This is a genomic window from Pseudorhodoferax aquiterrae, assembly GCF_014652235.1.
Lineage (GTDB): Bacteria > Pseudomonadota > Gammaproteobacteria > Burkholderiales > Burkholderiaceae_C > Pseudorhodoferax > Pseudorhodoferax aquiterrae.
Genome location: NZ_BMYK01000007.1, coordinates 167675 through 223088 on the forward strand (window position 1 = coordinate 167675; position 55414 = coordinate 223088).

At 71.5% G+C, this 55414-nt stretch carries 53 protein-coding genes (2 of these 53 cut by a window edge); 28 read left to right on the forward strand and 25 right to left on the reverse strand.

Annotation, left to right across the window (positions count from 1 at the left end; translation table 11 throughout):
* The 3 genes in view from IE209_RS14240 to tcuA are tightly spaced (at most 24 nt apart) and all read right to left on the reverse strand, a layout consistent with a single transcriptional unit that may run on beyond the window.
* A protein-coding gene (locus IE209_RS14240) for a Bug family tripartite tricarboxylate transporter substrate binding protein (RefSeq protein WP_189687613.1) crosses the window boundary here: on the reverse strand, positions 1-330 show its beginning. It extends 654 nt beyond the left edge of the window; 330 of the gene's 984 nt are visible here — the first part of the coding sequence; the start codon lies at positions 328-330; the stop codon falls past the left edge of the window.
* A gap of 24 nt (positions 331-354) precedes the next feature.
* A complete protein-coding gene (tcuB, locus tag IE209_RS14245; RefSeq protein WP_189687614.1) occupies positions 355-1542 on the reverse strand; it encodes a tricarballylate utilization 4Fe-4S protein TcuB in 1188 nt (395 codons plus the stop codon).
* Complete coding sequence (gene tcuA, locus IE209_RS14250; protein ID WP_189687615.1) at positions 1529-2992, reverse strand: FAD-dependent tricarballylate dehydrogenase TcuA; 1464 nt, start codon at positions 2990-2992, stop codon at positions 1529-1531. Before tcuA ends, tcuB begins: the two co-directional genes overlap by 14 nt.
* A 256-nt stretch (positions 2993-3248) precedes the next feature.
* Here tcuA and IE209_RS14255 point away from each other — a divergent pair, with 256 nt between their 5' ends.
* Positions 3249-3704, forward strand: a complete 456-nt coding sequence (locus IE209_RS14255; RefSeq protein WP_189687616.1) for a carboxymuconolactone decarboxylase family protein — start codon at positions 3249-3251, stop codon at positions 3702-3704.
* Between the two features lie 15 nt (positions 3705-3719).
* Here IE209_RS14255 and IE209_RS14260 read toward each other — a convergent pair whose 3' ends face one another.
* From IE209_RS14260 to IE209_RS14270, 3 genes are read right to left on the reverse strand one after another with little or no spacing between them, the layout of a single operon-like run.
* The gene (locus tag IE209_RS14260) at positions 3720-4685 is read right to left on the reverse strand and encodes a LysR family transcriptional regulator (protein WP_189687617.1); all 966 of its coding nucleotides are present in this window, start codon (positions 4683-4685) and stop codon (positions 3720-3722) included.
* A 28-nt stretch (positions 4686-4713) separates the two neighbouring features.
* Positions 4714-5793: a porin gene (locus tag IE209_RS14265; RefSeq protein WP_189687618.1), complete on the reverse strand. Its 1080-nt coding sequence runs from the start codon at positions 5791-5793 to the stop codon at positions 4714-4716.
* Positions 5794-5821: 28 nt separating this feature from the next.
* A complete protein-coding gene (locus IE209_RS14270) occupies positions 5822-6799 on the reverse strand; it encodes a Bug family tripartite tricarboxylate transporter substrate binding protein (protein ID WP_189687619.1) in 978 nt (325 codons plus the stop codon).
* 131 nt (positions 6800-6930) lie between these two features.
* On the opposite strand from IE209_RS14270, the gene IE209_RS14275 reads away from it, so the two are divergent.
* Together IE209_RS14275 and catB are read left to right on the forward strand one after the other, a co-directional pair.
* A complete protein-coding gene (locus tag IE209_RS14275; RefSeq protein ID WP_189687700.1) occupies positions 6931-7869 on the forward strand; it encodes a LysR family transcriptional regulator in 939 nt (312 codons plus the stop codon).
* A gap of 15 nt (positions 7870-7884) precedes the next feature.
* Positions 7885-8514, forward strand: a complete 630-nt coding sequence (catB, locus tag IE209_RS14280; protein WP_189687620.1) for a type B chloramphenicol O-acetyltransferase — start codon at positions 7885-7887, stop codon at positions 8512-8514.
* 10 nt (positions 8515-8524) lie between these two features.
* On the opposite strand, the gene IE209_RS14285 is transcribed toward catB, so the two are convergent.
* The 4 genes from IE209_RS14285 to IE209_RS14300 form a co-directional block, all read right to left on the reverse strand.
* Positions 8525-9871, reverse strand: coding sequence for a class-II fumarase/aspartase family protein (locus tag IE209_RS14285; RefSeq protein ID WP_189687621.1), 1347 nt, complete (start codon positions 9869-9871; stop codon positions 8525-8527).
* A gap of 22 nt (positions 9872-9893) precedes the next feature.
* The gene (locus tag IE209_RS14290; RefSeq protein WP_189687622.1) at positions 9894-11084 is read right to left on the reverse strand and encodes a CaiB/BaiF CoA transferase family protein; all 1191 of its coding nucleotides are present in this window, start codon (positions 11082-11084) and stop codon (positions 9894-9896) included.
* Positions 11085-11094: 10 nt separating this feature from the next.
* Entirely contained in the window at positions 11095-11952 is an 858-nt protein-coding gene (locus IE209_RS14295; protein WP_229882846.1) for an HTD2 family dehydratase, read from the reverse strand.
* 158 nt (positions 11953-12110) lie between these two features.
* Positions 12111-12899, reverse strand: coding sequence for an enoyl-CoA hydratase-related protein (locus IE209_RS14300; RefSeq protein ID WP_229882847.1), 789 nt, complete (start codon positions 12897-12899; stop codon positions 12111-12113).
* 270 nt (positions 12900-13169) lie between these two features.
* On the opposite strand from IE209_RS14300, the gene IE209_RS14305 reads away from it, so the two are divergent.
* The 6 genes from IE209_RS14305 (at position 13170) to IE209_RS14330 (ending at position 18794) form a co-directional block, all read left to right on the forward strand.
* Positions 13170-14306, forward strand: a complete 1137-nt coding sequence (locus tag IE209_RS14305) for an ABC transporter substrate-binding protein (protein ID WP_189687624.1) — start codon at positions 13170-13172, stop codon at positions 14304-14306.
* A 111-nt stretch (positions 14307-14417) separates the two neighbouring features.
* Positions 14418-15293, forward strand: a complete 876-nt coding sequence (locus tag IE209_RS14310) for a branched-chain amino acid ABC transporter permease (protein ID WP_189687625.1) — start codon at positions 14418-14420, stop codon at positions 15291-15293.
* Positions 15290-16288: a branched-chain amino acid ABC transporter permease gene (locus tag IE209_RS14315; RefSeq protein WP_189687626.1), complete on the forward strand. Its 999-nt coding sequence runs from the start codon at positions 15290-15292 to the stop codon at positions 16286-16288. Before IE209_RS14310 ends, IE209_RS14315 begins: the two co-directional genes overlap by 4 nt.
* Positions 16285-17067, forward strand: a complete 783-nt coding sequence (locus tag IE209_RS14320) for an ABC transporter ATP-binding protein (RefSeq protein WP_189687627.1) — start codon at positions 16285-16287, stop codon at positions 17065-17067. The genes IE209_RS14315 and IE209_RS14320 overlap by 4 nt, the downstream gene beginning before the upstream one ends.
* Before the next feature lie 2 nt (positions 17068-17069).
* Entirely contained in the window at positions 17070-17822 is a 753-nt protein-coding gene (locus IE209_RS14325; RefSeq protein ID WP_189687628.1) for an ABC transporter ATP-binding protein, read from the forward strand.
* 234 nt (positions 17823-18056) lie between these two features.
* Positions 18057-18794: an SDR family NAD(P)-dependent oxidoreductase gene (locus IE209_RS14330; protein ID WP_189687629.1), complete on the forward strand. Its 738-nt coding sequence runs from the start codon at positions 18057-18059 to the stop codon at positions 18792-18794.
* Positions 18795-19034: 240 nt separating this feature from the next.
* Here IE209_RS14330 and IE209_RS14335 read toward each other — a convergent pair whose 3' ends face one another.
* On the reverse strand, positions 19035-19979 hold the full coding sequence (locus IE209_RS14335; protein ID WP_189687702.1) for a LysR family transcriptional regulator: 945 nt from the start codon (positions 19977-19979) through the stop codon (positions 19035-19037).
* Between the two features lie 95 nt (positions 19980-20074).
* On the opposite strand from IE209_RS14335, the gene IE209_RS14340 reads away from it, so the two are divergent.
* The 10 genes from IE209_RS14340 to IE209_RS14385 all read left to right on the forward strand — a co-directional run bounded on the left by IE209_RS14340 (position 20075) and on the right by IE209_RS14385 (position 27999).
* Entirely contained in the window at positions 20075-21004 is a 930-nt protein-coding gene (locus IE209_RS14340) for a ketopantoate reductase family protein (protein ID WP_189687630.1), read from the forward strand.
* Between the two features lie 10 nt (positions 21005-21014).
* The gene (locus IE209_RS14345) at positions 21015-21425 is read left to right on the forward strand and encodes a VOC family protein (RefSeq protein ID WP_189687631.1); all 411 of its coding nucleotides are present in this window, start codon (positions 21015-21017) and stop codon (positions 21423-21425) included.
* A gap of 30 nt (positions 21426-21455) precedes the next feature.
* Complete coding sequence (locus tag IE209_RS14350) at positions 21456-21929, forward strand: MaoC family dehydratase (protein ID WP_189687703.1); 474 nt, start codon at positions 21456-21458, stop codon at positions 21927-21929.
* The gene (locus IE209_RS14355; RefSeq protein ID WP_189687632.1) at positions 21926-23182 is read left to right on the forward strand and encodes a CaiB/BaiF CoA transferase family protein; all 1257 of its coding nucleotides are present in this window, start codon (positions 21926-21928) and stop codon (positions 23180-23182) included. The genes IE209_RS14350 and IE209_RS14355 overlap by 4 nt, the downstream gene beginning before the upstream one ends.
* Positions 23179-24000 carry a shikimate dehydrogenase gene (gene aroE, locus IE209_RS14360; RefSeq protein ID WP_189687633.1) on the forward strand — a complete coding sequence of 274 codons (822 nt, stop codon included), beginning with the start codon at positions 23179-23181 and terminating at the stop codon, positions 23998-24000. Before IE209_RS14355 ends, aroE begins: the two co-directional genes overlap by 4 nt.
* 144 nt (positions 24001-24144) lie before the next feature.
* On the forward strand, positions 24145-25206 hold the full coding sequence (locus IE209_RS14365; RefSeq protein WP_189687634.1) for a Gfo/Idh/MocA family protein: 1062 nt from the start codon (positions 24145-24147) through the stop codon (positions 25204-25206).
* 14 nt (positions 25207-25220) lie between these two features.
* Positions 25221-25664, forward strand: coding sequence for a type II 3-dehydroquinate dehydratase (gene aroQ / locus IE209_RS14370; protein WP_189687635.1), 444 nt, complete (start codon positions 25221-25223; stop codon positions 25662-25664).
* A gap of 20 nt (positions 25665-25684) precedes the next feature.
* Complete coding sequence (locus tag IE209_RS14375; RefSeq protein ID WP_189687636.1) at positions 25685-26662, forward strand: dioxygenase family protein; 978 nt, start codon at positions 25685-25687, stop codon at positions 26660-26662.
* A 75-nt stretch (positions 26663-26737) separates the two neighbouring features.
* Positions 26738-26989, forward strand: coding sequence for a hypothetical protein (locus tag IE209_RS14380; RefSeq protein WP_189687637.1), 252 nt, complete (start codon positions 26738-26740; stop codon positions 26987-26989).
* A gap of 35 nt (positions 26990-27024) precedes the next feature.
* Positions 27025-27999 carry a glycosyltransferase family 4 protein gene (locus IE209_RS14385; RefSeq protein WP_189687638.1) on the forward strand — a complete coding sequence of 325 codons (975 nt, stop codon included), beginning with the start codon at positions 27025-27027 and terminating at the stop codon, positions 27997-27999.
* Here IE209_RS14385 and IE209_RS14390 read toward each other — a convergent pair.
* The 5 genes from IE209_RS14390 to IE209_RS14410 are packed head-to-tail and all read right to left on the reverse strand — an operon-like array spanning position 27989 to position 34180.
* Entirely contained in the window at positions 27989-29020 is a 1032-nt protein-coding gene (locus IE209_RS14390) for a UDP-glucuronic acid decarboxylase family protein (protein ID WP_373305343.1), read from the reverse strand. The two genes, IE209_RS14385 and IE209_RS14390, sit on opposite strands and share 11 nt — an antisense overlap.
* Before the next feature lie 12 nt (positions 29021-29032).
* Positions 29033-30034 (reverse strand): glycosyltransferase family 2 protein, encoded by a 1002-nt coding sequence (locus tag IE209_RS14395; protein ID WP_229882848.1) that lies wholly within the window; start codon positions 30032-30034, stop codon positions 29033-29035.
* Positions 30031-31794, reverse strand: a complete 1764-nt coding sequence (locus IE209_RS14400) for a carbamoyltransferase family protein (RefSeq protein ID WP_189687640.1) — start codon at positions 31792-31794, stop codon at positions 30031-30033. The genes IE209_RS14395 and IE209_RS14400 overlap by 4 nt, the downstream gene beginning before the upstream one ends.
* Positions 31791-32885: a glycosyltransferase family 9 protein gene (locus tag IE209_RS14405; RefSeq protein ID WP_189687641.1), complete on the reverse strand. Its 1095-nt coding sequence runs from the start codon at positions 32883-32885 to the stop codon at positions 31791-31793. Before IE209_RS14405 ends, IE209_RS14400 begins: the two co-directional genes overlap by 4 nt.
* Positions 32876-34180 (reverse strand): glycosyltransferase, encoded by a 1305-nt coding sequence (locus tag IE209_RS14410; protein ID WP_189687705.1) that lies wholly within the window; start codon positions 34178-34180, stop codon positions 32876-32878. Before IE209_RS14410 ends, IE209_RS14405 begins: the two co-directional genes overlap by 10 nt.
* A 240-nt stretch (positions 34181-34420) precedes the next feature.
* Between IE209_RS14410 and IE209_RS14415 the strand changes: the two genes are divergently transcribed.
* Positions 34421-34573 carry a hypothetical protein gene (locus IE209_RS14415; protein ID WP_189687642.1) on the forward strand — a complete coding sequence of 51 codons (153 nt, stop codon included), beginning with the start codon at positions 34421-34423 and terminating at the stop codon, positions 34571-34573.
* A gap of 20 nt (positions 34574-34593) precedes the next feature.
* Here IE209_RS14415 and IE209_RS34205 read toward each other — a convergent pair whose 3' ends face one another.
* A complete protein-coding gene (locus IE209_RS34205; protein ID WP_189687643.1) occupies positions 34594-37098 on the reverse strand; it encodes a response regulator in 2505 nt (834 codons plus the stop codon).
* A gap of 50 nt (positions 37099-37148) precedes the next feature.
* Here IE209_RS34205 and IE209_RS14425 point away from each other — a divergent pair, with 50 nt between their 5' ends.
* Positions 37149-37430 carry a PRC-barrel domain-containing protein gene (locus tag IE209_RS14425; protein WP_189687644.1) on the forward strand — a complete coding sequence of 94 codons (282 nt, stop codon included), beginning with the start codon at positions 37149-37151 and terminating at the stop codon, positions 37428-37430.
* A gap of 24 nt (positions 37431-37454) precedes the next feature.
* Here the strand turns inward: IE209_RS14425 and IE209_RS14430 are convergent, their stop codons facing one another.
* Entirely contained in the window at positions 37455-38492 is a 1038-nt protein-coding gene (locus IE209_RS14430) for a chemotaxis protein CheB (RefSeq protein ID WP_189687645.1), read from the reverse strand.
* A 290-nt stretch (positions 38493-38782) separates the two neighbouring features.
* Complete coding sequence (locus tag IE209_RS14435; protein ID WP_189687646.1) at positions 38783-43417, reverse strand: PAS domain S-box protein; 4635 nt, start codon at positions 43415-43417, stop codon at positions 38783-38785.
* Positions 43418-43677: 260 nt separating this feature from the next.
* On the opposite strand from IE209_RS14435, the gene IE209_RS14440 reads away from it, so the two are divergent.
* From IE209_RS14440 to IE209_RS14450, 3 genes are all read left to right on the forward strand, one after another.
* Positions 43678-44943: a response regulator gene (locus tag IE209_RS14440; RefSeq protein WP_189687647.1), complete on the forward strand. Its 1266-nt coding sequence runs from the start codon at positions 43678-43680 to the stop codon at positions 44941-44943.
* A 67-nt stretch (positions 44944-45010) separates the two neighbouring features.
* Entirely contained in the window at positions 45011-46363 is a 1353-nt protein-coding gene (locus IE209_RS14445; protein WP_189687648.1) for a sigma-54-dependent transcriptional regulator, read from the forward strand.
* Positions 46364-46579: 216 nt separating this feature from the next.
* On the forward strand, positions 46580-47641 hold the full coding sequence (locus IE209_RS14450; protein WP_229882850.1) for a glycosyltransferase family 9 protein: 1062 nt from the start codon (positions 46580-46582) through the stop codon (positions 47639-47641).
* Here IE209_RS14450 and IE209_RS14455 read toward each other — a convergent pair.
* Both IE209_RS14455 and IE209_RS14460 read right to left on the reverse strand, forming a co-directional pair.
* Positions 47583-48197 (reverse strand): D-glycero-alpha-D-manno-heptose-1,7-bisphosphate 7-phosphatase, encoded by a 615-nt coding sequence (locus IE209_RS14455; protein WP_189687650.1) that lies wholly within the window; start codon positions 48195-48197, stop codon positions 47583-47585. The genes IE209_RS14450 and IE209_RS14455 overlap by 59 nt on opposite strands.
* Positions 48188-48946: an SDR family oxidoreductase gene (locus IE209_RS14460; RefSeq protein ID WP_189687651.1), complete on the reverse strand. Its 759-nt coding sequence runs from the start codon at positions 48944-48946 to the stop codon at positions 48188-48190. The genes IE209_RS14455 and IE209_RS14460 overlap by 10 nt, the downstream gene beginning before the upstream one ends.
* Positions 48947-49192: 246 nt before the next feature.
* On the opposite strand from IE209_RS14460, the gene rpoN reads away from it, so the two are divergent.
* From rpoN to IE209_RS14480, 4 genes are all read left to right on the forward strand, one after another.
* A complete protein-coding gene (rpoN, locus tag IE209_RS14465) occupies positions 49193-50581 on the forward strand; it encodes an RNA polymerase factor sigma-54 (protein WP_189687652.1) in 1389 nt (462 codons plus the stop codon).
* Positions 50578-50850 carry a hypothetical protein gene (locus IE209_RS14470; RefSeq protein ID WP_189687653.1) on the forward strand — a complete coding sequence of 91 codons (273 nt, stop codon included), beginning with the start codon at positions 50578-50580 and terminating at the stop codon, positions 50848-50850. The genes rpoN and IE209_RS14470 overlap by 4 nt, the downstream gene beginning before the upstream one ends.
* A gap of 72 nt (positions 50851-50922) precedes the next feature.
* A complete protein-coding gene (locus tag IE209_RS14475; RefSeq protein WP_189687654.1) occupies positions 50923-51168 on the forward strand; it encodes a hypothetical protein in 246 nt (81 codons plus the stop codon).
* Positions 51169-51247: 79 nt separating this feature from the next.
* On the forward strand, positions 51248-51847 hold the full coding sequence (locus IE209_RS14480) for a hemerythrin domain-containing protein (protein ID WP_189687655.1): 600 nt from the start codon (positions 51248-51250) through the stop codon (positions 51845-51847).
* Positions 51848-51906: 59 nt separating this feature from the next.
* Here the strand turns inward: IE209_RS14480 and IE209_RS34325 are convergent, their stop codons facing one another.
* The 4 genes from IE209_RS34325 to IE209_RS14500 all read right to left on the reverse strand — a co-directional run.
* Entirely contained in the window at positions 51907-53541 is a 1635-nt protein-coding gene (locus IE209_RS34325; protein ID WP_189687656.1) for a methyl-accepting chemotaxis protein, read from the reverse strand.
* A gap of 228 nt (positions 53542-53769) precedes the next feature.
* On the reverse strand, positions 53770-54297 hold the full coding sequence (locus IE209_RS14490) for a chemotaxis protein CheW (protein ID WP_189687657.1): 528 nt from the start codon (positions 54295-54297) through the stop codon (positions 53770-53772).
* A 92-nt stretch (positions 54298-54389) separates the two neighbouring features.
* Entirely contained in the window at positions 54390-55157 is a 768-nt protein-coding gene (locus tag IE209_RS14495) for an Hpt domain-containing response regulator (RefSeq protein WP_189687658.1), read from the reverse strand.
* Positions 55154-55414 carry the 3' portion of an excisionase family DNA-binding protein gene (locus tag IE209_RS14500; protein ID WP_189687659.1) on the reverse strand. 408 nt of this gene lie beyond the right edge of the window, so 261 of the gene's 669 nt are visible here — the last part of the coding sequence; its start codon lies beyond the right edge, outside the window; the stop codon is at positions 55154-55156. The genes IE209_RS14495 and IE209_RS14500 overlap by 4 nt, the downstream gene beginning before the upstream one ends.

Here is a 55414-nt window from a genome sequence, read left to right on the forward strand (position 1 = left end):
GAGATGCGGCGCGATGGTCAGCGGGCCGACCGAGCCGAACAGCAGCACCGAGCCGTCGGCCGGCGCCTTGGCGACGATCTGGTGCGCGATGTTGCCGCCCGCGCCGGCCTTGTTGTCCACCACCACGGTCTGGCCGATGTTCTCGGCCAGTTTCTTGGCGATCAGGCGGGCGGCCGCGTCGGCGGCGCCGCCGGCCGCGAAGCCGACGACCAGCGTGACCGGCTTTTTCGGCGGAAAGTCCGGCGCCTGCGCGGCGGCCGGCATGCTGAGGGGGGCGAGCAGCGCAGCGGTGGCCGCGCCGGCCACGAGGTGGCGGCGTTGGGTGTTCATGGGGGCTCCGTGGGAAAAAGGAACTCAGTCCGCGCCCAACCCGACCGGGTTGGGGCGGCGCTTTTCCACCGCATGCCGCGCCAGTGCGGCGCTGCGGAAGATGCCGTGGGCGAACTTGCCGTAGGGCAGGGTGGCGAACAAGGCCATCACCGCGCCCAGGTGCAGGCACAGCACCGCGGGCATGGCGGCGCTGCCGCGCGCCCACCACAAGGCGAGGCCGCTGGTGGCGGTCAGGAACAGCAGCGCGATGAAGCCCAGGTCCATGGGCTTTTGCGCCGCATCGCCGTGCGCAGGATCGCGCCGCAGGTTCAGCCAAGCCAGGCCGGCCGTGCCCAGCGCGAGCGCCACGCCCCCCACGCCGCCGAGCAGCTTGGGCAGGCTGGGCAGCTCGTAGGGCGCGGCCCAGCCGAAGGCGTAGTGGTAGAGCGTGGCCACCGCGGTCGCCGCGAAGCACAGCAGGAAGCCGTAGAAGCTCAGGTGGTGGCAGCGCCTGCGCCACAGCGTGAACGCATCGTCGGCGTTGTTACAGCCCTGGCCGTGGCCGCCGTCCAGGTACTTCAGCCGCAGCACGTCGTGCGTGGCCTCGGCGGCGGCCGGCGCGTCCAGTGCGGCGCCGCTGGTCACTGGCGTGATCTCGCGCCAGAAGCGCCGCACGCCCATGGCCAGCGCCAGCACGGCGAACCCGAACACCGGCGCGAACAGCCCGACCATGAGGTTGTGCGGGAACAGGTCGTAGAAGCTGCCGCCGGCCGGCACCACCGCCCGCAGGCCGCCGCGCAGCGCCACCGCCAGCGCGAGGAACAGCGCGAGCGCCGCGGCCAATGCGAGGCACAGCACGAGGCCGTTGCGCTGGTACAGCCGGCCCAGCGCCGGCGGCCAGGCGTAGTCCTGGTAGGTCTGGCCGCGCACGCGCGCCATGGCCTGCGGGATGTTGACGGCGAATTCGTGCGGCGGTGCGTACTGGCAGGCGTGCAGGCAGGCGCCGCAGTTGTGGCACAGGTTGGCCAGGAAGTGCACGTCGGCCGTGGGGAACTCCAGCCGGCGCGTCATCGCGGGGAACACGGCGCAAAAGCCCTCGCAGTAGCGGCAGGCGTTGCAGATGTGCAGCTGGCGCGCCACCTCGGCCTCGGCCGGGGTGGCCAGGCGCAGGCCGGCGGTGGGGCCGGTGGCCAGGTCACTGGCCTCGCGGATCAGGTGGTCAAGCGTGGACATGGCGATTTCCTTGCGTGGCAGCCTGCTCGGCCTCGATCAGTGCGCCCAGCGTGCCGGGCGCGCGGCCGGCCGCGGCGCGGGCGGCATTGGCCCCGGCGATGCGGCCGAAGGCCGTGCCGATGCTCATGCCCACGCCGGCCGTGTAGCCCTTGCCGAGCACGTTGCCGGCCATCATTTCGCCGGCCACGAACAGGTTGGGGCTGGCCGCGCCGGCGAAGCGCGCGGCGGCCGTGTCGTCGGTTTTCAGGCCCAGGTAGGTGAAGGTCACGCCGGGCTTGAGCGCGTAGCCGTAAAAGGGCGGCCGCGCGATGGGCCGCGCCCAGTGCGTCTTGGCCGGTGCCAGGCCTTCGGTGCGGCAGTCGTCCAGCACGGTGTGGTCGAAGCGGCCGGGGCGGCAGGCGGCGTTGTAGTCCTGCAGGGTCTGCACGAAGCGCAGCACGGGCAGGCCCAGCTGCTCTGCCAGCGCCGGCAGCGTGTCGGCCTGCACGCCCGGGAACACCGGCGGCATGAAGCGGCCGATGGCCTGGCTGTCGATGATGGACCAGCCGATCTGACCGGGCTGCTGCGCCACGAGACGGCCCCAGATGGCATAGCGCTTGGGCCAGAAGTCCTCGCCCTCGTCGTAGAAGCGCTCGCCCTCGCGGTTGACCACCACGCCGAGCGACACGCAGTCGATGCGTGTGCAGATGCCGCCGTCGTACAGCGGCGCGCGCGCGTCGATGGCCACCATGTGGGCCTGGGTGGGGTCGCCCGTGCGCTCGGCGCCGTGCACGTCCAGCAGCTCGCGCAAGACAACGCCCTGGTTGAAGCGCGTGCCGCGGATCAGGAAGTTCTCGGCCGGGCGCTCGCCGCGCGCGTTGACGCCCCAGGCCTCGCCCAGCCAGGCGCGGTTGGACTCGAAGCCGCCCGCCGCCACCACGCAGGTGCGCGCCGTGATGCGCTCACCCGCGCAGTGCGCGGCGACGAAGCGGCCGCCAGCCATCTCGATGCGCTCGACCGGCGCTTCGTAGCGCACGCGCACGCCCAGGGCTTCGGCGCTGCGGTAGTAGGCGTTGACCAGCGCCTTGCCGCCGCCCATGAAAAAGGCGTTGGTGCGCGCCACGTGCAGCGCGCCGGACAGCGGCGGCTGGAAGTGCACGCCATGGCGGCGCATCCAGGGCCGGCAGCCGGCCGAATGGCGGATCACGAGCCGGGCCAGCGCCTCGTCGGTGAGGCCGCCCGTGACCTTGAGCAGGTCCTGCCAGAACTCCTCTTCGGGATAGGCCTCGACCAGCACGTCCTGCGGCGCATCGTGCATGCAGCGCAGGTTGCGCGTGTGGCTGGAGTTGCCGCCGCGCCAGGCGCGTGGCGCGGCCTCCAGCAGCAGCACGCTGGCACCGGCCTCGCGTGCCATGAGCGCCGCGCACAGCGCCGCGTTGCCGCCGCCGATGACGAGCACATCGGGTTCCATCTGGTTCTTGCCTCCTGGGGTAGGTGCGGGCGGGCAGGGCCGGCCGGTGCAGGAGACTGTAGGAAGCCGCGGCCCGCGCGTGCAGGCGCGGCGAGGGATGGGGGTATCACGGGATGTGATGACGCGAGTGCGCCCAGACGTGGACCTGCACAGAATTCCGGCCAGGCTGTCACAGGACGTTGCGCTCGCGCGTCTAGTGGTCGACGGGCTGGCATGGTGCCGACCCGCCAACTACTTGAAGAAGGACTGCGACAACATGAAACGCGCGAACTGGTTTGCTGTGTCCCCCGAAGGTGCCAAGGCCGTTGGAGGGCTGCATCATTTCGTCACCACGGGAACGGCGCTGCCGTCCCGTCTGGTCCACCTGGTGTTCCTGCGGGTGTCCCAGATCAACGGCTGCGCCCACTGCATCGACATCCACACGCGCGATCTGCTGCAGGAAGGCATGGCCATCGACACGGTCGTGCTGGTGCCGGTCTGGCACGAAGCGGCCTACCTGTTCTCGGAGCAGGAGCGCGCTGCGCTGGCCTGGGCCGAGGAGGTGACCCGCGTGAGCGAAACGCACGCGTCCGACGCGGCCTACGCGGCGGCGGCAGCGGTGTTCTCGGAAAAGGACCTGGTGGACCTCACGCTGACCATCGCGGCCATGAACGCCATCAACCGCCTGGGGGTCAGCTTCCGCCTCAAGCCGCGCGCCAGAGCCGAGGCTTGAGCCGTCGGAGTCGATTCATTCACCGTGGACGATGCCCACACCCTGCCAGCGTCCGCTGTCCGCCAACTGGCGCACGCAGTCGCGCACCACGTTGCGCGCCGCCAGGCAGGCTGGCGGCAGCGCGTCGTCGGCGCGGCTGCACAGCAGGTTCACGCGGCGCGCAGTCGGGTCGTCCAGGCGCGCCGTGCGAAAGCGCTGCAGCGCGTCCGGGTAGCGGCCCAGTGCAGCCCAGGGCTGCACCGTGGAGCCCAGGCCGGCATCCACCGCCGCCATCACCATGGCCAGCGAATCGACCTCCAGCGCGATGGTGGGTGCGATGCCGGCGCGCGCGAAGGCCGCGTCCAGCGTGCTGCGCAGACCGTGCGGGCCGGTCGGCAGGATCAGCGGCTCGCCGCGCAGGGCTTGCGTTGCAAGCGTGTCTGGCAGAGGGGCGGACGCGCTGCCGCGCACCAGGAACAGCTCTTCCTCGACCAGCGGCTGCACCTGCCAGCGGCGCCCCGCGCTCCCGGCTGGCTGGCGCAGCTCCAGCAGATCCGGCCGGTGGCCGAACAGCACGGCCAGGTCCAGCTCCTGGGCACGCAGCATGGACGCCAGATGGCCCGACATGCCTTCGACCATGTGCAGCCGCACGTCCGGATAGCGTGTGCGCATGGCCTGCATGAGCGGCAGGCCCAGCATGGCCGAAGTGGTCGGTGCCAGGCCGATGCTCACGCTGCCCGCCAGCCGTGCCTGCTGCGCGGCGCGCGCGGCCTGTTCGGCATGGCGCAGCGTGAGCCGCGCCTCGCGCAGGAACGCCAGGCCTGCCTCCGTGGGGGAGACGCCCTGCGGCGTGCGCTGCAGCAGCCGCGTGGCCAGCTCACCCTCCAGCCGGCTGACCTGCTGGCTCAGCGCGGACTGGACCATGTCGAGCTCCAGCGCGGCGCGGCTCATCGACCCCGATTCCACGATCTGGACGAAGTAACGCAGCTGGCGCAGTTCCATGCCTGGATTCTGGCAGCCGCCTGGATGCTCAGAAGCTGTGGCGAACCCCCAGGCTGACGCCCGTGGCCTTGGGCTTGTTGGCCGCGCCCTGGAAGCCGCCGTGCCAGCGCGTGTGGTCGACCTCGGCGTAGACCACGCTGCGCCGCGAGAGCGTGTACTCCGCGAAGCCCACGGTGCGGCCATAGCCGTCGTCGGCGCGTGCGCTGCGCGCGCGGTCCACGCGGTAGTGGGCCAGCGTCAGCGCCACCAGTGCGCCCGCCGGCACCGTGGCGCCCAGGCCCAGCGTGCGCAGGGTGGTGCGCGCCGTGGCGCCGGTCTCCGCGTGGCTGCGGCCGAAGATGCCGGCCAGGCGCGTTCCGCCCGCCAGGGTGTAGGCCGCGCCGAGCACGCTGGCCCGCAGGCCCAGCGTGTCGTCGTTGTTGCGAAAGCGCTGGTGCGCCGCCGACAGCTGCAAGGGACCGTGCTTGTAGCCCAGCGCCAGGCCCGTGGAATCGGAGGCGCCGCTGTTGCCGGCGACCTCGCCGAAGCTGTGCATGGCGCGCAGGTTGACGCCGGCGACATCGCCCGTGTACTTGACGCTGTTGTTGAGCCGGTACGACGCCGTGGCCGAGCCGCTCGCGCCGAAGCCCACGCCGAGCTGGTGCTGGCTCAGCGCCGCGACGTTGACGCTGGGGTTGAAGCTCGCCAGGCGCATGCCCAGCGGGTCGATCGGCGAGATCGCGTCGGCCAGCAGGCTGGTCTGCCGACCCATGCTCACCAGGCCCCAGCGGCTGCCCAGGCCCACCCAGGACTGGCGGTCGAAGTACATGCTGGAGCTGATGGGCGCGCCGGTCCTGGCGTTGATGCCCGATTCGAGCTGGGCCTGGGCGCTGAAGCCGTCGCCCAGGTCCTCCTGCACGCGCAGGCCCCAGCGGCTGGTGTTGTTGACGCCGCTGGACATGACGGTGGCCGAAGTGGCGCTGGGCGCGAACTCGTCGAGTCCGCTGGCCCGGCGCATGGCGAGGTCGACGATGCCGTAGAGCCGCACGCTGCTCTGGGCCTGGGCGCCTTCGGGCGCCACGGCGCACAGCGTGGCCAGGGCTGCGGTCGCGGTGGAAATGTGGCGCATCGGGTGCTTGCTTCGCTGCCGCATGCGATCAGTCCGCCTTGAGCCTGGCGGCCTGCACCACCTGCTTCCACTTGACCTGCTCGTTCGCCATGAAGCTGCGCATCTGCTCCAGGCCCATGGTCTCGACCTCCGCCCCGTGGTCCTCCAGCCGCTTGGCGACCGCCTTGTCGGCCAGCACCTCGTTGATCACCTTGTTGAGCTGCTCGAGCACGGGCCTGGGCGTCTTGGCCGGGGCGAAGATCGCATACCACTGCGAGACGTCCACATCGGCGATGCCTTGCTCCTTGAGCGTGGGCACGTCGGGCAGCAGCTCCGAGCGCTTGCTTCCGGCCACGCCCATGGCCTTGAGCTTGCCGCTTTTCACGTAGGGGATGGCCGTGAACAGGCTGGGGAACATCACCTCGGTCTGGCCGCCGATGGTGTCGGTCACGGCCGGCGCGGAGCCCTTGTAGGGCACGTGCAGCAGGTCCACGCCCGTGGACAGCTTGAACATCTCCGCCGCGAAGTGCGGCGCCGTGCCGTTGCCGGCCGAGGCATAGCTCAGCGGCGACTTGCTGGCCTTGACGAGCGCCACGAGTTCCTTGGCGCTGTTGGCCTTGACCTTGGGGTTGGCCACCATCAGCGTGGCCGAGGACCCGACCATGGCGACGGGCTCGAAGTCCTTGACGGGGTCGTAGCGCAGCTTCTGCAGCGCCGGGTTCATCGCATGCGTGGCGATGTAGCCCAGCATCAGCGTGTAGCCGTCGGCCGGGGCGCGCATCACGGCCTCGCTGGCGATGGCGCCGTTGGCGCCGGCCTTGTTGTCCACGATGACGGGCTGCTTGAGCACCTGCGACATGGCCTGCCCGATGGTGCGCGCCATGGCATCGTTGGCGCCGCCGGCGGCCGTGGGCACGACGATGGTGATGGCCTTGTCGGGATAGGCGGCCAGCGCCGCGGCGCTGGCCAAGGCCGCCGCGATGGCGATGGCCGCGGTGCTGGCCAGGCGCTTGGGGTTGAACTGCATTTGTCTGCTCCGGTGGATTGGGATGGTTGTCGTCGAACCGGTGCAATGGTCGGCGTGGCGAAGCTTTCTGTGAATTGCATCTTTGCGAACGATTGATGCACACTACCTATCAACGCAAGCGCAGCATCCCCATGGCCATCAACTTCAATCTCAACGACCTGCAGGCCTTTCGCACGGTGGCGGAGTTGTCGAGTTTCCGCAAGGCGGCCGAGGCGCTGCACGTGTCGCAGCCGGCGTTCAGCCGCCGCATCGAGAAGCTGGAGGAGGCGCTGGGCGTCAAGCTGCTCGAGCGCACCACGCGCAAGGTCAGCCTCACGGCCGTGGGCCGCGAGTTCGACCGCAAGGTGCAGCAGCTGCTGGACGACCTGGACAGCACGCTGCTGGGCATCCGCGGCGTGGCCGGAACGCGCATGGGCGAGGTGACCATCGCCTGCGTGCCATCCACGGTCTATTACTACCTGTCGCAGGTGGTGTCACGCTACCGCGAGCGCTACCCCAAGATCCGCGTCAAGGTGTTCGACGCGGGCGCCAACGACGTGCTGGCGGCGGTGGCGCGCAGCGAGGCCGACTTCGGGCTGAACTTCATCGGCAGCCAGGAGCCCGACATCGAGTTCACCCCGCTGCTGGAGGAGCGTTTCGTGGCGGCCTGCCGGCGCGACCATCCGCTGGCGAAGAAGCGCAAGGTGGGCTGGGCCGAACTGGGCCAGCACGACTTCATTTCCGTCAGCAAGAGCTCGGGCAACCGGCTGCTGCTGGACCAGGCGCTGGCCGGCCTGCCGGGGCGGCCGGAGGCCGTCTACGAAGCCCAGCACGTGACGACCATGCTAGGCCTGGTGGAAGCGGGGCTGGGGGTGGCGGCCGTGCCCTCGCTGGCCATGCCGGGCGCCGACCATCCGCTCCTGGTCAGCGTGCCGCTGGTGGACCCGGTGGTCACGCGCAAGGTGGGCCTGATCCGCCGCAAGGGCCGGCCGCTGGCGCCAGCGGCGCAGCAGATCTACGAATTCTTCCTGGAGATGAAGGGCAGGCGGCGCGGTGCGGCGGGCAGGACGGCGGCGGCACACCTGGAGTGATGCACACTGCGACGCATGCGCAACTTCTTCGAAAGCCCCTTCAAAGGCAGGCTGCTCAGCGAGCAGGTGACCAACCCCAACATCCAGGTCGGACGGTTCAGCTATTACTCGGGCTACTACCACGGGCACGGCTTCGACGATTGCGCGCGCTACCTGCTGCCGGACCGCGACGACGTCGACAAGCTGATCATCGGCAGCTTCTGCTCGATCGGTTCGGGTGCCGCGTTCATCATGGCGGGCAACCAGGGGCATCGCGCGGACTGGGCATCGTCCTACCCGTTCTTCTACATGCAGCAGGAGCCCGCTTTCGCCGCTGCGCAGGATGCGTTCGTTCCGGCCGGAGACACCGTGATCGGGCACGACGTCTGGATCGGCAGCGAGGCGATGGTCCTGCCGGGTGTTTCCATCGGCCACGGTGCAGTCATCGGCAGCCGCGCGGTGGTCACGCGGGACGTGGAGCCCTATGCCATCGTCGCAGGAAACCCGGCCCGGGAGATCCGCAAGCGTTTCCCGCCGGACCAGGTGGCGATGCTGCTCGAGATGCAGTGGTGGGATTGGCCTCTGGCAGCCATCCAGGCGGCCATGCCCTTGATCTGCTCTGGCGACATCGCGGGCCTGCACCGGCACTGGCGCTCCGCGCGCTGAGCGCGAGCTGCTACGCCCGCGCCGCCAGCACCCGGTCCACCATCACGCCGGCCTGGCCCAGGTGGTTGGCGGGCTCGCACATGGCCTCCAGCTGCGCACGCGTGACGTGCCGGGTGATCTCCGGGTGCACGGCCAGGATCTCGATCAGCGGCCGGTCCTTGGCGATGGCCTCGCGGCACAGGTCGTACACGAGGTCGTGGGCGTACTCGCGGCCGATGTAGGGCCCCAGGCCCATCATCACGGCCTCGGACATCACGAGGCCGTTGGTCAGCGCGATGTTGGCGCGCATGCGGCCTGCGTCCACTTCCAGGCCCTTCAGGATGAACTTGGTCTGCTTGAGTGCGCCCGACATCAGGCAGAAGATCTCGGGCAGCGACACCCATTCGATCTCCCAGGGGCCGGTGGAGCGCTCGTGGTCGGCCACCATCGCGTCCATGAGCGCAGCGGCGTGCTGGCGCGCCACCGAGATGTTGGCGTGGATGTACAGGCAGGAGATGGGGTTGCGCTTTTGCGGCATGGTGGACGAGGAGCCGCGCCCGGGCGCGAAGGGCTCGAACACCTCGGCCACCTCGGTCTGCATCATGAGCTTGACGTCCATCGCGATCTTGCCCAGCGAGCCGCCCACCATGGCGAGGAAGGCGCCGACTTCGGCGATGGTGTCGCGCACTGTGTGCCAGGAGATCAGCGGCTGGGCCAGGCCCAGCTCCTGCATCAGGCCGGCCTGGGTCTCCATCGCGCCCTTCTCGAGCGAGGACAGCGTGCCCGAGGCACCGCCGAACTCGCCCATCAGCACGCGGGGCTTGAGCTGCTGCAGCCGCTCGCGGTGGCGGTCGATGCCGGCCAGGATGCTGGCCATCTTGTAGCCGAAGGTGATGGGCGTGGCCTGCTGCAGGTTGGAGCGGCCGATGACGGGTGTGTCCCGGTACTTCGTGGCCAGCGCGGCCAGCGCCTCGCCGATCTCGTCCAGGTCCTGTTCGACCAGCGCCAGGCCCTCGCGGATCTGCAGCACCGCCGCGGTGTCGGTGATGTCTTGCGTGGTGGCGCCCCAGTGGCAGTACTCGCCGAGCTTGTCGCGGCAGTTGGCGTTGATCTGGTTCACCACCGCGATGATGGGGTAGCCGATCTGCTCGGTCTTGGCCTTGAGCTGGGCCCAGTCGATCTGCGAGAGTTCGCAGTTGCGCACGATCTCGTTGGCAGCCTCCTGCGGGATGATGCCGAGCCGGCCCTGCACCTTGGCCAGCGCGCGTTCGATGTCCAGGTACTTGGCGGTGCGGTTCTCGTCGGACCAGACGGCGCGCATGCGCGCGTCGCTGAACATGTCGCCGAAGATGCGCGAATCGATGATGGTGGCTGCCATGGTGTGCTTTCGATGGAAGGGATCAGATGGCCTGGGCGGCCCGCAGCGCGGCGATGTCGCCGCTGGCATAGCCGAGTTCGGCCAGGATGGCATCCGTGTGCTGGCCCAGCGCCGGCACCGGGTCCATGCGCGGGCCGGTGTTCCAACTGCCGGGCGGCAGCATGGCGGGCAGCGGGCCCTGCGGCGAGCCGACCTCGGTCCAGCGGCCGCGCGCCTTCAGCTGCGGATGCGCCCAGACCTCGGCCATGGTGTTGACCTGGGCGTTGGCGATCTGGGCCTGTTCCAGGCGTTCGACCACCTGCGCCGCGCTGAGCGAGGCGAAGGCCTCCACGATGATCCGGCGCAGCGCCTCGCGCTCGGCCACGCGCTTGAAGTTGGCGCTGAAACGCGGGTCGTTCGCCAGGCCCGGTTGCTGCAGCACGGTGGTGCAGAAGCTGGCCCACTCGCGCTCGTTCTGCAGCCCCAGCATCACGCTGCCGCCATCGCCGGCCGGGAACGGCCCGTAGGGGTAGATCGTGGCGTGGCTGGCGCCCGTGCGCGGCGGCGGCGCGGCGCCTTCGAAGGCGTAGTACAGCGGGTAGCTGGTCCATTCGGCCAGCGCTTCGAGCATGGAGATGTCGATGCGCTGGCCCTGGCCGGTCTGGCTGCGCTGCATCAGCGCAGCCAGGATGTTGGTGTACGCATACATGCCGGCCGCGATGTCGGCGATCGAGGGGCCGGCCTTGCAGGGCTCCTCGGGCGTACCGGTCACGGAGACGAAGCCGGCCTCGCTCTGGATCAGCAGGTCGTAGGCCTTCTTGTCGCGGTAGGGGCCGGGGTTGTGCGGGTCGTCACCGTAGCCGGAGATGTCGCACACGATCAGCCCGGGCTTGCGCTGCGACAGGTTGTCGTAGCCCATGCCCAGGCGCGCCGCGGCGCCGGGCGCGAGGTTCTGCACCACCACGTCGGCCTTCTCGAGCACCAGGCGTTCCAGCAGCTTGGCGGCCTCGGGGTGCTTGACGTCCAGCGTGAGGCTCTCCTTGGAGCGGTTGGTCCAGACGAAATGCGAGGCCAGGCCGCGCACGCGTTGGTCGTAGCCGCGCGCGAAGTCGCCGCTGCCGGGACGCTCGATCTTGATGACGCGCGCGCCCAGGTCGGCGAGCTGGCGGGTGGCGAACGGCGCCGCGATGGCGTGTTCCAGCGTGATGACGGTGATGCCCTTGAGGGGTTGCATGGCGGTCCTTTCAGCGCAACGTCGCGGTGGCGTCCATGGTCAGCCAGCCTTCGTGGTCGCTGGCCCACAGCCGCACGGTCTTGCCGTCGGCCTGCAGTTCGCCGTTGACGTGGAAGGGGTGCAGGTCGAAGGTCGGGCGCACGGCCTTGAAGCGGAAGTCGGCCACGTCGGCATCCGGCAGCTGGCGGCGTAGCAGGTCCATGAGCAGGGTCGCGATCAGGGGGCCGTGCACGATCAGGCCGGGATAGCCTTCGACCTCGGTCACGTACTTGCGGTCGTAGTGGATGCGGTGGCCGTTGAAGGTCAGTGCGGAGTAGCGGAACAGCAGCACGTCGTCGGGCACGATCTCGCGCCGCCAGGCGCCGCGGACGGCGGGCTGGGGCGGCGGCACCACGTCGTCGGCCCGCTGGGCCTCGCGGTAGACGATGTCGTGGAACTCCACGAGCGCCGGATCGGTGGCGCCGTTGCAGCGGACTTCATGGCGCACCTTGACGAACACGAGCCGACCGGTGCGGCCGGACGTGCTGCGCACGCCGTCGATGGTGGAGGTGCGCGCGACCTGGTCGCCGACACGGATGGGCGCATGGAAGCTGAACTGGCTGCCCGCCCACATGCGGCGCGGCAGCGGCACGGGCGGCAGGAAGCCGCCACGTTTGGCGTGCCCGTCGGCGCCGATCTCCGACTGCCGGTGCATGGGCAGGAAGTAGAGCCAATGCCACAACGGGGGCAGCGGCGTGCCGGCGGGCGCCGCGGCGGCCGGATGGTCCAGCGTGGCGGTCAAGGCCACCACCGGGGTGGGGGTGATCGTGTCCTGGACGGTTTCGGTGCGTCCGGTCCATGCGTCCAGCGCTTTGAGGTCTGTGTTCAATGGAATCTCCATGCAGGCCTGGCTTGCGCAGCGGCCATGCACGAAGTCTTGAACAAGCCTGCCTGCCTGTGAAGTGCAATGTTCGGAACAATTGATGCATGCGGTGCAATGGTCCTGCCGCATGTCGGAGGGCGCCGTCGCGCCGGCGGGTGCCGGCGTCAGTCGCCGGTCCAGTGCGGCCGTCGCTTTTGGGCGAATGCCGCAGGCCCCTCGACCGCGTCCCGGCTCGCCAGCATCCGGGCGGCCGCCGGGTAGTTCTCATGCATGGTGTCCGCCAGGTTCGCGACGGCCAGACTCTGCAGCATGATCTGCTTGGACGCCTGAACGGCCAGCGGGGCGCAGGCCAGGATCTCTTCGGCGTACTGCCTGGCCCGGGCCATCACGCGTTCGGCCGGCACCACGTCGTTGAGCAGGCCGATGCGTTTGGCCTCCTGTGCGTCGATCGTGGCGCCGGTCAGCACGAGGGCCATGGCGTCCTTGGTGGCGATCTGGCGTGGCAGGCGCTGGAGCAGGCCGCCTCCCAGGGCGGCCAGACCGACGCGCGGCTCGGGCAAGCCGAACTTGGCGCTGCTGGCGGCCACGCCGATGTCGCAGGCCGCGAGGATTTCCATGCCGCCGCCCAGGCAGTGGCCGTTGACCGCTGCGATGAGCGGCTTCCACAGGTCGAAGCGGTGGGTGATTCCCGCGAAGCCGGTCGCTGGCTTGGCATGGTCGCCCGTCGCGGCCAGTTCCTTGAGGTCCGTGCCGACGCAGAAGGCCCGGTCGCCGGCCCCGGTCACGATGCACACGCGCAGCTGCGGGTCGGCGGCATAGCGGTCGAACGCGTCGGCCAGCTCCCGGTGGGCCTCGGGGTGCAGCGCATTGAGAACCTGGGGCCGGTTCAAGGTCAGGGTCAGCAGCGCGCCCTCGGTCTGGTACAGGCAGTGGCGGTATGCGGTGTCGCTCAAGGTGTCTCCTCGGAGTTCGTGGGCAGGGCCGGTCCGGCCGGCGCGTTCCGATTCTGGGAAGGGCGGCGCCCGCGTGTCCATGGCGCGCAGGGCATGGGCGCCATCACGCAGCGACATGCAGGCGCCGAAACTCCAGGTAAACCCTGGGCGGGCCGTCCCCACTATGTTCTCCATACATGGCTGGTATGTGTTTACGCTAATTTTCAAATGGGGACCGTTCTCCTAGAGTCGCGCCGATCGTTCAATCGCCCAGACCAACAGGAGACAAGCATGAGGAACTGCGTGAAGAGCATGGCCGCCGCGATGGCGATGGCGGCCATCGGTGCGGTGGCCACGGCGCAGACCGTGCCCGTCATCGGCATCGTCGAGCTGTCGGGCGCCGGCGCCACGGCCGGCGTGAACTTCGACAACGGCGTGAAGCTGGCCGTCAAGGAGATCAACGCGGCCGGCGGCATTCTGGGTCGCAAGGTCCAGTACACGTCGCTCGACTCGCAGACCCAGCCCGGTGTCGCCAAGGGCCTGGCGGCCAAGGCGGTCGACCAGGACGTGCCGCTGGTGATCGGTCCGGTGTTCTCGGGCTCGATCCTGGTGTCGATGAACGAGACGCGGCGCGCCGAGGTGCCGAACATCATCGGCGGCGAAGCGGCCGCGATCACCCAGCAGGGCAACCCCTACGTGTTCCGCGCTTCGTTCACGCAGGCCGCGGCGATGCCCAAGGTGGCGCGCTACCTGAGCGAGAGCCTGAAGATCAAGACGCTGGCCGTGATCTACGTCAACAACGACTTCGGCAAGGGGGGCCGGGACATGATCGGCAAGGCGGTCGAGGCCAAGGGCATCAAGGTCGCCGCCGACATCTCCACCGACCAGGGCCAGGTGGACTTTTCCAGCGCCGTGCTGAAGGCCAAGCAGTCCAACGCCGACGCGCTGTTCGTCTATTCCAACGAGGAAGAATCCGCCCGCCTGCTCAAGGAGCTGCGCAAGCAGGGCTACGACAAACCCATCGTCGGCGAGACCACGCTGGCCAACGACAAGGTCATCGAACTGGCCGGCGAGGCGGCCAACGGCGTGATCGCGCACGTGGGCTTGACGGCGGATGCACCCAACCCCACCGTGCAGGCCTTCGCGCAGCGCTACCTGGCCGAGTACAAGGTCAAGGCAGACCACAACGCCATGAAGGGCTACATCGGCATGCATGTGGCACGCGCAGGGTTCGAGAAGGTCGGCAAGATCGATCCCAAGGCCTTCGCGAAGACCCTGCACGGTCTCTCGATCTCGGCCGACAAGTACCCGGGCGTGCTGTTCGACCTCACCTACGACGACAAGGGCGACCTGGACCGCGAGAGCTTCTTCGTGCGGGTCGCCGGCGGCAAGACGCAGGTCATCGAAACGCTCAAGCCGGCCAAGTAGGGCCGCACCCCGTCGCTGCGCGGCGCCTGCGAGGGGCGGCGCCGCGCACGGCACCGCATCGGGTGCTGCGCGGCGCGGCCGCGCCGTGCCGCACCGCGCGCTGGAACGCACATGACCGACTTCATCCAACTCCTGTTCAGCGGCCTGTCCACAGGTGCGATCTACGCCCTGGCGGCGCTGGGCTTCACCTTGCTCTGGCAGGCCAGCGGCACCATCAACTTCGCCCAGGGCGAGTTCGTCATGCTGCCGGCCTTCGCCATGCTGGTCTTCCTGTCGGCCGGCGCACCGTTGTGGCTGGGCTTCGTGCTCACCTGCTTCGTCGCCAGCTTCGTGCTGGGCTGGGTGTTCAAGCGCGGCATCGTCGATCCGCTGTTCAAGTACGGCATGATGCCCATCGTGGTGGCGACCATCGGCCTGTCGATCGCCTTGCGCAACGGGGTGCGGGCCGGCTACAGCGCCGAGGCCCACGCGTTCCCCAGCCTGTTCCCCGGCAGCTTGTTCACGGTCTCGGGCGTCACCGTCTCGGCCACCGACATCGGCACCTTCGTCTTCGCGCTGGCGCTGGTCCTGCTCGTGCAGACCTTTCTGTCCAGGACCATCACGGGCCGGGCGATGCAGGCCGTTGCCCAGAACACCGAGAGCGCCTCGGTGCTGGGCATCAACGTGCCGCGCATGATCCTGTACACCTTCGCCATCAACGCCGTGCTTGCCACGGCGGCCGCGCTGCTGGTCACGCCCACCTATCTGGCGAAGTTCGACATGGGCGAAAGCCTGGGAACCAAGGCCTTCTTCGCCGCCATCATCGGCGGCTTCAACAACAGCCGCGGCGCCCTGCTGGGCGGTCTGATCGTGGGCGTGTGCGAGAACCTGGCCGCCGCCTACATCTCGCCGGCCTACAAGGACGCCGTGGCCCTGGTGATCTTCATGGTCGTGATCCTGTTCAAGCCGCAAGGCCTGCTGGGCAAGAAGGTGGAACGCAAGGTATGAAGAAGCTCCTCATGGCCGCCGCCGTGGCATGCGTGCTGCTGGTGACGCCGCACTTTCTGCGCAGCTACGGCATCTACCTGCTCAGCGCCTGGCTGGTCTACATCATCGCCACCATGGGCCTGAACCTCACGGTGGGCTATGCCGGCCAGAAGTCGCTCGGGCACGCCGCCTTCTTCGGCATCGGTGCCTACACGGTGGCCATCCTCATGAAGGCCGGCATCAGCTTCTGGCTCGGGCTGCCGGCGGCCGCGGCGATCTGCTTCGCCGTGGGCCTGATCCTGGGCTTTCCGGCGCTGCGCGTGCAGACCATCTACCTGGCCTTCGCCACGCTGGGCTTCAACACCGCGGTCTGGCTCGTCATGCGCAACGAGGAGTGGCTGACCGGCGGCACCTTCGGCATCAACAACATCGCGCGGCCGCAGCTGTTCGGCCTGAGCCTGGAGAGCAACCTGGCCTACTACCACTTCGTGCTGGTGGTGGCCGTGCTGCTGGGCGCGCTGCTCTGGGGGCTGCTGCGCTCGCCCTGGGGCAAGGCCTTCACGGCGCTGCGCGACAACCCGATCCGCGCCGAGAGCCTGGGCGTGGACATCCGCAGCTACACGCTGCTGAGCTTCGCGATCGGTGCGGCCTACGCCGGCGTGGCCGGCGCGCTGTTCGCCAGCCTGGTGCAGTTCATCGAACCCGCACCGTTCACGGTGCTGGCCTCGATCATGATGTACCTGATGGTCGTCGTCGGCGGCCCGGGCTACTTCTTCGGGCCGGTGCTCGGTGCGGCCGTGGGCGTCATCCTGCCCGAGTGGTTGCGCTTCGCCCAGGCCTGGTACCTGTGCGTGTTCGGTGCGGCCGTCGTGGTGCTCATGATCTGGCTGCCGGACGGTCTGCTGTCGATCCCGGACCGCATCCGGGCGCGCCGCCAGTCCCGCGAGGCCTCGGCCGCACGCGCCGCCGCGGCGCGCGCGCAAGTGCCGCCGCGCGCCTCGGGAGCAGAGGCATGAGAGCCGACCGCGAAGGCGCAGTGCGCAGGCCGCTGCTCAAGGTCAGCGGCCTCAGGAAGCGCTATGGCGCGATCCAGGCCGTCGGGGGCGTGGACTTCGAGGTCTTCCCGGGGGAGATCTTCGGTGTCATCGGCCCCAACGGTTCGGGCAAGACCACGCTGTTCAACAGCATGCTGGGCCAGATCACGGCCGACGAGGGACGCATCGAACTCAACGGCGAGGACGTGACGCGGCTCGGTCCGCTGGCGCTCAACCGCAAGGGCGTCGGACGCACCTTCCAGACCCTGCAGGTGTTCGGCAAGATGACGGTGCGCGACAACCTGCTCGTGGCGGCGCAGGAGCACCACGGCAGCATGCTCGGCCGCATGTTCGCGCCCGGCGATTGCGGGCTGGGTGCGCGCGCCGATGCCCTGATCGACCGCTTCCGCATGCGCCACGTGGCCGACAAGAAGGCCGGCGAGCTCTCCTATGGCCAGCAGAAGCTGGTGGACATCGCCATGGCCTTCATGAGCGAGCCTGCGCTGGTGCTGCTGGACGAGCCCTGCGCGGGCGTGAACCCCAGCCTGGTCGGCGGCATCGGCAGCCTGCTCAAGGACCTGAACCGCAACCCGGCCGCCGCGCGCCGGAGCAGCTTCGTGGTCATCGAGCACAACATGGACTTCGTGATGGACCTGTGCCACCGCGTGATGGTCATGGTCGAGGGCACGGTGATGGCCATCGGCACGCCGGACGAGATCCGGTCGAACAAGCGCGTCCTGGACGCCTACCTCGGGAGCTGAGCGTGGCCAACGAGATCTGCATCGAGTTCGACGACGTGGTCGCGGGCTACAAGGACTTCATGATCCTGAACAAGCTGAGCTTTCGGGCCCGGCGCGGCGCCATCACCTTGCTGCTGGGCCCCAACGGCGCCGGCAAGTCGACGGCGCTGAAGACCTTGTTCGGCCTGCTGCGCCCCCGGCAGGGCCGCATCCTGCTGGACGGCGAGGACATCGCCGGCTGCGACCAGAAGACGCTGCTCGGCAAGGGCGTGGCCTTCGTGCCCCAGGGCCGCAACCTGTTCGGCCAGCTGTCGGTGTTCGAGAACCTGGAGCTGGGCGGCATCACGATCGGAACCCGGCAGACGCATGCGCGCATCCCCGAAGTGCTGGCGCTGTTCCCGCGGGTCAAGGAGCGGCTGCACAGCGCCGCTTCCAGCCTCTCGGGCGGCGAGCAGAAGCAGTTGGAGATCGGGCGCGCGCTGTTGCTGCGGCCCAAGGTGATCCTGGTGGACGAGCCCAGCATCGGCCTGTCGCCCATCGTCGTGCAGGATGTGTTCAGGCTGTTGCGCGGTCTGGCTGCGCAAGGGACCACCGTCCTCATGGTGGAGCAGAACGTCAAGAGCGCGCTCAAGATCTCCGACGAGGCCATCGCCCTCGAATCGGGGCGGCTGGTCCTGCAATGCCCCGCAGCGGAGCTGTTGGCCGACCCGCACATCGAGCGGCTGTTCCTGGGCGGGGCGGCCGTGCCGGCTGCGACCGATGCCGTGGTGGTCTGAGAACGTGTGAACGAACCGCTCACACCCACGCGAGGCCCCCAATGAGCTCCTGTTTCCATCATGATCGTCGCGCCCGGGGCCTCGCCCTTCGGGCCGGGGCGCGCCAGGCCGCATGCGGGCGTTGCAGTCCTTGCCCGGGCGCCAGCCCGGGCTGCGGCCTGCGCCTTCGCCTGCGGCCCGCCGCACCCCGTCGTGGGCGCGATCGGCTCATTCACACGTTCTGAGGGAGGCGACATGCGCTTCGAAGGACACCAGGCACTGATCACGGGCGGGGCCTCGGGCATCGGCCTGGCCACCGCCCGGCGCATGGCGGGCGAGGGCGCCCGGCTGATCCTCTGGGACATCGACGCGCAGGCGCTGGACCGGGCCGCGGCCGCGTTCGGCCCGCAGGCCCTGTGCCAGCGCGTCGACGTGACCGACGAGCACGCCGTCCAGAGCGCGATGGCAGACGCCATGGCGCAGTGCGGCCGGTTGGACATCGTCGTGAACTCCGCCGGCATCGTCGGCCCGTCCGAGCCGTTCTGGCGCCACAGCCTGTCGGCCTGGCAGCGCGTGATCGACCTGAACCTGACGGCGATCTTCCTGGTGTGCCGCGCCGCGGTCCCGCACCTGTCCACCGGCGGCACGGGCCGCATCGTCAACCTGGCGTCCATCGCCGGCAAGGAAGGCAACGCCAACCAGGCGGCGTACTCGGCCTCCAAGGCCGGCGTGATCGGGCTGACCAAGTCCATGGCCAAGGACCTGGTGGACAGGAACATCCTCGTGAATGCCGTGGCGCCGGCCATCGTCCACAGCGCACTGGTGGCGCAGATGCCGCCGTCGCAGATCGAGCTGGTGCTCGCCAAGATCCCGATGAAGCGGACCGGCCGGGTCGAAGAGGTGGCAGCCCTCGTCTGCTGGCTGGCATCGTCCGAGTGCTCGTTCAGCACCGGCGCGGTCTACGACGCCTCGGGCGGCCGCGCGACCTATTGAGAACGTGTGAACGAACCGCTCACACCCACGCGAGGCCCCCGATGAGCACCCGTTTCCATCATGATCGTTGCGCCCGGGGCCTCGCCCTTCGGGCCGGGGCGTGCCAGGCCGCATGCGGGCGTTGCGGTCCTTGCCCGGGCACGAGCCCGGGCCGCGGCCCGCGCCTGCGCCTGCGGCCCGCCGCACCCCGTCGTGGGCGCGATCGGTTCATTCACCCGTTCTGAGCCTGCCGGTGCGGGCTCAGCGGCGTGCAGCCGCTCCGCGCGCAGGGCGCGCCGCCCGCAGGAACAGCTCGGCGCAGATGCTGCGCAGCCAGCGGTTTCCGGGGTCCTGGTGGTAGCGCGAATGCCAGTGCTGGCGCACCGAGAAGCTCGGGATCGGGACCGGGCAGGGCAGCACGCGCAGTCCACCGAGTTTCGCCAGCGTCTCGCCGATGTGCCGCGGCAAGGTGGCGATCAGGTCGGTGGTGGAGAGGATGGCGGGCAATCCCAGGAAGCCGGGAATCCTGAGCACGACGCGCCGCTCGATCTCCAGCCGCTTGACCGTGCTTTCCAGCAGCTGCGCGCCGGTGCCGTAGACGATGCCGGCATGGGCCTCGCGCGTGTAGTCGGCCAGACCGAACGACTTCGGCCGGATGCGGGGGTGGCTGGAGTGGGCGAGGCACACCCAGTCCTGGTCGTAGAAGGTCTGCTGGTAGAAGCCGGCTTCCAGCTCGGGGATGAAGCCCAGCGCAAGGTCGGCCGCACCGGATTCGAGCTCCGCGGCCATGCCGCCATGGATGCCCACCGCCTCCAGCGTGACGCCCGGCGCGAGCGCGCGCACGTGCGAGAACAGCCGGGGCAGCAGGGTGATGTGGCTCGCGTCGGTCATGAAAATCCGAAAGCTGCGCTGCACGGTCGCCGGATCGAACACGTGCGGCGATGCGCTGATGGAACGCAGGCCGGCAAGCACGCTGCGCACCGTGTCGATCAACGCGTCCACACGCGGCGTGGGCAGCATGCCCTGCGCCGTGCGCACGAACAGCGGATCGCCCAACTGCTCGCGCAGCCGCGCCAGCCAGATGCTGACCGTGGGCTGGGTCTGGCCCAGCATCTCGGCCGTGCGCGTCACGCTGCCGGTGCTGTGCAGCAGCTCGATCAGCTGCAGCTGCTTGCCGTCCAGCAGGGGAAGGTCCGACATCCGCATCTCCATGTGAATTCTCAATGCAGTGTATTGCAGTCATGCGATTTGCAGAATGGCAGCGCATGCCCAGAATGCGCCGCGATGACGGGGAGAATCCATTGAAGATCGCAGTACTCGGCGCGGGCGCACTGGGCTGTGCCATCGGCGGCGCGCTGGCCCTGGCCGGCAACGACGTGGTGCTCATCAACCGCAACCGCGCCCATGTGGAGGCCATCCGGACGAACGGCCTGCGCCTGCGCCAGGGCGATACCGAACGCAGCGTGGCGGTGCGTGCGGCCACGGACTGCACGGCACTCGGCCCCGTGGACCTGGTCGTCGTGCTCGTCAAATCCTTCCACACCGAGGAAGCCATCCGCGGTGCGGCACCGCTGATCGGGGCCGACACGGTGGTGCTCTCCCTGCAGAACGGTCTGGGGCACGAGGACATCCTGGCCGAAGCCGTCGGGCGCGCGCGCGTCGTCGCGGGCAAGACCTACGTCGGCGGCGTGCTGCTCGGGCCGGGCCACATCCTGAGCGGCACCGCGGGCAAGGAGACGCTGATCGGCGAGCTCGACGGCACGGCCAGCGCGCGCATCGCCCGCATCGCCGCATGCTTCGCGGCGGCCGGGCTGGCCACCACCGTCAGCGCCAACATCCTGGGCACGATCTGGGACAAGCTGCTCATCAACGTCGCGACCGGCGCGGTCAGCGGCATCACCGGCCTGAGTTACGGCCCGCTCTACCGCATCGCGGAGATCGAGGCCACCGCGGTGGCGGCGGTGCAGGAAGCGATGGACGTGGCCCGCGCCAGCGGCGTGCAGCTGTCCTACACCGACCCGCGCGCGGCCTGGACCAAGGCGGCCGCCGGCCTGCCCGAGGACTTCAAGACCTCCATGCTGCAAAGCCTGGAGAAGGGCTCGGTGACCGAGATCGATTTCATCAACGGCGCCGTCGTGCGCTGGGGCCAGCGCAGCGGCGTGCCCACCCCCGTCAACGCCACGCTGGTCGCGTGCATCAAAGGCATCGAGCGCGCACGCGCCGCGATGTGAGGAGACCCCCATGACCACCCCCTTCACGCCACCCACCTTCGCCTATGTCGAGCACGTTGCCATCCGCGTGCGCGACATCCACTGGCACATCCGCTTCTTCCACGAGGTGCTGGGCATGGACGTGCGCGAGATCGACGGCCCCGCAGACGACCCGCGCCAGTACTGGACGCTGGGCGGCATCCAGCTCATGGCCACGCCCGACTTCGAGGCCCCGCCCAGCAACGATGCCGGCTGGCTGGCCCACCTGGGCGTGATGGTCGATGACCTGGAGGCCGCGCTCCGGGCCGCCGAGCCCTGGGGCGTCAAGGCCTTGCCGCAGGGCCGCCACTGGTTGCAGCTGCCGGATGGCCTGGCCGTCGAGCTGATCCAGGCCGCACCCGGCAGCGTGGCCCAGGCCCTGGCCGTGCGCCCACGCGGCTGACACCTTCCCATCTGGAGACGCACCGTGAAACTGACACCGCCCCCCCAGCATTTCGAGACGCCGGAAAAGTACTGGGACGACGCCGCCGAAGGCGACACCTGCACCAGCCCCGAGTACGAAGTCACCGAGGCCCGCATCAACGCCTATGCCGAGCTGACCGGCGACTACACGCCCGTGCACATCGACGAGGACTACGCCAAGACCACGCCCTTCGGCACGCGCGTGGCGCACGGCCTGTTCGGCCTGTCGATCGCCGATGGCCTGAAAACCCGCAGCGAATACCGCTTCCTGCCCGGCATGTCGCTGGGCTGGACCTGGGACTTCCTGCTGCCCATCAAGATCGGCGACCGGCTGCACGTGAAGTTCACGGTCACCGGCCTGCGCGCGTCCAGGAGCCGGCCGGGCTGGGGCATCGTGGTGCTGCCGTCCGAACTCGTCAACCAGCACGGCCAGGTCGTGCAGAAGGGCGAGCACCGCCTCATGATCCCCAGGAGACCCGCATGAGCGCCGCACAGAACAGCGCACAGCCGCTGCCGCTGGCCGGCATCCGCGTCATCGACTACTCGCACTTCCTGGCCGGCCCCTACGTGGGCCGCTGCCTGGCAGCGCTGGGTGCCGAGGTCATCAAGGTCGAGCGGCCGGGCAGCGGCGACGCCGGCCGCCAGCACGCCTGGTTCGTGGGCGAGGACGGCGCCTACTCGGGCTACTTCCTGCAGCTGAACATGGGCAAGCAGGGCGTGTCCGTGAACATGAAGGACCCGCGCGGCAAGGCGCTGGTCCAAAAGCTCGTGGACAGTGCCGACGTGTTCATCGAGAACTACCGCCCCGGCGCGCTCGACAAGCTGGGCCTGGGCTACGCGGAACTGAGCCGGCGCAACCCCGGCCTGGTCTATTGCTCGATCTCGGCCTACGGCCACACCGGGCCCGATGCGCACCGGGCCGGCTTCGGCCTGATCGCCGAGGCCAAGAGCGGCATCATGCAGATGGTGGGCCAGCCGGGCGAGGCGCCGCCGCTGCTGCGCATCTCGCTGGGCGACATGTACACCGGCATCCATGCGGTGGCGGCCATCAACGCCGCGCTGCTGGGCCGCACCAAGAGCGGCAAGGGCCAGCACATCGACATGGCGCTGTACGACACGCTGGTGTCCATGCACGAGTACGCCGTGCAGTGCTACACCTTCTCGGGCGGCACCGAGCTGCCGGTGCAGACCGGCCACGACATGCCGACCTCCACGCTGTACGGCGTGTTCCGCGCGGCCGACGGCGATCTGGTCATCGCCGCCCAGGTCGACGACGCCTGGAAGCGCTTCGCCGCGCTGGTGCAGTCCCATGGCGGGCCGGCCGGCTTCGGGGCGGACACCCGCTTTCACACGACCTCGGGGCGCAACGCCAACCGGCTGGAGATTCTGGGCGTGGTCAAGCCCTGGGTGGCCTCGCGCACGGTGGCCGAGGTGCTGGACCTGCTGGACGGCATCGACGTGCCCTGCGCCAAGGTGCAGCGCATCGACGAGGTGCTGGCCGACCCGCAGATCCAGGCGCGCGGCATGGTCGTCGAGCAGCAGCATCCGGTGCTCGGCAAGATCAGGCTGCCGAACCTGCCGTTCAGGTTCTCGGACTGCGACACCACCATCCGCCAGGTTGCGCCTGACCTGGGGCAGCACAACGCCGAGGTCGCCGCCGGGCTCGGCTTCTCGGCCGAGGAGATCGCCGCGATGCAGGCCGACGGCGTGCTCTACACCCGGGCGATGCCGTCATGAGCGACCGCTATGCCGTCATCGGCCACCCCATCGGCCACACGAAGTCGCCGCTGATCCACGGCATGTTCGCCAAGGCCAGCGGGCAGGACCTGGTCTACACCGCGATCGAGGGCCGGCCGGGGCTGTTCGCCGAGGATGCCGCGGCCTTTCGCGCGGCCGGCGGCCGCGGCCTGAACGTCACGGCGCCGTTCAAGCTCGATGCCTTCGCCTATGCGACCGAGCGCTCGGCACGGGCCAGCCTGGCCGGGGCCGTCAACGCGCTCAAGTTCGACGGCGAGCGCGTGCTGGCGGAGAACTTCGACGGCGTCGGGCTCACGCGCGACGTGGTCCGCAACCTGGATTGCGCGATGCAGGGCAAGCGCGTCCTCGTGCTCGGCGCCGGCGGCGCCGCGCGCGGTGCCTTGCTGCCCTTCCTCGAACAGCGCCCCGCCGAGCTGGTCATCGTCAACCGGACCGTGGCGAAGGCACTGGCATTGGCCCAGGAGCTCGTGGGCCAGGGCCCCGTGCGCGCCTGTGGCTACCAGGAGCTCGAGGGCCAGCGGTTCGACCTCGTCTTCAATGCCACGTCGGCCAGCCTGCGCGGCGAGCTGCCGCCGGTGCCCGCCACCGTGTTCGTTCCCCACGGTCTGGCCTATGAACTGGCCTACGGCAAAGGCCTCACGCCGTTCCTGCGCATGGCGCAACAGACGGGCGTGCGCCGGCTCGCCGATGGCGTGGGCATGCTGGTGGAACAGGCGGCCGAGGCCTTCGCATGGTGGCGTGGCGTGCGGCCGGCGACGCAGCCGGTCATCGAGCGGCTGGCCGTCCCGCTGGCCTGACTGGGCGTGGCGCAGGCTTTGAAGACCGCGCAGGCCCCTGGCCGGCCTGCAGGCAGCGCCTGGTCCCCCGGCGCTGCGCAGCAGCCCGTGCGCAGGCGGCCGGCCGCGCTTGCCAGCGCCGCCGACCCGCGGTTTACTGCACAGATGCAAACCCCACGCAAAACCCGCATCGCCGTCGCTGGCGCCGGCCTCATCGGCCGGGCGCACATGGGTGTCGCCCAGGCCAGCCCCCGCTGTACGCTGTCCGCGATCGTGGACCCGGCGCCCGCAGCGGCCGCGCTGGCCGCGCAGGCGGGCGTCGCGCTGTACGGCTCGATCGAGGAGCTGCTCGCCAGAGACCGTCCCGATGGCCTGGTCCTGGCCACGCCCAACGCGCTGCACGTGCCGCAGGCGCTGCAGTGCATCGAGGCCGGCCTGCCGGTCTTGCTGGAAAAGCCGGTGGCGACCACGGTGGCCGAGGGGGCCCGGTTGCTGCACAGGGTGGAGGCGACCGGCGCCCGGGTGCTGGTCGGCCACCACCGCGCGCACAGTCCCATCATGGCCACGGCCCGGCAGGTCATCGACGCGGGGCAGCTGGGTCGGCTGGTCGCGGTGATGGGCAGTGCCGTCTTCTTCAAGCCCGCGCAGTACTTTGCCGACGCCCCCTGGCGGCGTGAGCCGGGCGGCGGCCCGATCCTGCTGAACATGATCCACGAGGTGCACAGCCTGCGCATGCTGTGCGGGGAGATCGCCGCCGTCCAGGCGTTCAAGTCGCATGCCGTCCGGGGCTTCGCGGTCGAGGACACGGTGGCGATCAACCTGCGCTTCGCCAGCGGTGCGCTCGGCACCTTCATGCTCTCGGACACCGCCGCCTGCGCGCGCAGCTGGGAGCAGACCAGCCGGGAGAACCCCGCCTATGCCAGCGCAGACGACGAGGACTGCTACGTCATCACCGGCACCAACGGCAGCCTGTCGGTGCCCACCATGCGCCTGAGGACCTATCCCGGTCCGCAGGACCGCTCGTGGTGGAAGCCGTTCGACGCCGCCACCGTGGGCCTGGTGCGCGAGGACCCGCTCAAGCTCCAGATGGAACACTTCGGAGCCGTCGTGCGCGGCGAGGTGCAGCCACTGGTCACCGCGCGCGACGGCCTGCTCAACCTGCGCGTGACCGAGGCCATCGCCGCGGCGGCGCAGTCCGGCGGCGTCGTCGAGATTCCCCTCACTTGAATCCGGAAGAACCCATGAAATTCCTCATGCTGCATGGCATCAACCACAACATGTTCGGCAAGCGCGATCCGCGGCAGTACGGCACGGTCACGCTGGACCAGATCAACGCGGCGCTGTGTGACCTGGGCCGCGAACTGGGGGTGGAAGTCCAGCACTTCCAGACCAACCACGAAGGCGCCATGTGCGAGCGCATCCACCAGGCCTACTTCGACGGTGTCGATGGCGTCATGATCAACGCCGGTGCATGGACCCACTACAGCTACGGTATCCGCGACGCGCTCGCCATCCTGAACTGCCCGATCGTGGAACTGCACATGTCCAACATCCATGCGCGCGAAGCGTTCCGTCACCGGTCCGTGTTCGCCGAGATCGTGCAGGGGCAGATCGCCGGCTTCGGCGTGGACAGCTATCTGCTGGCGTTGCGCACGGCCGTCGGCCACGCACAGATCCCGGCCTGAGCAGCCGCGACGAGCGTTCCATGGTCATCGAAAAGCCGAGCGATGTGACCGCGGCCGTGCTGGCCGAACTGGCGCGTGCGGACGATCCGCGCTTCAGGGAGATCATGACCGCCGCGGTCACCCATCTGCACGGCTTCGTGCGCGATGCGCGGCTGTCGGAGGCCGAGTTCCACCAGGCCTGTGCCCTCATCGCCCAACTCGGCCAGCTGACGACGGCCTCGCACAACGAGGTGGTGCTGATCGCCGGCTCGCTGGGCATCTCCGCGCTGGTCTGCCTGCTCAACAACGGCGACAACGGCCGGACCGAGACCACGGCCAACCTGATGGGCCCGTTCTGGCGCATGGATGCGCCGGCGACCGCCAACGGCGGCTCCATCGTGCGTTCGCCGACGCGTGGGGCGCCCGTGTTCGTGAACGCCTGGGTGCGCGACCCGCAGGGCCGCCCCGTGGCCGGTGCCGAGGTCGACGTCTGGCAGGCATCGTCCGAGGGCTTCTACGAGAACCAGGACCCGGGCCAGGCCGACATGAACCTGCGCGGCAAGTTCACGACGGACGCCGGCGGGCGCATCGCGTTCCGCACCATCAAGCCCGTGGGCTACCCGATTCCGCTGAGCGGCCCGGTCGGTGCGCTGTTGCGTGCGCAGGGCCGGCACAACATGCGGCCGGCCCACATCCATTTCATGGTGTTCAAGCCCGGCTTCAAGACGCAGTTCGCGCAGGTCTACTCCAGCGACGACCCGTACCTGGAGACCGATGTGCAGTTCGGCGTCACGCGGGCCCTGGTCGGCCAGTACGTGCTGCATTCGGGCGAGCCACCGCCAGCGCCGGACATCGCGGGGGCCTGGTACAGCCTGGACCACCATTTCGTCATCGAGCCCGGCGAGGCCCGCCTGCCCAGGCCGCCCATCACCGGCAAGGCCAGCGGCGCGCGGCCTACGCGGGCCGTGCTGGAACGCGCCGACGTTCCGGCTGCGGAGGGTGCGGGCACGAAGCGCTGAGTTCGCCGCCAGGGCAGCCCGGCGACGCCCGGCGCCGGCCGGCGGCTGAACAGCCGGCTGACGCAGAATGCCACGGTGGACGACCCCATCGGCAACAGTTACCAGGCCTTCGCGGCCAGCCAGCAGGCCAGGCTCGAGGCCGAGTCGCGCATGTTCGCCTCGGCGCTGGACCTGCAGGCTCCGCCAGACACCAGCCTCTTCAAGGCCATGCAGGTCGAGCGCCGGCGCGAGATCTTCTGCCTGCGCACCTTGCTGCACTTTTCCGAACAGGCGGCAGAACACGCGCGCGCCTTGACGCAGCGCCTGCCCCGGCGGCCGCCGTCCTGATCCGGGGCCGGGCACGGCGCTTGCCCCGGCCGGGCATGGCCTCGATCCACACCTCCCCCCCCGCTCTGCCGCGCCGCCGCATCCTGACCTGGCATGTGCACGGCAACTACCTGTACTACCTGAGCCAGGTGCCGCACGACTTCTACCTCGTGACCGATGCCGGGCGAACGCCGGGCCGCAGCGGGCGCAGCGGCACGCTGCCCTGGGGCGACAACGTGCACGAGGCGCCCGTCGAGCGGCTGCAGGCCATGGAGTTCGACCTCGTGCTCTACCAGTCGCGCCAGAACTGGGACGAGGACCGGCTCATGCTGCTGTCCGAGGCCCAGCGCGCGCTGCCGCGCATCTACCTGGAGCACGACCCGCCCCAGCAGAACCCGACCGACCAGCGCCACTGGGTCGACGACCCGGGGGCGCTGCTGGTGCAGGTCACGCCATTCAACGCGCTGATGTGGGACGCCGGCCGCACGCCGCAGCGCGTGATCGAGCACGGCGTGCAGTTGCTGGGGCCGGCCCGCTACACCGGCCGGCGTGCCTGCGGCATCATGGTCGTGAACCAGCTGCAGCGCCGCGGCCGCAAGCTCGGGCTGGACCTGTACCAGTCCGCGGCGGGCCAGCTGCCGCTGGAACTGGTCGGCATGGAAAGCAACCTGGTCGGCGGGCTCGGCGAGATCGACAACGCGGCGCTGCCGGCCTTCATGGCCGACTACCGCTTCTTCTTCCACCCGGTGCGCTACACCAGCCTGGGCCTGGCGCTGATCGAGGCCATGGCCGTGGGCCTGCCCGTCGTGGGCCTGGCCACGACCGAACTGTCCACGGTCATCCGTTCCGGCGAGAACGGCTACATCGACACCCGGCCCGAGCGGCTGGTGCAGGTCATGCAGCAGCTGCTGCGCGACCCCGGCCTGGCCGAGGAGTGGGGCGAGGCCGGCCGGCGCGCGGCGGCCGAGCGCTTCGGCATCGGGCGCTTCGTGGCCGACTGGCAGGCCACCATCGCCGAGCTCACCAGCTGACGGCCTGGCCGCCAGCCGGCTGCACCCGCAGGAGGGCGCTGGCCAGCGGCAGCGCGGCTTCGTCCGGCGTGCGCGGGCTGGCCAGCCGGCGCGCGAAGTCGTCGATGGTGCGGCGCAGGCCCTGGGCCAGCGGCACCTGGGGCGCCCAATCCAGCAGTCGCCGGGCCAGCCCGATGTCCGGGCAGCGCCGGCGCGGGTCGTCCTGCGGCAGCGGCCGGTAGACCAGCTGCGCGCTGCTGCCGGTCAGCGCCAGCACCTCGGCCGCCAGCACGTGCATCGTGATCTCGTGCGGGTTGCCCAGGTTCACGGGGCCGGTGCTGTCGGATTCCATGAGCCGCAGCAGGCCCTCCACCGTGTCGTCGACGAAGCAGAAGCAGCGCGTCTGCCCGCCGTCGCCGTACAGCGTGATGTCCGCGCCGTGCAGGGCCTGCACGATGAAGTTGCTGACGACCCGCCCGTCGTCGGGCAGCATGCGCGGCCCGTAGGTGTTGAAGATGCGCGCCACGCGCACGGCCACGCCGTGCTGACGCAGGTAGTCGAAGCACAGGGTCTCGGCGCAGCGCTTGCCCTCGTCGTAGCAGGCGCGCGGGCCGATGGTGTTGACGTCGCCGTGGTAGTCCTCGCGCTGCGGGTGCTGGGCCGGGTCACCGTAGATCTCGCTCGTGGAGGCCTGCAGCAGCCGCGCGCCGCAGTGGCGCGCCAGTTCCAGCATGCGCCAGGTGCCCAGCACGCTGGTCAGCGTGGTGCCCACCGGGTCCTGCTGGTAGTGCGGCGGGCTGGCCGGGCAGGCCAGGTTGTAGATGCGGTCCACCTGCAGGGCCAGCGGCGCGGTCACGTTCTGCTCGACGAAGCGAAAGCGCGGGTGCGATTGCAGGTGGGCCAGGTTGTCGCGCGTGCCCGAGCTGAGGTTGTCCAGCCCCATCACGCGGTGGCCGCGCTCGAGCAGGCGGTCGCACAGGTGGCTGCCCAGGAAGCCGGCCGCGCCGGTGACGAGGATGTCGTGGGTGGAAGGCACGGGCAGTCTCCAGGCAGGTCAGGGGAACAGGGTGCGAAAGCGCCAGGCGCCGCGCAGCCGCCAATAGCAGGCCAGGAACGGGATGGCCAGCGAGGTCACGAGCATCTCGGCCACATGGCCCGGCGCATGCGAGGCGCCGCGCAGGCGCCGCAGCGCGAACACCAGGCAGCCGGCCAGCGCCAGCGCCGCGAACGCGCCGGCCCAGGCGCCCTGGCCGGCCAGCGCGGTGCCCAGGGCCGCGAGGCCGGCGCCCACCACCAGCGCGTACAGCCAGGGCGGGCGGCGCCGGATGCGGCTGCGGAACAGGGCCGGGTGCTTGGCGTAGAGCAGCGCGTCGAAGTAGACGTTGGCCTGCTGCGCCATCGAGATGCCCCAGCGCACCGGCCGCACCGGGTGCACGACCACGGCGCGCTCGGCCCGGCCGACGCCGCCGTAGCGCTCCAGCAGCGCGAACTGCAAGTCCGAGTCCTCGCGCCAGGCGCGCGTGAAGCGCGCGTCGAAGCCGCCCACGCCCAGCAGCGCATTGCGGCGCACGAAGGCGTTGGCGGTCACGAACTCGGCCCGCTCCAGGCCCTGGGTCATGCGCGCGTGGTCGGTCGGCGCGCCGTCCACGGGCACGACCACGCGGCCGCCGGCCGCCACCAGGCCGCCCTCGAGCGCGCGCAGGCCCTCGGCCAGCCAGTCGGGCGCGGGCACGGTGTCGTCGTCGGTGAACGCGATGACGGGCGCGCGCGTGCTGCGCCAGCCCGTGTTGCGCGCGCCGGCCGGCCCGCGCGTGCCCTCGGCGCGGGCGTAGCGCAGGCGCGGCCGGGTGCCGCCGCCTTCGGCCAGCGTGCGCACCAGCGTTTCGGTCTCGGCGCAGGGGCCGTCGTCCACCACCACGATCTCCCAGTCGTGCACCAGGCCCTGCTGGCGCAGCAAGGCCTGCAGGCAGCGGCGCAGCAGGCCGGGGCGGCGGCAGGTGGCGATGACCACGGCGACCTGCGGCGCCGCCGGGTCCGCCGCCGCGAAGCGCTTCACCGCGGCTTCTCCAGCAGGAAAGGGCCCATCACCAGCGCGTCCAGCGGCGTGCTGAAGAAGGCGTCGAGCGCATCCTTGGGCGTGCAGACCACGGGCTCGCCGCGCACGTTGAACGAGGTGTTGATCAGCACGGGCACCCCGGTGCGCTCGCCGAAAGCCTGCAGCAGCGCGTGCAGGCGCGGGTTGTCCTCGGCCGTGACGGTCTGCACGCGCGCCGTGCGGTCCTGGTGGCAGGCGGCCGGGATGCGCGCGGCCTGCTCGGGCCGCACGTCGTACAGGAACAGCATGAACGGCGCCTCGCCGCCGTTGGCCTCGGCCGGCGTGAACCAGTCCGCCAGGCGCTCGCGCGGCACCACGGGCGCCACCGGGCGGAAGTCCTCGCGGTCCTTGAGCTCGTTGATGCGCGCCTGCATGCCGGCGTCCAGCGGCGAGGCCAGGATGGAGCGCGCGCCCAGCGCGCGCGGGCCGAACTCCATGCGGCCCTGGAACCAGCCGAGCACGGCGCCGCGCGCCAGCAGCTCGCTGGCGCGCCCGGCCACGTTGTCCAGCCGGCGGTAGGGCAGCTTGGCCCAGCGCAGCAGGGCTTCGATCTCCTCGTCCGCGTAGGCCGGGCCCAGGTAGGCGTGGCGCATGGACCAGGGGCGCGTCGCCAGCGGCGTGGCGCCGTCGACATCGGGGGCCTTGCCCGCGCGCTCGCGCGCATCGGTCCACAGCGCCGCGCCCAGCGCGGTCCCCGCATCGCCCGCGGCGGGCTGCACCCAGACCGATTCGAAGATGCCGCTGTCGCGCAGCTTGGCGTTCATGACGCAGTTCAGCGCCACGCCGCCGGCCATGGCCAGCCGCGCCTGGCCGCTGGCCTCGCGCAGCCAGCGCGCGATGTGCAACACGGTTTGCTCCAGCACGGCCTGCAGCGAGGCGGCCAGGTCGAAGTGCTGCGCTTCCAGCGGCGTGCCGCGCTGGCGGGCCGGGCCGGCCAGCGCGACCAGGTCGACCGGGTCGATGCGGTAGCCGCCCGCCGGCAGCAGGCCGATGTGGGCGCGCAGCGCCGAGGCGAAGCGCGGCTGGCCCATGGCGGCCAGCGCCATGACCTTGTACTCGTCCGAGGAGTGCAGAAAGCCCAGGTGCGCCGTCACGCGCTCGTAAAGCAGGCCCAGCGAGTGCGGCATGCGGACCTCGCCCAGCGCGCGGTAGCGCCCGTCCGCGTAGACGCCGTAGCCGGTCGTGGCGTCCTCGCCGCGGCCGTCCAGCGTCATCACGGCGCAGCTCTCGTAGGGGCTGGCCAGGAAGGCGCTGGCCTGGTGGCTCAGGTGGTGGCCGACGAAATGGAAGCGGTAGGGCCCGTCGGGCCGCGCGCCCTTCAGCCGCGCCTGCAGGTGGTGCGGCGCGCCGTCGGCCAGTTGGCGCGGCGCGTTGACGATGTAGGCCGCGAACAGCGGGTCCCAGGGGTTCTCCCAGGGCCCGGCCGGCTGCGCCGAGGGTTCCAGCGGCAGCGCGATCGCGGCGTCGGCGCGGCCGGCCAGGAAGCGCGCCGGGTCGTAGCTGTAGGCCACGTGGTCGACATCGGTCAGGCGCAGGCCGGCCTGGCGCAGGCAGTCGTCGATGGCATGGAAGGGCAGCTCCCAGGCCGTGAACGGCAGCGGCCGCTTGGCGTGCTTGATGCGCGTGAAGCGCTCCTCCTCGCTGGCCGCCACGACCGCGCCGTCCACGACCAGGGCCGCCGCGCTGTCGTGGAAGGCCGCGTTGATGCCCAGCGTGATCATGCGGCCTCCCTGGCGCCGGCCTGCAGCAGTTCCAGCGCGGCCGCGGCCACGTCGGCCGGCGCGACCCGGGCCAGGCAGTCGTGGTGGCCGGCCGGACAGGTGCTGCGCAGGCAGTGGCGGCAATCGACATCGTGGAACAGCACGCGCGCGGGCACCTGCCAGGGCGTGTGCTGCGGGTTGGTCTGCGCGTACAGCACGACCACGGGCGTGCCCAGTGCGGCCGCCATGTGCACGGGGCCGGTGTTGTTGGCCACCAGCACGCGCGCACCGGCCAGCAGCGCGCCGAGCTCGCCCAGGTCCAGCGCACCGGCCAGCGCCAGCGAAGGCATGGCCATGCGGCTGCGCACCTGCTCGACGAGCGCCTGCTCCGACGCAGTACCGGTGAACACCGGCAGCAGGCCGCTGAGCCGCGCGATGGCATCGGCGGCGGCGGCGAAGCCCTCGGGTGCGTAGCGGCGCGAGGCAGCGCTCGCGCCCACGTGCACGGCGAAGTAGGGGCGGCTCGCGCTGCCACTGGCCGCCGCCAGGCGCTGGCGCAAGCGGCGCGCGTGCGCCGAAGGCACCTGGAACACCAGCGGCCCGCCGCTCGCGTCGATGCCCAGCTGGCGCACTAGGTCCAGCTGGCGCTGCACCTCGTGGCGCATGCCGGTCTGCACCTGGTCGGCGTCGCGCACCCAGTCGCTGAGCAGGCCGTAGGGATTCTCGCGGCTGTGCGCGAGCCGCAGCGGGATGCCGGCCAGCCGGCACAGCAATGCTGCCGGCAGCGCGCTCTGCGTGCAGACCGTGAAGACGATGGCCGCATCGAACTCGGCGAGGGCCAGGCGCTGCAGCAGTGCATGGTCGGCCTGCGCCCCGTCGCCCGCGGACGAGCGCACCCAGGGCGCGTCGTAGGCGATGGCCTCGTCCAGCATGGGCAGGTGGGGCAGCGCGGCCGCGCCGGACGGCGAGGCCAGCAGTGCCATGCGGGCCTGCGGCAGTGCCTGGCGCAGGGCCGCGAGCGCGGGTGTGGTCATGAGCAGATCGCCCAGGTTGTCCAGCCGTACCACGAGCAGGCGGCGGACCTGGGCCCAGCGGGCGTCGATCACAGCCATGGCCGCTCCTGTGCGGCCAGCGCGAGCCGGCCGGCGCCAGCGGCATGGAGGCTGCGCTGCGCGGGCACTGGCACGCGCCGTATGCCGCGGTAGACACCGAGCAGGCCGTCGACCACCTTGTCCCAGGTGAACAGCCGCTGCACGCGGCGCCGCCCCGCGGCGCCCAGGCGCGCGGCCAGTGCCGGATCGCGCTGCAGCAGCGCCAGCCGCGCGGCCAGTGCGGCGGGGTCGTGCGGCGGCACCAGGAAGCCGGTGGCGCCGTCCACCACCGAATGGCGCAGCCCGCCCACGTCGCTGGCCAGCACCGGGATGGCGCAGGCCATGGCCTCCAGCGGCGTGATGCCGAAGGGCTCGTACCAGGGCGTGGAAACGAACACGTCGGCGGCCGCGTAGAAGGGGCGCAGCGCATGGCGTGCGCGGTGGCCCGTGAACTGCACCTCGGCGGCGATGCCCAGTTCGTGCGCCAGCGCGCGCAGCCGGCCGATCTCGGGCGTGCGCGCCGCATCGGGCTCGGGCGTCTCACCGCCCACCACGAGCAGCCGTGCGCGCCGGCCGGCCGCCTGGTCGCGCAGCAGGGCCAGCGCGCGCACCACGTTGTCCACGCCCTTGCGGGGCACCAGCCGGCCCAGCTGCAGCACCAGGAATTCGTCCGCATCCAGGCCCAGCGCGCGGCGCGCTGCAGCCCGGTCCATGGGTGCGAACTCCTGCGGGTCGAAACCGCAAGGCACCAGCGCAAGGCGCTGCGGCGCCGCGTTGTACAGACCGATGAGGTCGGCCCGGTCCTGCGGGCACTCGGCGATCACGGCATCGGCATCGCGCACGCAGTCGCGCTCGATCGCGATGCGCTCGGGCGGAAAGGCATCGGCCGATTTCTGGTGCTGCAGCCGCACCAGGCCCAGCGCATGGAAGGTGATTGCGAACGGCAGGCCCAGGCGCTGCTGCAATTGCCGCGCGACCAGGCCCGACATGAAGAAGTTCGCATGCGCGAGGTCGTAGGTGTTGTGGCGCATCCATTGCTCGCAGCTGCGCATGAACTGCGGCATGTGTTGCAGCAAGTCTTCCTTGCGCAGGTAGCGGTCCGGGCCCGCCGTCACATGCACCACGCGCGCACCGCGGCATAGGGACTGCACGTCCGGCAGGCCGGGCGCGTCGCGGCGCGTGAACACGTCCACGCGGTGGCCGCGCCGCGCCAGCGTGCGTGCCACGTGGTCCACATAGATGTTCTGCCCGCCGGCGTCGACGCCGCCGGCCGGCGCGAGCGGCGAGGCGTGCTCGCTGATCAGCGCAATGCGCAAGCCTGTATTCATGGTGTTGTCGCTTCTGTAGCGCCGGAAACCGCTCCGGCCTCGCCTGGGCACTTGGCAATGGGCATGCCCGGGGCGTGCAGGGCGGGCAGGCGCCTTGCCCTGGCGCCGCATGCAGACCACTTCCTCCACCGCCGCCCGCGGCAGCGGGCTGGGACGGCGCGCGGCGCCGCTGGCGCTGGCCCGCGCCCTGTCCCTGGTCGAGACGCCCGCCTGTCCTGCTGCCACGGCATGGACGGCATCGTGGTCGGCGTGGGCGGTGCCGAGCCCTGGTACGGCGAGGCCTTCGGCCCGGTGCTGGCGGCCTGCCTGCGGGCCGAGGTGCAGCGGCTGGCGGCCGAGGCGGCCGGGCAAGACCTGCTGGCGGTGCCGGACGGCCGGTAAGCGCTGCCGCAGCGCTTACCTCAGCGCGGGAAGCCATCCAGGCGCGCGTCCATCGCCCGGGCCAGTGCCGCGCCGTCCAGGGGCTTGACCAGGTAGGCGTCGAAGCCGGCCTGGCGTGCCGCCTGCAGCGCGCGCGGGCGGCCATAGCCCGAGACCGCCACGAGCCGGCCCGCGTAGCCGGCCGCACGTGCGCGCCGCGCCAGCGTGAGCCCGTCCATGCCCGGCATGCCGATGTCGACCACGGCGACCTCGGGCCATTCGGCCAGCAGCAGGGCCAGACCGGCCGCACCGTCGGCCGCGCTGCGCACCGTGTGGCCGGCATGGGCGAGCAGGGCGGCCGTGGCTTCGCGCAGGTCGGCATGGTCGTCCACCAGCAGCACGCGGCGTGGCGCGTCGCTGCCGGCGCCGTCACCGGGCGGATGCCGTGCGGGCGCGGGACCGCCATCGGCCGCCTGGGCGGAATCGAGCAACCGGTCCAGCAGCTCGGTGAGCTGCTGCGTCTGCCGCTGCACGATGGCCACGGCACGCCGGGCCAGCACGGGCCCGCCGGCGCCGCTGCGCAGCACCTCGGCCGCGCCTGCGATGGCGCCCAGCGGATTGCGCAGCTCGTGGCCCAGCATCAGCAGGAACGCGTCCTTGGCCCGGCTCTCGGCCTGGGCTTCGCGCCGCCCGACATGCTCCTGCACGGCCGCGCGCCGGTGCCGCCGTTCGGCGCGCTTGAGGCCGGTGGCGTCCACCGCCAGGCCCACCATCTGCAACGGGCGATCGTCCAGGTACTGGCAGGCCAGCCGCAGCGACAGCCAGCGCCCGCTGCTGGCGGCCACGCGGAAATCCAGCTGCACACGCGTGCGCCGGTGCGCCAGCGCCGCGGCCAGCTGGGCGCGCAGCCCCGGCAGGTCTTCTGGCGCCACCGCGGCCAGCCAGTCGCGCAGCCGGCCTTGCAGGGGCCGCGGCGCCAGGCCCAGCAGCCGCGCCATGCCGGCGCTGCAGACCAGGGCATCGGCACGGAAGCGGAACTCCAGCACGCCGGCCTCGCCCACGTCCTGCGCGAGCTCGACCAGCGCCTGCTGGGCCTTGAGCGCCCGGTGCGTGCGCTCCAGGTCCGCCAGCGCGGTTTTGAGTGGCGTGATGTCCATGACGGCGCTGAGCCCACCGCGCGCACGGCCCTCGGCATCGTGCAGCGGCACGGCGCTCGCGACCACGTGCAGCACCGGCGCGCCGACGCGTCGCAGCTCCAGTTCCGTGGCCGGCACCGGCCCGCCCGTGCGGCAGGCCTGCTGCAGCGGTTGCTGGCCGGGCTCCAGCCGGCGGCCGGCCTGGAACACGCCCAGGCTGCCGGCCGGCGGCGCCGCCGCGCCCAGCAGCGCGTCCATGGCCGGGTTGCACTGAACCTGGACACAGGCACTGTCGCGCGCGAAGGCCAGGCCGATCGGGCTGCCGTGGAACAGCGCCTCGAACTCGTCGGCACGGCGCTGCAGCTGGTCGGCCGCGACGCGGTCGGCCCGCTGCGCCGCTGCCAGCGCCTCGCACAGCAGCGCGATCTCGCGCACGGCCAGCCGGCCCGTCTGCGGCGGCTGGCCGCGCAGCGCGAGCGCGCCCAGCGGCCGCGTGACCTGCAGTGCCAGCAGCAGGGCCAGCGACACACCCAGCAGCAGGCTGGCGCCAGTGGTGGCCACGGTCTGCAGCATGCGCGCACGCTCGGCCTGCTCCAGCGGCTCGGCCAGGGCCGACGAGGTGGCGAGCCAATCGGCATCGCGCAGTTCGCGCGCGGCCGCCAGCGCGGCGGGGCCGTCGTCCAGCGCCAGCCGCTGCAGGCCGGCGGGCGGCGGCTGGTGCGCGGGCCACGCCCGGGGCGCCGTGCCGGCGAGCGCCTCGCCCGCCTGTGTCATGAGCCCCGGCAGGGCCGCATCGGCCGGTGCGGCCGCCACCAGCGCCGGCCACCAGCGCGCCTCGAAACGCACGCCCAGCCACTGGTGCAGCTGGCCGTCCCGGTACAGCGGCAGTGCCGCCAGCACCTGGCCGGACGGCAGACGCGCCACCAGCCGCGCCGCGCCGCTGCCCGTGGCGCCGCGCAGCCGTGCGGACAGCCGATCGGCCGCGGCCGCGTCGCCGGTGTCGGCCAGCACAGCGCCCTCGTCGTCGGCCAGGAACACGCTGGCCCAGGCCGGCTGCATGCGTTGGCGCGCGCGCAGCAGCGGCAGCCGCGGCGCACCCTCGCGCAGGGCCGGCGCGTCAGCCAGCGCGGCCAGCGCATCGAATGTGGCGCGCAACTCCCGGTCGGCCTGCTGTGCCAGCGCCAGCGCAGCGGCCTGCAGTCCGGCGTCCACGCGCGCCCTGTTCTGGGCTGCCTCGCTGGCCTCGCGCCAGGCCAACACCAGCGCGATCGGTACGCTGGCCAGCAGGATCACGGCCACGAAGTAGCTGCGCAGGCTGGGTGCGGGCCAGCGCTGCAGCAGGCGGCGCAAGGCCACGTGCGGCCGCAGCGCGGCGCTGCGCGGGGCAGCCGGGGGATGCACGGCGTTCATGCGCCGCACCCGTGTGCGCTGGCCGGCATGCGGCTTGCCGCGGCGTGGCCATGGAAACCGCCCCGGAGCCGCCGCCGTCCGGTCTGCCCGACCTGCGCAGCGCCGATGCCTTGCTCGGCTGGTCGGTGGTGGACCGCCAGGGCGGGCTGCTGGGCACGGTGCAGCAGTTGCTGTGCGATCTGCGCACCGGCCGCATCGTCTACGCCGTGGTCGCCAGCGGCGGCTTCGTGGGGCAGGGCGAGGCGCGCTTCGCGCTGGACTGGAGCGGCCTGGAGGCGGCCGATGCGCCGCAGCGCTTCATCTGGCACGGTGCCGCGCCGAAGCCGCATTGAGCCGAAGAGAGCGCGCATGCTGGTTCAGCCCGGCCGGCCGCCGCCGAACTCTTCGCGCTCGATGAGCCGCACCAGGCTGTCGGCCTGGTGCCGCGCCGCATGCGCCTCGTGTCCGGCCTGCAGCGCGGCCCGGGCGTCGCGGCGCTGGCGTTCCAGCGCCTCGAGTTCGCGCTGCAGCGCCGCGCGCTCGCGCAGCACGCGCACGGCGCTGCGCAGCACGTGTTCGGATTCGGCGTACTGGGCGCGCGCCAGCGCGTGCAGCGAGAACACGTGGCCGGTGTGGCAGGCATAGCGCGGCGGCCGGCTGCCACGCACCTGCCAGAGCGTGCCGCCACAGTCCGGGCAGGTCTGCAGGCCGGGCTCGGCATCGGCGCACAGGAAGGCCATGGTGTCGCGGCCTTCGCTGGCCGCTTGCTCGCGCCGGATGCGGGCCACGGCCGCCTCCGGCCATTGCCGCGGTGGCGGCGGCTGGGCCACGGTGCGGGCCAGCAGCTGGCCGATCGCCTCGGGCGGCAGGCAATGGTCGACGGCGACATTGTTCAGCGCCGACATCGGCATCTCGCGCGCCTCGGCCGTCCCCGGGTCCTGCACGATGGCCAGGCCGCCGCACAGCTTGATGTCCTGCAGGCCGGCCGTGCCGTCGTCCAGCCGCCCGCTCAGCACCACGCCGATCGCACGCGGGCCGTGGGCCAGCGCACAGGTGCGCAGCAGTGGGTCGAACGCGGGCCGCGTGTGGTTGACCTTGGGGCCGTGGGAGAGCCGCAGCCGCTGCGGCCCGGCCAGCAGATGGGCATCGGGCGGGGCCACGTAGACCACGCCGGGCCGCAGCGGTTCGCCGTCGCAGGCCTCGCGCGCGGGCAGCACGCCCAGTCCGGCCAGCCGGGCAGCCAGGCCGCTGCGGTAGGGGCCGATGTGCTGGACCACCAGCACGGGGGCCGCCAACTCGCGCGGTAGCTGCGCGATCAGCGCGCCGAGCGGGGCCAGGCCGCCGGTGGAGGTACCGATGGCCACCACCCAGCCGGTTTCCGTCTCATCTGCTGTGCCGCTCGGGCGGGGCTCCATGCGCATGCTCCTTGACGCCGATCGCCCGCTCGGGCAATCGGCGTGCCGAGGCGTGCGCGTGGAGTCTCAGAACGTGTGAATGAACCGATCGCGCCCACGACGGGGTGCGGCGGGCCGCAGGCGTAGGCGCAGGCCGCCGCCCGGGCTGGTGCCCGGGCAAGGACTGCAACGCCCGCATGCGGCCTGGCGCGCCCCGGCCCGAAGGGCGAGGCCCCTGGCGCGACGGTCATGATGGAAACAGGTGCTCATCGGGGGCCTCGCGTGGGTGTGAGCGGTTCGTTCACACGTTCTCAGCCCTGGCGTGCCGACCAGAGCTGGTCGATCAGGGCCAGCAGTTCGGCCGCGTCCACGGGCTTGACGAGGTGGCCGTCGAAACCGGCCGCGCGCGCGGCCTCGCGGTCGTTCTCCTGGCCCCAGCCGGTGGCGGCCACGAGCACGGCCTGCCGGCCCCAGTCGCTCGCGCGAATGCGGCGTGCGAGCTCGTAACCGCTGAGGTCGGGCAGGCCAATGTCCAGCACCACGGCCTGGGGCCGCAGCTGCTGCCCCAGCGCCAGCGCCTCGGCGCCGGTGGCGGCCGTGTGCACCGCGCGGCCGTTCATCTGCATGGCCATGGCCAGGCTCCAGATGGCATCGTTGTTGTCGTCGACCAGCAGCACCTGCTGCAGCGGCACGGCCGCTGCCGCCGCCGCCGGGTGGCCCGGTACCTGCTCCGGCGCCAAGTCCTGCGGCAGCGGCAGGCGCACCGTGAAGCGGCTGCCCTGGCCGCGGCCGGCACTCTCGCCCTGCACGCTGCCACCGTGCAGCGCGACGATGCTGCGCACCAGCGCCAGGCCGATGCCCAGCCCATGGCTGGCGCGCTCGCCGGCGCCGCCGCCCTGGGCGAACATCTCGAACAGCGTCTCGATCTCCTGCCCATCCAGGCCGATGCCGCTGTCGGCGACGCTGATGGCCAGCCGCGCGCCATCCTCGCGCCGCGCCTGCAGAGCGATGCGGCCACCATCCGGCGTGTACTTGGCCGCGTTGGTGAGCAGGTTGGACAGCACCTGGCTCATGCGCAGCGGGTCGGCGTCCAGCACGACGGGCTCGGGTGGCAATTCCACCGTGAGCTGGTGGCCGCCCGCGTCGATGGCCGGGCGTGCAGTCTCCAGCGCGCTGCGCACCACGTCCTCCAGCAACACCGGCTCGCGGCGCAGACCAAGCCGGCCGAGCTGCAGGCGCGAGACGTCCAGCAGGTCGTCCAGCAGGCTCTTGACCACCAGCGACTGGCGGTCGACGATGCCGGCCGCGCGCTGGCGTGTGGCCGGCTCGGCCTGCGCGGACAGCAGCAGCTTGGCCGCGCCGCTGATCGAGGCCAGCGGGTTGCGCAGCTCGTGCGAGAGCACCGCCAGGAAATGGCCCTTGGCGCTGTCGGCCGCCTCCAATGCGGCGCGCGCGGCCTCCTTCTCCTGCAGCGCAGCCGCCATCTCGGCCTGGCTGCGCTCGATCTCCTCCTGGGCGCGGCGCGAGGCGCTCTGGTCGCGCATGACCTTGACGAAGCCCACCACCTTGCCGCTGGGGCCGTGCATGGGCATCAGCACAGCGCTGGCCCAGAAGCTGCTGCCGTCCTGGCGCCGGTACAGCCGGTCGTCCAGCGCCCGGCCGTCGCGCAGCGCCACCTCCACCTCGCGCTGCGGCGCGCCAGCGGCCTGGTCCGGCTCGGTGAACAGCATGTCCAGCGGCCGGCCGACCACGTCGGCCTCCTGGTAACCCAGCAGCCGCTGCGCGCCGGTGTTCCAGCCCGTGATGCGGCGCTCCAGGTCGGTCGAGAAGATGGCGAACTCGGTGGCGTTTTCCAGCACCAGGCGCAGCCGTTCCTCGCTGCTGCGCAGCGCGTCCTCGGCGTGCTTGCGCTCGCTGATGTCGGTGCTGACGATCAGCACCGTGCCGGGCTGGCCCTGGCCGTCGGTCAGCACGCTGACGCTGTTGAGGGTCCATTTGGACGCGCCGTCCTTGCACAGGCTGCGTTTTTCCATTTGGAAAGGCGCGCCCTGCTGCAGAAGCCGCGCGAACAGCTCGGCGGCGCGGACGCTGTCCTCGGGCGCCACCAGGTCGAGCACGTTGCGGCCCAGCAGCTCCTTCTCGTCGTAACCCAGCATCGCGCAGTAGCTGCGGTTCACGAAGCTGATGCTGCCCTCCAGCGTGGTCTGCACCAGGCCCACGGTGGCCTGTTCGGCGATCGCGCTGAAGCGCTCCTCGGACTGGCGCAGCGCTTCCTGGCCGCGCTTGCGCTCGGTGATGTCGACGAAGGTCAGCACCACGCCGCCGATGTGCTCGTCCAGCGTGCGGTAGGGCAGCATGCGCACGAGGAAGCGGTTGCCGCCTGCCTCGTCGACCTCGTGCTCGATCGGCGCGAGCCGCTCCAGCACACGCGCCGCGTCGCTGCCCAGTTCGGGATAGTCCAGGTGCGAGGTCAGGTCCGAGAGCGGGCGGCCCACGTCGGTCGGGATCAGGTTGAACAGCGCCACGGCCGAGGGCGTGAAGCGCGTGATGCGCAGCTCGCGGTCCAGGAACACGGTGGCGATGGCCGTCGCGTCCATGAGGTTGTGCATGTCGCTGTTGGCATGCCCGAGCTCGTCGACCTTGCTCTTGAGCTCCTGGTTGACGGTGGTCAGCTCCTCGTTGATGGACTGCAGCTCCTCGCGGCTGGTCTCCAGCTCCTCGGTGGCCGAGCGCAGCTCCTCGTTCATGGCCTGCAGCTCCTCGTTGCTGGCCTTGAGTTCCTCGGTCGAGGCCTCGTACTGCTCCACCGTGTCGCGCAGGTGCGACTTGAGCCGTTCCAGCTCGCGGTCCAGGTGGTGCACGGCGCTGTCGCTGTTGGGCGCCGCGGCCACGGTCTGGCCAGCCTGCAGCGGCCCGTCGGCGACGGCGCGGAACAGCACCAGCAGAAAGCCCGGCGCCACGTCGGGCACCGGCGTGACCTGCACCGCCACCATCGCCACCTCGCTGCCGCCCAGGTCCAGCGGCAGGGCCGGCAGGTCCACCGTACTGGCGCTCTGCGCGGCGCGGTACAGCGCGGCGCGCAGCTCGATGCGCAGGGCCGGGTGCACCACGCGCAGCAGGTTGCGGCTCGGCTCGCCACCGCTGTAGAGCAGGTAGCGCCCGGCGCTGGGCGACAGGTGCAGGATCTCGTGCTCCGCATCGACGAGCAGCGAGGGCGGCGCCACGTGCTCGAGCAGCCGGAAGTGCGCCTCGGCCCAGGACGACACGCGCCCGCCCATGTCGGGCATGGCGTGTTGCAGGTTGCCGCTGCGCAGCGCGTTGCGCGTCGCGCCCGAGACCACGGGGCCGGTGCGTGCCGCGTTCTGCGCCTCCAGCGCCAGCGCCAAGGACCCCGGGCCGGCCGGCAGCGGCATGCCGATGCGCGGCGTGGACCGCTGCATGTACAGGCGGTGCTTCTTGTCCAGCACCGAGAACAGCGCGCTGCCGTCCTCCACGGATTCGGAAGCGCCCAGGAACAGCATGCCGCCCGGCAGCAGCGCGAAGTGGAAGGTCTCGAACACCCGGGTCTGCGCCTCGCGCCCCAGGTAGATCAGGAGGTTGCGGCAGCTGACCAGGTCGAGCTTCGAGAAGGGCGAGTCCTTGAGCACGTCGTGCACGGCGAACAGCACCATCTCGCGCACCTCGCGGCGCACGCGGTAGCCCCGGTGCTCCTTGACGAAGAAGCGGCGCAGCCGTTCTTCGGAGACGTCCGCCTCGATCGTGGCGGGGTAGACGCCCTCGCGCGCGACGCGGATGGCCTCGTCGTCCAGGTCGGTCGCGAAGATCTGGATCGGCGGCGGCACTTCCAGCGTGCGCGCGTGCTCGCTGAGCAGCATGGCGATGGAGTAGGCCTCCTCGCCCGTGGCGCAGGCGCTGACCCACACGCGCACCGGGTCGGCCGCGCCCTTGCCACGGAACAAGGTGTCCACATGCCCCTGCAGCGCCGCGAAGCAGTCGCCGTCGCGGAAGAAGTTGGTGACGCTGATGAGCAGGTCCTGCAGCAGCGCGCCGGCTTCGCCCGGGCGCGTGCGCAGGCAGGTTAGGTAGTCGGGCAGCTCGGCGATGCCGTTGACCTGCATGCGCCGGCCGATGCGGCGCAGGATGGTGGCGCGCTTGTAGTAGGAGAAGTCGCGGCCGGTGCGCATGCGCAGGAAGCCCAGCACCTCGCGCAGCGTGCTCTCGTCGGTGGCCGGGCTGCGACCGGGCTGGGCGATCTGCGGGCCGGCCTCGGGCGGCAGGCGCAGCGCGCGTTCGTTGCGGTGGTACGCGACGATGCGCGGCGCGATCTCGGCGATGGGCAGCACCCAGTCCACCATGCCGGTGCTGACCGCCGTGCGCGGCATGCCGCTGACCTCGGCCTCCTCGGGCTCCTGGGCGATCGTGAGGCCGCCGCGCTCCTTGATGCGCTTGATGCCGATGGCGCCGTCGCCGTCGCCGCCGGACAGCACCACGGCCGTGGCGTGCGGGCCATGGCTCTCGGCCAGTGCGCGGAAGAAGGTGTCCACCACCACATGGCGCTGGCGCTCGGCCGGCAAGTCCATCAGCTGCAGCTGGTTGTCCACCGTGCGCATGGCCTTGGCCGGCGGGATCACGTAGACGGTGTCGGCCTGCATGCGCAGCGTCTCGCGAACCTGCACCACGGGCATGGCCGTGGCTTTTTGCAGCATGCGCGCCAGCTCGCTCTCGTGGTCGGGCGACAGATGCAGGATCACGACGAAGGCCAGGCCGCTGCCGGCGGGCGTGTGCTGCAGCAGCTGGCGCAGCGCGCCGATGCTGCCGGCGGAGCCGCCGATGCCCACGACGGGCAGCATGTGGTAACCGTGCGCGGGAATGGCGTCGTCCTGCTGCTCGGCCATCTCCTGCTCGGGCAGGTCGGGGTCGATCTGGTCGGGTGTGCGGTCGTTCATGTTCGAGGGCGTTGCCGACGCTCAGGTACGGAAAGGTGCAGCACAGGTGCAAATTCGGTGCCGCCTGGCCGGCGGCGCCCCGTGTCGTCCATGTGGAGTCGGCGCGCATCGTAACCGTCCTACATCCCATTCGGCCGCGCCAACACCACAATCACCGCAGGATGCTCGAACTTCCCCGCCCGGATTCTGCGCAGCCGACCGTGCCAGCCGGACCTGCCGTCCCACACGCCCGGTCGCCGCATGCACCATGGCAGCAAGTCTTGCGGCAAGGTTTACCGGCCGCCGACGCGGCCGGCGACGTGCTGCCCGTGCGCGCCGTGCGGCGCGCGCTGCTGCTCCTCGGGGCGGGCCCGCTGCTGGCCGGCCTGGTGTGGTGGGCGGGTGGAACGGCACCCCCCTCGGCCGGCGCGCTGGCTTGGCTGGGCGCGCTGTGGCTGGGCTGGACGGGTGGCGTGGCCTGGCTGCTGCGGCGCAGCCGCCGTGCGGAGGCGGTCGTGACGCCGGCCCACTGGATGGGCACCGCGGCCCATGCGCTGCGCAACCGCCTGGCTGCGCTGGGCGGGGCCACCGAACTGCTGGCCGTGCCCGATGCCGCGCCGGCCTTGCGTGCACGCGCGCATGCGATCGCGGCCCTGCAACTGCGTCACCTGGCCGACCTGGCCGGCAACCTGGCCGAACTGGCCGAACTGGCCGAAGCCGGTGCGCCGGGCGCACACGGCGGGCCGGGCCGCCCGCTGGACCTGGCCACGCTGGCGCTGGCGGCGCTGGATACGCAGCGCCCGGCGGCTGCTGCCGCCGGGCAACTGCTGCTGCACGCGACGCAGCCGGCGCCGGTGCTCGGCGAGGCGCGTGCGCTGGAGCAGGCGGTGGCGGCGCTGCTGCGCCATGGGTTGGGCCAGCTGCCCGTCGGTGCGGCCCTGGTGCTGGAGGTGCGCGCGCAGGCTTGCGAGGCCGTGCTGCGCCTGCGCAGCGACCGGTCCGCGCTGGTGCCCACGCCGCAGCGGGCCGCGCCGCCGACCGACGACCCGGACATGGGCTTGGTGCTGGCGCAGTCCACCGTCGCCCGGCACGGCGGGCGGCTGTCGATCGCCGCGGGCGCGGAGCCGGACATCGAGTTGCGGCTGCCGCTGCACAGTGGCGCGTCGGCCGGTACGCGGCCGCGCGCGGCGGCCGGCCTGCGCCTGCTGCTGGTCGAGGACGTGGCCGGCGTGCGCGACAGCCTGGCCGCGCAGCTGCGCGGCGAAGGCCATGCCGTCAGCGCCCAGCCGGACGGCGAGGCCGGGCTGCGCAGCCTGCTCGCCGAGTGGCCTGATGCCGCCGTGGTCGATCTGAGTCTGCCGGGCCTGAGCGCCTGCGCGCTGGCCCGTAGCGCCCGGCGCGCGGGCTACGCGGGCCGCATGGTCGCGATCGCCGGCTACGAACCCTCGCCCGAGCGGGCCGAGGCCTTGCGCGCCGGCTTCGACGCCTGCGTGAACAAGCCCGTGCGGACGAGCCAGTTGCGCCAGTTGCTGGCCAGCCGGGGCTGACAGCTGGTTACAGCCATGCCGTACGAAGTTTCGATAATCACAATTTTTGTGTCGCAGAGGGAGTCCCATGGCATTGACGCTGATCGTCGATGACGATGCCGATGCCGCGGAGATGCTCGCGGCGCAGCTGGCGCAGCGCGGCCACGCCGTGGTCGCGGCGCACAGCCTGCGCGACGCGCGCCGCCAGATGGCGGTACAGCCGCCCGAGCTCGTGCTCCTGGACCTGCGACTGCCCGACGGCCACGGCCTGGCCTTGTTCGACGAGCCGGCCATGGCGCAGGCCAGCGTGGTGCTCATGACGGGCTATGCCACGCTGGAAACGGCGGTGCAGGCGCTGCGGCTTGGCGCGCTCGACTACCTGGTCAAGCCGGTCACGGCCGAGCAGCTCGGCGCGGTGCTCAAGCGTGTGCTGCCGGCGCCCACGGCCGAGGCCCGCAGCGACTGGCGCGCGCAGCTGGAGCAGGGGGGCCGCTACGGCCACCTGGTCGGCCGCGCCGCCTGCATGCAGCGCGTCTACCAGCAGATCGCGCGCGTGGCGCAGACCGGCGTGACCGTGCTCGTCACGGGCGAGAGCGGCACCGGCAAGGAACTCGTGGCGCGCACGCTGCACGACGAGAGCCGGCGGCGCGAGCGGCCCTTCCTGGCCGTGAACTGCGGGGCGATCTCGCCGCAGCTCATGGAGAGCGAGATCTTCGGCCACGAGAAGGGCAGTTTCACGGGCGCGGACCGGCAGCACCAGGGCTTCTTCGAGCGCGCCGACGGCGGCACGCTTTTCCTGGACGAGGTCACCGAGATGCCGCTGGAGCTGCAGGTCAAGCTGCTGCGCGTGCTGGAGACCGGCAGCTTCATGCGCGTGGGCTCCACCCAGCTGCGCCAGACCGACGTGCGCATCGTCGCCGCGACCAACCGCGATCCCTGGCATGCGGTGGAGCAGGGCCGGCTGCGCGAGGACCTGCTGTACCGGCTCAACGTGTTCCCGATCGCACTGCCACCGCTGCGTGAGCGGCTGGACGACCTCGGCCTGCTCTGCGCGCATTTCCTGGACGAGATCGGTCAGCGCGAGGGCGGCGTCAAGCGGCTGTCGCCGGCGGCGCTGGACAAGCTGGCCGAGTACCGCTGGCCCGGCAACGTGCGCGAGCTGCGCAACGTGCTGCAGCGCGTCTACGTGATGAGCGAGGGCGACAGCATCACGACCGAATGGCTGCCGGCCAACGGGCCGGCGCGCGCGCCCGCCGCCGCGGCCGAAGACCCGGACCTGCGCGTGGCGCTGGGCACGCCGCTGGCGGACGTGGAGCAGCGGCTGATCCTGCAGACGCTGCGCCATTACGGCAACCACCGCGAGCGCACGGCCGCCGCGCTGGGGGTGAGCCTCAAGACGCTCTACAACAAGCTCAAGGCCTACGAATCCGAGCCGCCCTGAGGCGGGCATGGCTCTGTCCATGCGCTGGCGCGCCATTCGCAGGGCACGAAACCGGGTCGCAAGGCGCAGCAGTCGAGCACGCGGAAACCCTTGCGGGTCGGCGCGCTGGCCGGTGGAGAGGAGTTCATGGCGGTGCTCCGGGATTCTTGTGCGCCGGGAGCCAGCAATTGGCGTGCCGGTGTGCCGCGGGCATGCCGCTTGCCGCACCGTGCCACCTTGCCTACCGACCTGCCCATTCCGATTCCCCGCCGCGTGGCCGTGTTCCGCGCCCTCGTGCTCGGCGACATGCTGTGCGCCACGCCCGCGCTGCGTGCCATGCGCCACGCCTGGCCGCAGGCGCAGCTGACGCTGGTGGGCCTGCCCTGGGCCGCAGAACTGGCGGCGCGGCTGGACAGCGTGGACGACTTCATCGCACTGCCGGGCTACCCGGGCCTGCCCGAGATCCCCTGCACGGTGACGCAGTTGCCGGCCTTCCTGCAGACGGTGCAGGCGCGCGATTTCGACCTGGCGCTGCAGCTGCACGGCAGCGGCGGCATCGTCAACCCGCTGGTGGCCAGCTTCGGCGCGCGGGCCACGGCGGGCTTTTACGACGACTGCGCCTGGGTGCCGCCGGCGGACCGTGCGCGCTGGCGGCGCTGGCCGCAGCAGGGCCACGAGATCGAGCGGCTGCTCGCGCTGACCGACCACCTGGGCCTGCCGCGCCAGGGGCTGGCGCTGGACTTTCCGCTGCGCCCGGCCGACCACGCGGCGGCGCGCGCGCTGCTGGCGCCGCTGCCGGCGGGCACCGCCTACGCCGTGGTGCACGCCGGCGCGCAGCTGCCCTCGCGGCGCTGGGCGCCGGAGCGTTTTGCCGCCGTGGCGCGCCACCTGGCCGGGCAGGGCCTGCACCCCGTGCTGACTGGCGGCGCGGGCGAGGCCGCGCTCACGCGCGCGCTGGCCAAGGCCGCGGGCGTGCCCTGCCTCGACCTGGCCGGCCGGACCACGCTGTGGACGCTGGGCGCACTGGTCGATGGCGCCGCCTGCGTGGTCTGCAACGACACCGGCATCTCGCACATCGCGGCCGCGCGCGGCCGGCCCAGCGTGGTCGTGAGTTCAGGGGCCAACGTGCGGCGCTGGGCCCCGCTGGACGCCGCGCGCCACCGCGTGCTCGCGCAGGACCTGCCGTGCCGGCCCTGCGCCCATGCCGTCTGCCCCTACGACCATGGCTGCGCCACGGCCATCAGCGTGCCGCAAGTTCTGGCGGCGTTGCCGCCGGTCCTGCCGCTGCCGGTGCCCTGACGATCTGCCGTGCCGCGTCGTGCAGGTTGGTGGCACGCGCATGCGGCGTGCGCCAGGGGCCGTCCTGCCACAGCGTCTCGTTGCCAACGTCCAGCAGCACGCTGCGGCAGCCGGCGCGCTGGCCGGCCTCCACGTCGTCCAGGATGTCGCCCACCATCCAGCTGCGCGCGAGGTCCAGCCCGTGCGCGCGTGCGGCCTGCTGCAACAGGCCCGGCGCCGGCTTGCGGCAACTGCAGGGCGGCCCGGCCGCCGGGTCCGGTGCGTGCGGGCAGGCGTAGAAGCCCGTCAGCGGCACGCCGGCACGCGCCAGCCGGCGCGCCAGCGCCTGGCGCAGACGCAGCAGCGCGTCGAGGTCGAAGTAGCCCAGCGCGACGCCGGGCTGGTTGGTCACCACGACGATGCGAAAGCCGTGCGCATGCAGCATGCGCAGCCCGTCCAGCGCGCCGGCGGTGAAGGACATGCGGGCCGGATCCACGTTGTACGGCCGGTCCTCGACCAGGGTGCCGTCCTTGTCCACGAACACGGCGGGGTCGCCCGGCTGGTCGCTCAGGGCCATGAACTCTCCTGCTCGGGCAGCACCATGATCTCGGCCACCACCGAGCCGCGCGGCATGGCCAGCATGAACTGCACGGCGGCTGCGACCTGGGCCGGGTCCTGCAGCCTGGACGGATCCAGGTCGGGGAAGCGGTCGAGCAGGAACGGTGTGCGCATGCCGCCGGCGACCACCGTGCCGACGCGGATGCCGGCACCGCGCAGCTCGGCGTGCAGCGCGCGCGACAGGCCCAGCAGGCCCCACTTGCTGGCGTGGTAGGCGCTGGCGTTGGGCCAGCTGCGCAGCGCCGCGGTGGAGGCGATGTTGACGATCTGGCCGCCGCGGCCCGCGTCGGCCGCACGCAGCCAGGGCAGGGCGGCCTTGGCCAGGTGAAAGGGCCCGAGCAGGTTGGTGCCCAGCACGCGCTGCCAGGCGCCGACCTCGATCTCGTCCAGCGGCGCCGTCACGTCGGTGCCGGCGTTGTTGACCAGGGCGCCGATGCCGCCGAAGCGTTCGGCCAGCTGCGCCACCGCGCGCTCGGCCGCCGCGAAGTCGCCCACCTCGGCCTGCAGCACCAGCGTGCTGCCGCCGCCGGGGTCGAGCTCCTCGGCGAGCGCCTGGGCGCGTTGGCCGGCCACGTCGAGCAGGCCCACGCGCCAGCCCGCGGCATGGCAGCTGCGCGCGATCGCTGCGCCCAGGCCGCTGCCTGCGCCTGTGACGAGCGCGCAGGGCGGGGGAGAAGGAGAGTCCGGGTGGGAAGCGGTCGCTTGCATGGAGGCTCGCAGGGTGGAAAGCCAGCTCCAAGGCAAACGGCGTGCCTGGCCGGTGTCGCTTGCCGGTTTCCGCAGGGCTTGCCGCAAATCTTGCGGCGCCGCGGCGTGCGCGCAGCGGCCCGGGCCGCCGCGTGTCTCCGGCGCCCTGGGGCGACGGGCGCAGTCGTTTCCAGGTGTCACAGGCGCCGCGCGGCGGCACGGCGCTTGCGGTGCAGGCCTTAGTCGTCACCAACGGTACGCCCCACCATGCTCCAACCTGCTCTCCAGCACCAGGCCCAGCCGCAGTTCTCGGTACGCCAGCAGCGCGCCGTGCAATTGCTGCAGATGCCCAACCTCGAGTTCGCCGCCAGCATCGACGCCTGCCTGGCCAGCAACCCCTTCCTGGAAATCGACGAGCAGGCCCCGCCACCGGCCGCCGCGCACGAGGAGGCCCAGGCCGCCGCCGCCGGCCAGCTCTGGGGCGCATCGATCGGCGCGCGCCAGCGTCCGCGCAGCGGCGATGGCGACCTGGACGCCCTGGCCTTCGTGGCAGCGCCGACCAGCCTGCGCGACCACCTGCACGGCCAGCTGCGCCTGCTGCGCCTGGACGACCGCGCCTTCATGTTGGCCAGCCTGCTCTGCGAAGCGCTGGACGATGACGGCTACCTGCGCGTGGACCCCGCCGAACTGGCGGCCCTGGGCGAGCTGCAGCCTGCCCCCACGGCCGCCGAGTGCGATGCCGCGCTGGCCTGCGTGCAGGCGCTGGATCCGCCCGGCGTGGGCGCACGCAACCTCGTGGAGTGCCTGCAGCTGCAGCTGGCCAGCCATCCCGACGCGCAGGAACGCCAGCTGTGCGCGCGCCTGCTGACCGACGCCGAGCCCGCCCTGCGCGGCGGCGACGTGGCGCGCTGCGCCCGCGTGCTGGGCTGCAGCGCCGCCACCGTGCAGCGCCTGCTGCGGCTGTTGCGCGGGCTGGACCCGCACCCGGGCTGGCGCCACGGCGGCGAGCCCGTGCGCTATGTGGTGCCCGACGTGCTGGCGCGCCGCACGCGCACGGGCTGGACGGCGCAGCTCAACGAAGCCGTGGTGCCGCGCGTGCAGCTGCATCGCGGCTATGCCGAGCTGTACCGCCAGCACCGCGGCGCCGCCGCACCGGCGCTGGCGGGCCAGCTGCAGGAGGCGCGCTGGACGCTGCGCAACGTGGAGCAGCGCTTCTCCACCATCCTTGCCGTGGCCCAGGCCATCGTGCGCCGGCAACAGCGCTTCCTGGAACACGGCGCGCTGGCCATGCAGCCGATGGTGCTGCGCCAGATCGCCGAGGAGCTGGGCATGCACGAGTCCACCGTCTCGCGCGTGACGCACCAGAAGTTCATCGCCACGCCCTCGGGCACCTTCGAGCTCGGCTACTTCTTCTCGCGCGGCCTGCCGGTGGCCGGCGGCGGGCAATGCTCGCCGACGGCGGTGCGCGAGCTCGTGCACGAGATCATCGTGCGCGAGCACGGCCAGCCGTTGTCGGACGTGGCCATCGCGCTGCAGCTGGCGCGCCGCGGCATCCGCGTGGCGCGCCGCACGGTCACCAAGTACCGCCAGCAGCTGGGCCTGGGCACGGCCGGCCTGCGCGCAACCCGGGCCATGGCCCAAGGAGCATCGGCATGAGCAGCACTTCCCCCAAAGACAGTGGCGCGGGCACCCGTCCCGTGACCGACGGTACCGTGGCCAACATCGGTGCCGGCGGCGCGCTCGCGACCGGCCGGGCCGCCACGGGCGAACCCAACAACGGTCCGGCCCATCCCGAGCGCATGCAGGACAAGGCATCGGATGCGGCGGGCGAGCGCCTGGACGATTCGGTGCCGCTGGGCCTGCACGGCGACAAGAGGCCGCAGGCCAACACCGAGCCGCCCGAACACGGGGCACCGCCCCGCTGAACCGGCGCCCGGCCGGCGCTGGAATGCCGATTGCCTGCTGCAGTGCGACCTTTGGAACTTCAGGAGACCCGCATGCCACACCTCTCCCGCATCCGCGCCATGGCACTTGCTGCCGCGGCCACGCTGGCCCTGGGCGCCTGCCAGCGCAACGAGGCGCCCGCGCCGGCCAGCCCGTCGGCGCCGGCCACACCGGCGCCGCAGCAGAGCCCGCCTCCGACGGCGCCGAGCGCGCCCGCGTCCGCGCCCGAGGCGGGGCCCACGCCGGCGCCCGCCAGTCCCACGGCGCCCACGCCGCCGGCCGCGCCGAGCAGTTCCTGAACACCCGCCACCCGACCCGCCGCCGGCCTTTGGTCCGGCAGCGGCAAGGCGTGCAGCACCACATCCGCGGAGACCCACGATGACCCCCTGGAGCGCGCAGCTGTTGCCCACGGCAACCAACATGGTCCGGCTGGACCACACCCACGTGCTGTCGACCTTCCACCAGTACAAGGCCAGCGCGCCGGCGCGCGTGCGCATCGGCCTGGCCAACACCATCTGCCTGGCGCTGGAGGTGCATGCGCAGCTGGAAGAGGAGATCTTCTACCCGGCCGTGCGCGAGGTGGCGCCGGAGCTCGTGGTGGACAGCGCGGCCGAACACCAGCAGATGCGCGAGGCCATCGCGCGCCTGCGCCGATGCGACGCCGAGGACCCGGACCATGAAGAGCAGCTGATGGCCCTCATGCGCCTGGTCATGCACCATGTGGCCGACGAGGAGACGCTGGTGTTGCCGGCGGCCGAGCGCTTGCTGCCCGGGCGGCTCGGCGAGATCGGTCTGCAGATGACGCGCCGGCGTATCGCGCTGGTCGCGCCGCGCAGCGGCGAGATCGCGCTGAACCTGGGCCGGGCCGCCTCCGGCAACAAGCTGCTGCTGGCCGGCGGCGCGGTGGCCGCGCTGGGCCTGCTCATGCTGGGCCGCCGGGCGGGCTGGCAGGCCATGCGGTCCGCGTCGCGCGACTGACGGGGCGGCGCACTTTCCCGGTGGGCGCCGTGAAGCGCCTCACGGCCGGCCGAACGCCGTCACGCCGACTTCAGGCGCAGGGCGGTCCTGGGCTTCGCACGGGGCGCCTGAACGGCCTGCTCCTGCACGCCGCCGAAGCGCTGCGCCCGGGTGGTGCGGAAGATCGCGACCGATTCGACGAGCTCCTGCGCCTGGCGGCTGAGGCTGTCTGCGGCCGCTGCACTTTCTTCGACGAGGGCCGCGTTCTGCTGCGTGGCCTGGTCGATGTGCGTGATGGCCTCACCGACCTGGCCGACCCCGATGCCCTGCTCCGAGCTGGCACTGCTGATCTCGCCGACCACTTCGGTGACGCGGCGGATCGCGTCGACGACTTCATGCATGGTGGCGCCGGCACGGTCCACGAGTTGCGTGCCCTGGTCCACCCGCCCCACGCTTTCCTCGATCAGGGCACGGACTTCCTTGGCGGCCTCTGCGGACCGACCTGCCAGGCTTCGCACCTCGCCGGCCACGACGGCGAAGCCACGCCCCTGTTCGCCCGCCCGCGCCGCTTCCACCGCGGCATTGAGCGCCAGGATGTTGGTCTGGAAGGCGATCCCGTCGATGACACCGATGATGTCGGCGATCTTCTTGCTGCTCTCGCTGATGGCCTTCATGGTCGTGACGACCTGGCCCACCGCGGTGCCGCCGCGCTCGGCGACTTCGCGCGCCTCGGCCGCATGCCGGTTCGCCTGGCCCGCGTTGGCGGCATTGCGTTGCACGGTGGCCGTCAACTGCTCCATGGCCGCCGCGGTCTCCTGCACGGCGGACGCCTGCTGCTCCGTCCGGTTGCTGAGGTCGGCGTTGCCGTGGGAGATCTCCGTGCTTGCAGTGGCGACGCCTTCGGCGTGCTCGCGCACACCATCGACCACCGTGGTCAGCGAAGCCTGCATGTCCTTGAGCGCGCCCAACAGCGGCGAGAACTCATCGCGTGCGGGATCCGTCACCGGCTGCGTGAGGTCGCCATCGCGGACACGCTCGGCCACCCCGCGCGACAGGGCGACGCGCGCGCGCAGGGTGCGGCCCAGGTACCAGGCGAACAGCAAGAGCCCGCCGGTCGCCGCGATCACCAGGGGGATCAGAACCCGCATCACCGAGGCCGCGTCGCTGCGCAGACCGGCAATGTCGGTGCGCAAGGCAGCCTCCTGGAACTTCACGTTGTCTTCCAGCACGTCCAGCAGCGCGTTGCGGGCGGGAATGGTGCTGTCGACCAGGAAGGCGAAGGCCTCGTCCTTGCGGCCGTCTAAGATGAGCTTGACGTTGGCCTCACCGAACTGCCAGAACGATGCGGTCAGCTTCTGGATCGCCGCCACGCGGCTGGCGGACTCGGCGCCCTTCAGGTCGGACGCGTAGGCGTCGATGGCGTCCGCAATCAGCTTGCGCTTGCTCTCGATGTCCTTCAGCGAGGCCTCGCGCTCCTGCGGCGTGCGCGCGAGGATGGCATGGCGCAGCTGCAGGGACACCCGGGTCACGTTGAGCTCGACGGCCGACACGCGCTGCAACTGCGGGACGCGCAGTTCCTCGGTGGTCTCGGCGAGGTGCACGATGTGGTCGAGCCGGCTCTGCGCGAACACGGCCGTGAACACCAGCAGGGTGACCAGTACGGCGGTGATCATGTAGAGCCGACCGACGATCCCGACATTCTTTTCCTTGAGCATCTCTGCCTCCGTCGATGGGGAACTTGCAAGTTAATGACTGGACCAGGCCGCCTTGGCCTGGAAGTGCGGGTCACCGGGAGAAAATTCTCCGGTGGCTGTTCGATCGGAATGTGTCGGGACTGTGGCCGACGCTTGGCTTCCGGTTTCGATTTCTGCGGGATTGCGCCACGCCTGGCGATTCCCACCCGCAGCGGGCATGCGCTGCGGCAGCCGCGTGCCGGGTTCGGATCAGGTCGCTTCCCGGTGATCGGCCCGTGCCGGCCGCGGGCGCATGCGAAGCGACGCGACCAAAGCCTCCGGATCCAGCACGATGAGGGAGTGCGGTTGCGCGTTTCTCTGGACGCTCGCCACCCCGAGGACGTACGGGGTCGATGCCTCCGCGTTCAGTGGCACGGGCTGCAGTTCCTCTGCAGGAATCTCCAGGACATCGGAGACCGCATCCACGACGATGCCCGCGGTCCGGGTTCCGAACCCCAGGACGGCGGTCACAGGGCGGTCATCGACGCGGTCTGGCAGCCCCAGATGCGTCCTCAGGTCGAACACCGGCATGACCTGGCCGCGCAGATTCGTCACACCGAGAAGGGCGGGAGGAGACGATGGAATCCGGACCGGCGGCACGTAGGAGCGGACCTCCTGCACCTTGCGGATGTCGATGCCGTAGGCCTGGCCACCCAAATCGAAGCTCAGAAGCTGGTGCGATCCGCTCACCTGCGGTTGCTGCGGGGCGCTGTCCTCGGGGACGCTGTTGACGTTCATTTGCACTCCTTGAAGTGGTGCAAATGATAGTTCTGAGTTCTAAATTGGCAAATATGATGGGCTGGATGCTGTGCGATTTCGCCGATTTGTTATCACTTTTCTGCTTCCACATCAGCTGTCAGGTGCTGCGAGAGTTCGTGCCACGCGCTCGCGATGCGCTGGGCATCTCCCTGCAGACATGCCGCCTCCAGTTCCGCTGCGCAACGGGATGGGCCCGTGCGGCCCAACATGGCGAAGACGCTCTTCAGGCTGTGGGCGAGCCGCCGCAGCGCTCGCCAGTCCGCGTTCGAGAACGCCTGCAGCCCGTCAACACGGTCCTTCGGGAACTGGCTGCAGCAGGACCGCTGGAACGCTGTGAACAAGCCGGGGTCGCCACCGAAGTGGGCATCGACCGCCCACCGTTCCTCCGCCGTCCATCCCGCCGACGCCGCTGGGACCGGGGTGGGCGCTGCGGGTGCTCCCGGTGGGATCGCCGCTGGGGGCCCTTGGGGAGACAGGGCGTCGCGCACGCATGCCAGCAGTTCCTGCAGCGAGACCGGCTTCGCGAGCATCCGCCACGCCCCGAGCGCCTGCAGGCGTTCACGCGTGGCGGCATCCAGGCCGGCGCTGAGCACGGCGATCCGTGCCACGGGCCCCAGCGAGGCGTCTGCCCGCAACGCGGCCATCAGATCGGCACCGGACGCGCCGGGCAACATCAGGTCGGTCAGCAGCAGTTGCACAGGGGCCGTGCGGAGATGGCGCATGGCATCCGCCGCCGTCGACACGATGCTGAACGCGAGCGGCTCCTCTTCCAGCGCGAGCGCAATGAAGCGCTGGATGGATGGATCGTCCTCGACGACCAGAACCTGCGGCGTGCTCATGCTGTCGGCCCGTGCGGGGCCAGTGCCTCTTGCAGCAAAGGGGGCAGTGCGGTCACCACATCGGCTTTTGGCACCACCGGCACCCCCTTGAGCGCAAAGGCATAAGGTTCCCGCTGCGCCGCGTCGAGGGAGGTGACGACGATGAGCCTGCTGTGGTCGAACTGCGCCTGCGTCCTGAGCCCGGTGATCAGCGCTGCTCCATCGATGCCGGGCAGCAGGATGTCGACGATCAGCACCGCCGGGTCCAGCCGCCCGGC

Excerpts from the sequence above, each read along its gene's own strand:
- IE209_RS14415 (WP_189687642.1), top strand. The coding sequence starts at position 34,421 with ATGGACGGCATCGTGGTCGGCGTGGGCGGTGCCGAGCCCTGGTACGGC.
- IE209_RS14495 (WP_189687658.1), bottom strand. The coding sequence starts at position 55,157 with ATGAGCACGCCGCAGGTTCTGGTCGTCGAGGACGATCCATCCATCCAG.
- IE209_RS14365 (WP_189687634.1), top strand. The coding sequence starts at position 24,145 with ATGCAAACCCCACGCAAAACCCGCATCGCCGTCGCTGGCGCCGGCCTC.
- IE209_RS14285 (WP_189687621.1), bottom strand. The coding sequence starts at position 9,871 with ATGGCAGCCACCATCATCGATTCGCGCATCTTCGGCGACATGTTCAGC.
- rpoN (WP_189687652.1), top strand. The coding sequence starts at position 49,193 with ATGCTCCAACCTGCTCTCCAGCACCAGGCCCAGCCGCAGTTCTCGGTA.
- IE209_RS14290 (WP_189687622.1), bottom strand. The coding sequence starts at position 11,084 with ATGCAACCCCTCAAGGGCATCACCGTCATCACGCTGGAACACGCCATC.
- IE209_RS14335 (WP_189687702.1), bottom strand. The coding sequence starts at position 19,979 with ATGCGGATGTCGGACCTTCCCCTGCTGGACGGCAAGCAGCTGCAGCTG.
- tcuB (WP_189687614.1), bottom strand. The coding sequence starts at position 1,542 with ATGTCCACGCTTGACCACCTGATCCGCGAGGCCAGTGACCTGGCCACC.
- IE209_RS14345 (WP_189687631.1), top strand. The coding sequence starts at position 21,015 with ATGACCACCCCCTTCACGCCACCCACCTTCGCCTATGTCGAGCACGTT.
- IE209_RS14375 (WP_189687636.1), top strand. The coding sequence starts at position 25,685 with ATGGTCATCGAAAAGCCGAGCGATGTGACCGCGGCCGTGCTGGCCGAA.
- IE209_RS14490 (WP_189687657.1), bottom strand. The coding sequence starts at position 54,297 with ATGAACGTCAACAGCGTCCCCGAGGACAGCGCCCCGCAGCAACCGCAG.
- IE209_RS14460 (WP_189687651.1), bottom strand. The coding sequence starts at position 48,946 with ATGCAAGCGACCGCTTCCCACCCGGACTCTCCTTCTCCCCCGCCCTGC.
- catB (WP_189687620.1), top strand. The coding sequence starts at position 7,885 with ATGCGCAACTTCTTCGAAAGCCCCTTCAAAGGCAGGCTGCTCAGCGAG.
- IE209_RS14320 (WP_189687627.1), top strand. The coding sequence starts at position 16,285 with ATGAGAGCCGACCGCGAAGGCGCAGTGCGCAGGCCGCTGCTCAAGGTC.
- IE209_RS14470 (WP_189687653.1), top strand. The coding sequence starts at position 50,578 with ATGAGCAGCACTTCCCCCAAAGACAGTGGCGCGGGCACCCGTCCCGTG.
- IE209_RS14355 (WP_189687632.1), top strand. The coding sequence starts at position 21,926 with ATGAGCGCCGCACAGAACAGCGCACAGCCGCTGCCGCTGGCCGGCATC.
- aroQ (WP_189687635.1), top strand. The coding sequence starts at position 25,221 with ATGAAATTCCTCATGCTGCATGGCATCAACCACAACATGTTCGGCAAG.
- IE209_RS14315 (WP_189687626.1), top strand. The coding sequence starts at position 15,290 with ATGAAGAAGCTCCTCATGGCCGCCGCCGTGGCATGCGTGCTGCTGGTG.
- IE209_RS14265 (WP_189687618.1), bottom strand. The coding sequence starts at position 5,793 with ATGCGCCACATTTCCACCGCGACCGCAGCCCTGGCCACGCTGTGCGCC.
- IE209_RS34325 (WP_189687656.1), bottom strand. The coding sequence starts at position 53,541 with ATGCTCAAGGAAAAGAATGTCGGGATCGTCGGTCGGCTCTACATGATC.
- IE209_RS14425 (WP_189687644.1), top strand. The coding sequence starts at position 37,149 with ATGGAAACCGCCCCGGAGCCGCCGCCGTCCGGTCTGCCCGACCTGCGC.
- IE209_RS14480 (WP_189687655.1), top strand. The coding sequence starts at position 51,248 with ATGACCCCCTGGAGCGCGCAGCTGTTGCCCACGGCAACCAACATGGTC.
- IE209_RS14455 (WP_189687650.1), bottom strand. The coding sequence starts at position 48,197 with ATGGCCCTGAGCGACCAGCCGGGCGACCCCGCCGTGTTCGTGGACAAG.
- tcuA (WP_189687615.1), bottom strand. The coding sequence starts at position 2,992 with ATGGAACCCGATGTGCTCGTCATCGGCGGCGGCAACGCGGCGCTGTGC.
- IE209_RS34205 (WP_189687643.1), bottom strand. The coding sequence starts at position 37,098 with ATGAACGCCGTGCATCCCCCGGCTGCCCCGCGCAGCGCCGCGCTGCGG.
- IE209_RS14330 (WP_189687629.1), top strand. The coding sequence starts at position 18,057 with ATGCGCTTCGAAGGACACCAGGCACTGATCACGGGCGGGGCCTCGGGC.
- IE209_RS14385 (WP_189687638.1), top strand. The coding sequence starts at position 27,025 with ATGGCCTCGATCCACACCTCCCCCCCCGCTCTGCCGCGCCGCCGCATC.
- IE209_RS14275 (WP_189687700.1), top strand. The coding sequence starts at position 6,931 with ATGGCCATCAACTTCAATCTCAACGACCTGCAGGCCTTTCGCACGGTG.
- IE209_RS14435 (WP_189687646.1), bottom strand. The coding sequence starts at position 43,417 with ATGAACGACCGCACACCCGACCAGATCGACCCCGACCTGCCCGAGCAG.
- aroE (WP_189687633.1), top strand. The coding sequence starts at position 23,179 with ATGAGCGACCGCTATGCCGTCATCGGCCACCCCATCGGCCACACGAAG.
- IE209_RS14475 (WP_189687654.1), top strand. The coding sequence starts at position 50,923 with ATGCCACACCTCTCCCGCATCCGCGCCATGGCACTTGCTGCCGCGGCC.
- IE209_RS14270 (WP_189687619.1), bottom strand. The coding sequence starts at position 6,799 with ATGCAGTTCAACCCCAAGCGCCTGGCCAGCACCGCGGCCATCGCCATC.
- IE209_RS14445 (WP_189687648.1), top strand. The coding sequence starts at position 45,011 with ATGGCATTGACGCTGATCGTCGATGACGATGCCGATGCCGCGGAGATG.
- IE209_RS14405 (WP_189687641.1), bottom strand. The coding sequence starts at position 32,885 with ATGGCTGTGATCGACGCCCGCTGGGCCCAGGTCCGCCGCCTGCTCGTG.
- IE209_RS14260 (WP_189687617.1), bottom strand. The coding sequence starts at position 4,685 with ATGGAACTGCGCCAGCTGCGTTACTTCGTCCAGATCGTGGAATCGGGG.
- IE209_RS14310 (WP_189687625.1), top strand. The coding sequence starts at position 14,418 with ATGACCGACTTCATCCAACTCCTGTTCAGCGGCCTGTCCACAGGTGCG.
- IE209_RS14305 (WP_189687624.1), top strand. The coding sequence starts at position 13,170 with ATGAGGAACTGCGTGAAGAGCATGGCCGCCGCGATGGCGATGGCGGCC.
- IE209_RS14255 (WP_189687616.1), top strand. The coding sequence starts at position 3,249 with ATGAAACGCGCGAACTGGTTTGCTGTGTCCCCCGAAGGTGCCAAGGCC.
- IE209_RS14430 (WP_189687645.1), bottom strand. The coding sequence starts at position 38,492 with ATGGAGCCCCGCCCGAGCGGCACAGCAGATGAGACGGAAACCGGCTGG.
- IE209_RS14400 (WP_189687640.1), bottom strand. The coding sequence starts at position 31,794 with ATGATCACGCTGGGCATCAACGCGGCCTTCCACGACAGCGCGGCGGCC.